We start from the raw sequence: 57,671 nt of genomic DNA, 5'->3' as shown, positions 1-57,671 counted from the left end.
GAACCAGCGCCTGCATCTTGTACACGAACACGTTCTTGCCCAACGATCGCGCTGCGTCCTCGTCTTCGCGTACCGCCTTGAGGACGCGCCCCCACGGGCTGTGCGTCAACAGGTAGACAAATCCGCACAAGATCAAGACCAGGGTCCACCCGACGACCATCGACCAGAGATCGTCTCCGTAGAACTTCACGCCGATAAACGAGTATTGCTTGGCCGAGTCGAACGGGCTCAGTGCGGTGAACGGATCTGCGAAACCGAAGAGGCCGTTGGTGGAACCGGTCACCGAATCCGACGCGGTCGAGCGGAAGATCAGACGCAAGATCTCCGAGGCCGCGATGGTGACGATGGCGAGATAGTCGGCGCGCAGACGCAGCGTCGGAATACCGAGCACGAGCGCGAGAAGGCCGGCTGCGGTGAGTCCGACGAGGATGCCGAGCCAGAGCGGCTGGTCGTAGGTCACGGTCATGATGCCGACGCCGTAGCCGCCGAGAAGGGCAAAACCGATCTGACCGAAATTGAGCAGTCCGGCGTAGCCGAAGTGCAGGTTCAACCCGATTGCCAACAGTGCGTAGAAGATTGCCGACGGCCCGATCAGCTGGGCGAAGGAAACCTGGAAAGCTCCCATGATGTCCATGTTCGTCACCCGATCCTTTGTTTGGATCCGAGGATGCCCTGGGGGCGAACCACGAGGATCACGATCAAGACGAGAAGTCCGCCGATGTATTTGAGGTCTGGGTTGATGATGAGCGTCGAGAGTTGGACCAGAAGTCCCACGATGACGCAGCCGAGTAGCGCCCCGTACGCGGTTCCCAGACCACCGAGGGTGATTCCGGCGAACATGAGCAGCAACAGTTTGAAGCCCATTTCCCACTGGACGCGTCCGCCGAGCTCGGAGATACCGAACAGCACACCGCCGAGGGCGGCCAATCCGCCGCCGAGACCCCAGACGAACATGATCACCCGCTCGACGTTGATACCGGACGAAGCGGCGAGGTCACGATTGTCGGAGACGGCACGCATGGCCTTTCCGATGCGAGTCTTCTGCAGAAGCAGTGCGACGCCGACCAGGACGACCAGACTGACGATCATGACTATCGCGTTGGCGTCGGTCAGTGCGATCGGGCCCCAGTTCTTCTCGACCTGGCCCTGGTAGTCGTCGAACGGTTCGGCGCGGTCGGAGAAGAAGATCAGGATCAAGTAGCGCAATGAAATCGCGAGACCGATCGAGACCACCAATTGCGCGATCAACCCGGTCTTGCGCTTACGCAGTGGTTTCCAGACGATTCCGTTGGTCAGCAGGCCGATGCCGATGCCGACGAAGATCGCGAGGATCGTGGCGGGAATCAGCGGAACGCCGAAGGACGTGTTGATCACCCAGGCAGCAACGGCTCCCAACGTCACCATCTCGCCGTGAGCGAAGTTGGTCAGGCCGGTGGTGCCGTAGATCAGGCTCAAACCCACACCGGCGATCGCGATCACGAGGCCGAACCGCAGACCGTCGACCGTCGTGCGGATCAGCTTCTCGCCGAAGCTGACATTCGAGGCGGTACGTACCTCGCCGAACGAGAAGATCACGGTGTTCGCGCGGCCGGCCACCACCTCGCGTTCGACAGCGGCTTGCACACTGACCCCGTCGGGAAGTGTGTCGGCAACGATCTCGAAGGTGTAGGTGCCCGGTGCCACGGCCAGTTCCCAACGGCCGTTCGATGCCGATTCTCCGGTGGCGACTTCCGTGCCGGAAGAATCGAGCGCACGGACGGTGACGCCCTCGAGGCGTGTGCCGCCGTTGTTGAGATTGCCGCTGACGGGGACAGCGTTGTCGGGAACCGGTGCTGTCGGTGTTGCGGATGCTGTCGGGGTCGGCGGTGTAGGGGAAGTGGTCGGTTCCTGAGCCGAAGCAGTTCCGGCCAGGCTGAGTAATGCGAAGAACGTCAGTAATGCAAAGGCCAGTAGTCGGCTGAGTGTCGCGAGGGTCTGCCGTTTCACTACGGGTGGGGCCACGTACGTCCTCCGAGCGGGTCGGGAATAGCGCGTCTGGACAAAGTGCCGCGCAGCAGAGGGATTGTTTCGCTGCTGCGATTTCCGGACTCTAACGGCTCCGTTCGCTTCAGATGGGGTTCTGAGATTTCCGGGATGTTTCGGTTCCGTATCGAAGGCCGAAGGCTGCATCAATTGTCCGATTCTTGTGTCTGTTCCTGCGTAAACAACGGCGAAGGCGTCGATGTCGGTCGCGATCCCTAGACTGATGAACCGTGAGCCCCGCAACCACAACTCGGTCCAGCACGTCCACCGCTCCAGCCGGCACCACCGGCAAGGCGGACGATCGCCCTCTCTTGATGCTTCTCGACGGGCATTCGTTGGCGTTTCGCGCCTTCTACGCGCTGCCTGCAGAGAACTTCAAGACACACAGTGGGCAGGCCACCAACGCGGTGTACGGCTTCACGTCGATGTTGATCAACCTTCTTCGTGACGAGCAGCCCACCCACCTGGCCGCGGCCTTCGACGTGTCGCGTCAGACGTTTCGCGCCGACCTGTTCCCCGAATACAAGGCGCAGCGCGCGAAGGCTCCGGACGAATTCAAGGGCCAGATCGACATCACCAAGGACGTTCTCGGCGCGCTGGGCATCCCGGTCATGGCCGAGGAAGGTTTCGAGGCCGACGACGTGATCGCCACCTTGACCACGCAGGCGGAGGCACTCGGATACCGGGTTCTCGTCGTGACCGGTGACCGTGACTCGCTGCAACTGGTGACCGACAACGTCACTGTGCTCTACCCGAAGAAGGGCGTCTCGGAGCTCACCCGATTCACGCCGACGGCCGTAGAGGAGAAGTACAGCCTCAGCCCGGCGCAGTATCCCGATTTTGCTGCACTGCGCGGCGACCCGAGTGACAACCTCCCCGGCATCCCCGGCGTCGGCGAGAAGACCGCCACCAAGTGGATCCGTGAGTACGGCGACCTGCAGGGACTGGTAGACAACGTGGACAAGGTCCGCGGCAAGGTGGGCGACTCACTGCGGGAGAACCTCGCGAACGTCCTGCTCAATCGTCAGCTCACCGAAATGGTTCGCGACGTTCCCTTGCCGTACACGCCCGAGCAGTTGGTGTTGGCCCCGTGGGACCGCGAGAAGATTCATGCGTTGTTCGACGATCTCGAGTTCAAGGTTCTCCGCGATCGACTGTTCGCGACCCTGTCGTCGTCCGAGCCCGAAGCAGAGGAAGGGTTCGAGGTCAGCGGCGACGCACTCGCCCCGGGTGCGGTTGCCGCGTGGCTCGACGCCCACGCACGAACCGGTGAGCGTCACGGCGTGACGGTGCTCGGAACCAGAACTCCGTTCGCCGGCGACGTCACTGCACTCGCGATCGCGGCCTCCGACGGTGAATGTGCATACATCGCGGCGTCGACGGCAACACCGGAAGACGAAGCAGCTCTCGGTGATTGGCTCGCCGACGCATCGCAGCCGAAGGCGCTGCACGAAGCCAAGTGGGCGATCCATGCTCTGCGTGGGCGTGGTTGGACGCTCGGGGGACTGACCAGCGACACTGCTCTGGCCGCGTACCTCGTCCGGCCGGGCCAGCGCAGCTTCAATCTCGACGACCTCTCGCTCCGCTACCTCAAGCGTGAACTGCGCGCCGAAACATCCGGCCAGGAACAGCTTTCACTGCTCGACGACACCGAACAGCTCGATGCCGAAGCGGCCGAGACCGCGATGCTCAGCGCTCAGGCCGTTCTCGACTTGGCGGCTGCACTGGACACCGAGTTGGAGTCGATCGAATCCAAGTCGCTCCTCTCCGACATGGAACTGCCGTTGACGATCGAGCTCGCTCAGATCGAGGCCACCGGCATCGCCGTCGACAGCGCGCATCTGCACGATCTTCAGAGCCGTTTCGCCTCCCAGGTCGCCGACGCCGCAAACTCGGCCTACGAGGTGATCGACAAGCAGATCAACCTGGGTTCGCCGAAGCAGCTGCAGGTGGTCTTGTTCGAAGAACTCGACATGCCCAAGACGAAGAAGACGAAGACGGGCTACACCACCGACGCCGAGGCGTTGCAGGGTCTGTTCGACAAGACAGGACACCCGTTCCTCGAACACCTTCTCGCGCACCGTGATGCGACGCGTATGAAGGTGACCGTCGACGGTCTTCTCAAGGCCGTAGCCGAAGACGGACGCATTCACACGACGTTCAATCAGACGGTTGCCGCGACCGGACGCCTGTCGTCGACCGATCCGAACTTGCAGAACATCCCGGTGCGAAACGACGCGGGGCGCGAGATTCGCGACGGATTCGTAGTCGGGCAGGGGTTCGACGTTCTGCTCACTGCCGACTACAGCCAGATCGAAATGCGCATCATGGCGCACGTGTCAGGCGACGAGGGGCTGATCGAGGCATTCAACACCGGTGAGGACCTGCACAGCTTTGTCGGCTCGCGCGCATTCGGTGTACCGATCGAAGAGGTGACTCCAGAACTGCGGCGCCGGGTCAAGGCGATGTCGTACGGTCTGGCCTACGGGCTCAGTGCCTACGGATTGGCGTCGCAGCTGAAGATTTCGACCGAAGAAGCGAAGCAGCAGATGGATGCGTACTTCGCTCGTTTCGGCGGCGTGCGGGATTACCTCCACGCGGTGGTCGAGCAGGCACGTAAGGACGGCTACACCTCGACGCTCTACGGTCGTCGTCGCTACCTGCCGGACCTCAACAGCGACAACCGTCAGCGTCGTGAGGTTGCCGAACGTGCTGCCCTCAATGCGCCGATCCAGGGCACTGCGGCCGACATCATCAAGGTCGCGATGATCAACGTGCAGAAGGCTCTCGCCGACGCCGGATTGAAGTCACGCATGCTGTTGCAGGTGCACGACGAATTGGTGCTCGAAGTGGTTGCCTCCGAGTTGGAGGAGGTCACCGCGCTGGTCAAGGACAAGATGGCCACAGCCATCGAGCTGTCGGTACCTCTGGATGTTTCGGTGGGAACCGGTCGAAGCTGGGACAGCGCGGCTCACTAGGCAACAACGAAAAAGGCTGGGCCGGAATCGACTTCGATTCCGGCCCAGCCATTTCACGCTATTCAGCAGATGCGGTCTGCTCTGCGATCTGCTTGCGGACCTCGTCCATGTCGAGTGCCTTGAGCTGAGTGACGAGCTCTTCGAGCTGAGCGGCGGGAAGCGCGCCGGCCTGGTTGAACACGAGTACGCCTTCGCGGAAGGCCATGATCGTGGGGATGGAGCGGATGTTGGCGGCCGCTGCGATTCCCTGCTCGGCCTCGGTGTCGACCTTGGCGTGAACGACGTCGGTATGCTTCTCCGAAGAGGCTTCGAACGTCGGTGCGAACTGGCGGCACGGGCCGCACCAGGAGGCCCAGAAGTCCACGAGGACGACGTCGCTGCCGTTGATCGTTTCGTCGAAGTTCTGCTGGGTGAGTGTCTGGGTGGCCACAGGGGTCCTTTCCATTGTGCGGGCTGTTGGTGTGTGCAACGCCCCGGAACCGCTGATTCTTCCCTGAGCCGATTTCAGCTTGCGTTCTCGGTCGCCCGAAACGTCCGGCGGTAGGCCTGCGGCGTGGTGCAACGCAGACGAATGAAGTGCTGGCGAAGCACGGCACCGCCGCCGAATCCGACGCGTTCTGCGATGACGTCGACGGAGAGGTCGGAATTCTCGAGGAGATGTTGGGCGGCCAGTACTCGCTGATCGCTGAGCCAGCGGGCAGGGGTTGTTCCCGTTTCCGCTTGGAAACGGCGCGCGAACGTGCGCGCGGACATGTTCGCGCGGGCTGCGACCATGCCCACAGTGAGGTCGAGGGCGAGGTTCTCCGTCATCCAGTCGAGGAGCGGGGCAAGGGTTGCACTCGGCGTCGAGGCGAGGGGAGTGGCAACGTACTGGGCTTGCCCACCGTCACGATGGGGCGGCACCACCATCCTTCTCGCGATGCCATTGGCAACGCGAGAACCCTGTTCTTTTCGGACGATGTGCAGGCACAGGTCAATTCCTGCCGCGGTGCCTGCGCTGGTGAACACCGGATCTTCGTCCACGTACAACACGTCCGGATCGACCTTGGCTTCCGGATACGTCTGGGCAAGCCTCTCTGCATGCCGCCAATGCGTCGTGCATCGCCTTCCGTCCAGTAGTCCAGCCGCCCCGAGGACAAACGCTCCGGTGCACAGACTCGCCACCTTGGCGCCCCGGGCTACGGCCTCGTTGAGTTTGACCAACAGGGGATCGACACTCGAGTCGGGACTCGGTGAGCACATGTACGCGTCGCCGGCGTCGTAGGTTCCGCCGGCGGACACGACGATGAGATCGGCGTCGTCGAGAGAATCGAGGTTGTACGGAACATCGATGTTGTACCCGAACCGCGTTCGGATCGGACCCGGAACTGCGGCGATCAGAGAGAAGTCGTACGTGGGGAGGCCGTCGTCGGATCGGTCGAAGCCGAAGACTTCACATGCCACGCCGAGTTCGAACGCCTCGGTCATCGGCATCAGTGGGACCACCACTTTCGCGAGCATCTTTCGAGTGTGACAGAAAAACAGGAAAGTGGCAGAAAATCGTCCAAGTCTGGCTTTTCTGCCACTACTGCCACGTGGGACATTCCGTCAGGCTGGACACATGGCAATCATCTTCGTCAGCGTCTTGGTCCTACTGGTCCTGAACGTACTAGCTCTTGCCGGCCGAACGCCCGACACTCGTCACGACGTCAGTCCGCACGGAGACTTCACCCTTTGAGGGCAAGTCTTGCCTTTCAATACACCGCAGCTGCGGTGGTGTGGGGAGCTAGTTTCCTCTTCATGAAGATCGGGCTCGAAGGTCTGTCCTTCACGCAGGTAGTTCTGTGGCGCTTGGTCTTCGGTGCGCTCGCGCTGGTTCTCGTGTCAGCGGTCAGCCGGATCGGCCTACCGAGGGACTTTCGCGTCTGGAAACACATGGCTTTTCTCGCAGCGACACAATGCATCGTGCCGTGGCTGCTGTTCAGTTGGGCGGAGCAAAACATGTCCTCGGGACTCGCGAGCATCTACAACGCCACCACACCACTGATGACTATGGCTGTCTCCCTTGCCTTTCTGCCGGGGGAGACGCTGACGCGATACAAATCGCTGGGGTTGCTTCTCGGATTCGGTGGGGTGCTGATCGTATTGGCGCCGTGGAATCTCGGCGTCGGCGGAAGTGTCAGTTCTCAGGTCGCTTGCCTGGGAGCGACTGCGTCGTACGGGATTTCGTTTGTCTACCTCAGACGTTTCATGCTTCCTCTCGGCGTCGACACCCGCACAGTCGCGCTATTACAGATCAGTATCGGAGCTTTCGTGATGGTTCTGGCCTCACCGGTCATCGCGAATACACCGATGCACCTGACGCCGGCAATTGTCCTGTCGATGATCGCTCTGGGCGCACTGGGGACCGGGCTCGCATTCATCTGGAACACCAATGTCGTTCAGGGGTGGGGGCCGACTGCGGCGTCCACCGTCACTTATCTCAGTCCAGTGGTGGGCGTCGCTCTCGGCGCAATAGTCTTGAACGAAAGCGTTGGCTGGAATCAGCCGGTTGGTGCACTCGCGGTGATCGCGGGAATCCTGGTGACCCGACGTGCAACCCGCTCTGTCACAGCGGCGGCGTCAGTAACCATTCCGTCTTCTGTTCGCCGTCCCAGCGCCTGATCGCGCCGCAGCGCCCTTGAATCACGTTGGTGCCCAGCAGGGCGATGGCTTCACCCAGACGTGCAGGTTCGACGCGTCGGGCGAGCGTTACATGAGGCGTCCACGCGCCGGGCTCGACGTGGGCGGGAAGCGCCGTCGAACCAACGGTTGCCTCGGCTATTTCTCGGTGCAGGTGAAGGAGTGCGCGCGAAGGAATGACCGAGCGCGCCAAGACCATCTGCTTGCCGCCGAACACGACGTAGCCACCGAGTCGGACCTCGAAGTCCAGGGCCGAGAAGCGCCGCTTCAACAGTTCGTCGATCTCCGCGGGGATCTCACGGGCGACGAACAGCGTGATGTGCGGACGGTTGGACGGGCTGTGATGAGAGGCCTGACTCGGTAAACCGGCGTCGGCGAGTAGCTGCCATTGTGCTCGCACTGCCGACTCACTCACTGGATCGAGGAGCAATTCCACCGACTGGACCATGGTGAGCAATGATTGCCTGATGACAGGTGCGAGCGCAATCGGTACTTCGGCCATGCGGCTGGGGCTCATGCACGGCGACGGAATCGGCCACGAAATCGTCCCGGCGACACGGCAGATCGTGGATGCGGCGTTGTCAGCGGTTCATGCTCCGCCCGTCGAGTGGGTCGAGCTTCCGCTCGGGAGTACGGCCATCGACAGCCACGGCACGCCGATTCCCGACGAGACCATCGATGGGTTGGGGCAGCTGCAGGGTTGGATTCTCGGACCCCACGACAGTGCGTCCTATCCGGAGAGGTTTCGCGGACAACTCACACCCGGCGGCGTCATCCGGAAGAAGTTCGAGCTGTTCGCGAACATTCGGCCGGCAGCGGCGTTCCCCGGTGTCAAGGCAATGGTCCCCGACATGGATCTGGTGATCGTCCGCGAGAACACCGAGGGGTTGTACGCGGATCGGAACATGGCAGTCGGCAGCGGCGAGTTCATGCCGACGCCCGACATCGCGCTGGCCGTCGGTGTGTTCACCCGCGCTGCGTGTGAACGGATCGCACGCACTGCCTTCGCGTTGGCGTCGCGACGGCGCAATCACGTCACGATCGTCCACAAAGCCAACGTCCTCACACTGACCACCGGCCTGTTCCGTGACGCCTGCCGAACCGTCGCTGCGGAGTACCCACACGTAGTCGTCGACGACGAGCACGTCGACGCGATGGCGGCGCACCTGGTTCGACGCGGCGGCGACTTCGATGTCGTGGTGACCGAAAACATGTTCGGCGACATTTTGTCGGATCTGGCGGGCGAGCTGTCCGGTTCACTCGGAACCGCGCCGTCGATCAACGCTTCCGAGACGCAGGTCATGGCTCAGGCTGCGCACGGTGCAGCACCCGACATCGCCGGGAAGAATCGGGCTAACCCGACGGCACTGTTCCTCTCGAGTGCAATGATGCTCGACTGGCTCGGTGATGCGCGTGGCGATCGGTTGTTGTCTGCGGCAGCACGCCGCATTTCAGACGCGGTTCGCACGACCATCGCGTCGGGCATCGCGACCGCCGACCTCGGCGGTTTGGCATCGACCAGCGAATTTTCCGAAGTCGTGTACGCACACACTCTGCGTCGCTGATTCTTGTACGACAGGCCGGAATCTTGCGAAGTCGGCGACGGTGGAACTCCTGCCGTAACCTACCGTTCGACTGAATTTCGGATGGACGTTGCAAGTGCGGCGATCGACGAGTGGAGAGCAGAGTCGTGGTCGATGAAAACGCACGGGCACCAAGGCCACGTGGCGTGAGTTATGGCTCGAGCAGTGGCGGGCGTATCCGCGCCAACGTGGTGCGAGTCCTGTTGGTGGGCTTGATCGTCGCATTGTGCGGCGGATGTGTCACCAACAACGAGGGTCTCGTTCCGGAAGGGCCGCCACTTGATGTCCAGAAGGTGCCCGAGATCGCCGCACTTCTGCCGTCCAAGGTCACGGATTCGGGCAAACTGCAGGTCGGGGTCAACATTCCTTACGCGCCAAACGAATTCAAGGACGCGGACGGCAACATCGTCGGTTTCGACGTCGACCTGATGAATGCCGTTGCCGCCGTGCTCGGGGTCGAAGCTGTCTTCAACCAAGCCGACTTCGACAAGATCATCCCCGCTATTCAGTCGGGAAGCTACGACCTCGGCATGTCTTCGTTCACCGACTCCAAGGAGCGCGAGAAGACGGTCGACTTCGTCACGTACTACAGCGCGGGTATCCAGTGGGCCCAGCGGCCGGACAAGCCAGTCGATCCGAACAATGCGTGCGGGCTTCGGGTGGCGGTGCAGACCACGACCACCGAGGACATCGACGAGGTGCCTGCCAAGAGCGAGGCCTGCGTGGCCGAGGGCAAACCCCCGATCGACAAGATCAAGTACGACAGCCAGGACGACGCGGCCAACGCGCTCATTCTCGGTCGAGTCGACGCGCTGTCCGCTGATTCACCAGTGACCGGCTATGCGATCAAACGGAGCAAGGGCCGGATGGAAGCTGCGGGAGAACCCTTCGATTCGGCGCCTTACGGCTGGCCGATCGTGAAGGGCTCCGCCCTCGGTCCCGCCCTGCAGCAGGCAATGCAGTACCTGATCGACAACGGTGTCTATCAACAGATCGCGCAGACCTGGAGTGTCGAGGCCGGCGTCATCGAAGTATCCAAGATCAACGGCGCGGAAAGCTGATGAACATGACAACAACTGAGACCGGCGATCCGGTGCCGATCAAGGCGATTCCACTACGCAGACCTGGTCGTTGGATTGCCGCGGTCGTCGTCGTGGTCCTCTTCGGACTGTTCGTTTACGGCGCGGCGACCAACGAAGCCTTTGCATGGGGGACTTACGGTCAGTATCTGTTCGACAAACGCATCTCCGCTGGTGCGTGGACAACGATCCAGCTGACGGTGCTGGCAATGGTGATCGCGATCGTCCTCGGTGTGATTCTGGCAGTCATGCGACTCTCTCCCAACCCGGTGCTTCGCGCCGCGGCTTGGGGCTATCTGTGGATCTTTCGAGGAACACCTGTCTACGTGCAGTTGGTCTTCTGGGGCCTGTTCCCGTCGATTTACAAGAGCATCGATCTCGGTATTCCCTTCGTACATCAGTTTGCGCACATCAATCTCCAGGACTTGCAGGCAGCGTTTCTGTTTGCCGTGATCGGTTTGGCATTGAACGAGGCCGCCTACATGGCCGAGATCGTCCGCGCCGGCGTGAGTTCGGTCAACGAGGGCCAGACCGAAGCATCTGTTGCATTGGGTATGACGTGGAGTCAGACGATGCGACGAACCGTTCTACCGCAGGCGATGCGCGTCATCATTCCGCCGACCGGTAACGAGGTCATCAGCATGCTCAAGACCACCTCGCTCGTGACGGCGGTCCCTTACAGCTTCGAGTTGTACGGTCGAGCGCGCGATATCTCGGGCGCCAACTTCGAGCCGATTCCCCTGTTGATGGTGGCGGCGACGTGGTACCTCGCAATCACGAGTCTGCTCATGATCGGGCAGTACTACGTCGAGCGTCACTATTCGAAGGGCGCAACCCGAGCACTGACCACACGCCAACTTCAGGCACTGGCCGACGCGCAAGGAAAAGCTACGGTAGTGGAAACGCTTCCGGATACCCCCGGAGGAGAACGCAAATGACACCCATGGTGAAAGCAGACCGAGTTTGTAAGAACTTCGGCGCATTGGAGGTGCTGAAAGGGATTTCGCTCGAAATCGACCCCGGTCAGGTCCTGTGTCTCGTCGGTCCGTCCGGATCAGGCAAGTCGACGTTCTTGCGCTGCATCAATCACCTCGAGCAGGTCAACGCCGGCCGACTGTACGTCGACGGCGACCTGGTGGGCTACTCGGAGAAGAACGGAAAACTGTACGAACTTCACCCGCGAGCAGCGGCCAAACAACGCCGCGACATCGGGATGGTGTTTCAGCACTTCAATCTGTTCCCGCACCGCACCGCTCTCGAGAACATCATCGAAGCGCCGACGCAGGTGAAGCGCGTCAGTAAGAAGAAGGCTGTCGAACGAGCGAAGGACCTCCTCGATCAGGTCGGGTTGAGCGCCAAAGCCAACGCCTACCCGGCCCAGTTGTCGGGTGGTCAGCAGCAAAGAGTTGCCATCGCCCGCGCTCTCGCGATGGACCCGAAGCTCATGCTGTTCGACGAGCCGACGTCCGCGCTCGACCCCGAACTGGTCGGTGAAGTTCTCACCGTGATGAAGCAGTTGGCCAAAGAAGGCATGACGATGGTGGTCGTCACCCACGAGATGGGTTTCGCCCGCGAGGTCGCCGACCAGTTGGTCTTCATGGACGGGGGAGTTGTGGTCGAGGCAGGCGAGCCGCGGGAACTCCTGGCCAATCCTCAGCACGACCGGACCAAGGCTTTCCTGTCGAAGCTGCTGTAGCCGTCAGGGTTTGACGGCGCTGAAAATTGCAGTGCCCGGAAAGAGTTGGCCGCGCAGGGGACTCCACTGTCCCCATTCGCGGTCCAACCACTCCGGCCATTCGGGCTCGATGATGTCGCGCACCTGAAGTCCGGCCGCGACGATCTCACGAACCCGGTCGCCGATGGTGCGGTGATGCTCGACGTAGGTGGGGACTCCGTTGTCATCGACCTCGACGTACGGGGTGCGGTCGAAGTAGGGGAGGGTCGCGGTCAAGCCCTTCGGCCCGGGATCGTCGGGGAAGATCCATCGAATCGGATGGTTGACGGCAAAGACCCACGATCCGCCGGGACGCAGAACCCGGGCGACTTCGTTCATCACTCGCTGCGAATCGGCAACGAACGGGACGGCGCCGAACGCAGAACAAACGATGTCGAAACTCTCGTCGGCAAACGGCAGAAGTTCCGCACTTGCCTGAATCAACGGGACTGCCGGCCCGCCGGCATTCATCGCGTCCTGCCCGCGGGCGAGCATCCCCATCGAGATGTCGAGACCGACGGCCCGAGCACCGTGTCCGGCGAGCCATCGGGCGCACGGCGCGGAGCCGCAACCCACTTCCAATATGTCTTTGTCGACTATGTCGCCGAGCAAGTGGTGATCGCCCTCGTGCAGCCCTTCGGGGCACCAGACGAATTCACCTTCCGCGCTGTTCACGCCCAGAAACTCGCCGTGGGTTCGGTGGTAATCGTCGGCGTCGGCGTCCCACCACGCACGGCTGGCGCGGTCGCTGGCACTTGAATCGACACGGACTCGGCCGACGCCGCTGGTACCGAGAATGGAATTGGCAGCGGCATGGCGCTCGTCAGACATGAACAACACAGTAGAACGGGTGATGCGGGCGCAGGGTACCCGGGTTTGCCCGGCAAGATAGCCGACGCGTAGTCTTACTCACGCGAGTGTCTGTCATCCGACCGATTGTCTATACGAGATCTTTACCAAGGTCTCGGAATCAGTCGGACCGAGGGAGCTCGCGGTGCGCTTCCGCGGTGTGGAATGTGATCCGGTATTCGGTTGTTCGTTATTGATGCAGCTGGGTACTTCGATCTAGTACTTCACAAAGTACTTCCAACATTTGTACGCCACAGTTGCGCATCTCGTCCGACAAAATCCATCAACCGACCACAACTCGTCCGGAGCAATTCAACATATGCCCTCCACAACCGTCACCTCGCCGCAGGTTGCCATTAACGACATTGGCTCCGCCGAGGACTTCCTCGCCGCCATCGATGCCACGATCAAGTACTTCAACGATGGCGACATCGTCGAAGGAACCATCGTCAAGGTCGACCGCGACGAGGTTCTGCTCGACATCGGTTACAAGACCGAAGGCGTCATCCCTTCTCGTGAGCTCTCCATCAAGCACGACGTCGACCCCAATGAGGTCGTCTCCGTGGGAGATGCGGTCGAGGCTCTCGTCCTCACCAAGGAGGACAAAGAAGGTCGACTGATCCTGTCGAAGAAGCGCGCTCAGTACGAGCGTGCCTGGGGCACCATCGAGGAGCTCAAGGAGAAGGACGAGGCCGTCAAGGGCACCGTCATCGAGGTCGTCAAGGGCGGCCTCATCCTTGACATCGGTCTTCGTGGCTTCCTCCCCGCTTCGCTCGTCGAAATGCGTCGCGTCCGCGACCTCCAGCCGTACGTCGGCAAGGAGATCGAGGCCAAGATCATCGAGCTCGACAAGAACCGCAACAACGTGGTCCTGTCGCGCCGCGCATGGCTCGAGCAGACTCAGTCCGAGGTTCGCAGCGAATTCCTGCACCAGCTCCAGAAGGGCCAGGTCCGCAAGGGCGTCGTGTCCTCCATCGTCAACTTTGGTGCATTCGTGGACCTGGGCGGCGTAGACGGTCTGGTTCACGTTTCCGAGCTGTCTTGGAAGCACATCGATCACCCGTCCGAGGTTGTCGAGGTCGGCACCGAGGTCACCGTCGAGGTTCTCGACGTCGACCTGGACCGCGAGCGCGTCTCCCTGTCGCTCAAGGCAACGCAGGAAGATCCGTGGCGTCAGTTCGCCCGCACGCACGCCATCGGCCAGATCGTGCCCGGCAAGGTCACGAAGCTGGTTCCGTTCGGTGCATTCGTGCGCGTCGAAGAGGGAATCGAAGGCCTCGTTCACATCTCGGAGCTCGCTGAGCGCCACGTCGAGGTTCCGGACCAGGTTGTCGGCGTCGGCGACGATGCACTCGTCAAGGTCATCGACATCGACCTCGAGCGTCGTCGTATCTCGCTGTCGCTGAAGCAGGCCAACGAGGATTACAACGCCGAGTTCGATCCGTCCAAGTACGGCATGGCCGACTCGTACGACGAGCAGGGCAACTACATCTTCCCCGAGGGCTTCGATCCCGAGACCAACGAATGGCTCGAGGGCTTCGACAAGCAGCGTGAAGAGTGGGAGAACCGCTACGCCGAGGCTGAGCGTCGCCACAAGATGCACACCGCTCAGATGGAGAAGACCGCTGCAGACGAGGCCGCTGAGGCTGCCACCGCTGCTGCCGGCTACTCCTCGGAGACGGCTGCTGCAGAGGACGCCGAGGCTCCGGCTGCTGCCGGCTCCGCTCCGGCCGAGTCCGCTGGCGGATCGCTTGCCAGCGATGCACAGCTCGCCGCACTTCGCGAGAAGCTGTCGGGCAACGCATAAGGATTACCGCTTGATCTGATCAGGCGAGATCTGTGAAGAACCCCGCCCCTGCACGTGCAGGGGCGGGGTTCTTCTCTCTGCCAGGTGTCACTTGCGAGCGAAGAATCAATTCAGTGAGTGAACACAAAAATGACCGGCACCGAAGGGTTGCCGGTCATTTTGTACTTCGTGAAGAGAACTCAGTTTGCGGGAGCAGGCACCCAGTAGGTGGCGGTCGCTTCGGCTGTGCGCTTACGCATCGACGCGAAGCTGTGTCGGCCTTGGCTCACGAGCATCGTGAACCACGTACGACGGTGCTCTGCCAGGGCAAAAGCAACTTCGGGAAACTCTATGCAGTGCACGCCGTTCGGCATTCCGAGGCGGTGCTGACCGTGATGGTCGCGATCTGCTCGCATGGCGTCCACTTTCTCGAGAAGGTGCAGGTACAGGTGCGTTCGCTAGAACATAACCGCACGGTCACCGAAATTGTGGTATTTGAGCCTCGAACGCCCCGGCGTGTTCGATCAGTAGGCGTGTCTGAATCTCTCGGGCGCGGAGATGAGAGACTGTCGAGTGTGTTGAGAGTTGGCCTCACTGGAGGCATCGGAGCCGGTAAGTCGACAGTGTCGAAAATCCTCAGCGAACTGGGAGCCGTCATCGTCGACGCCGACCTGATCGCCCGAGCAGTGGTCGAGCCCGGTACTCCGGGACTTGCCGCTCTGGTCGATGCATTCGGCGACGGGATTCTGTCCGAGGACGGCAGCCTCAACCGACCCGCGCTGGCGTCGTTGGCGTTTGCCGACGACACGTCACGCGGAACTCTCAACGGCATCCTCCACCCACTGATCGGTGCGCGGACGATGGAGCAGATTTCGTCTGCGCCGTCGGATGCAGTGCTCGTTCAAGATATTCCGCTGTTGGTCGAGGGTTCGATGGCGCCGGCATTCAATCTGGTCGTCATCGTTTACGTCGACGAGGAGGAACGAGTTCGGCGCTTGGTGGGCTCGCGCGGCATGCCTGAATCCGACGCTCGTGCGCGCATCGCAGCGCAGGCAAATGACGATCAGCGTCGTGCTGTTGCCGACGTGTGGCTCGACAACAGCGGAGAGCCGGGTTCACTCGACGACGTGGTCCGCGACTTGTGGGCGAATCGACTTGTTCCCTTCGAGAAGAACCTCCGCGAGGGCACGGTAGTGCGCGCACTGCCCGAGCTGACTCCAGCCGACCCGTCGTGGCCGGCGCAGGCCGAACGAATCATCGGCCGGTTGTCGTTGGCGTCCGGTGACCGTGCGCGCCGTATCGATCACATCGGATCGACCGCAGTGCCTGGTCTCGATGCCAAGGACGTGATCGACATTCAGATCACTGTCGAGCACCTCGGCGTTGCCGACGACCTCGCGGAAGATCTGGCCGCTGCCGGGTTCCCCCGGATCGAGCACATCGTCGCCGACGACCCGAAACCGTCGTACCTCGGTGGCGAGACCGATCCGGCGGTGTGGGCGAAGCGAATTCACGGAAGCGCCGATCCAGGGCGCCGCGCGAACATCCACATTCGGGTGGATGGTTGGCCGGGTCAGCAGTTCGCGATCCTCTTCCGTGACTGGCTTCGCGCCGACGCAGCGGCGCGTGCCGAATATGCCGAACTCAAGGTCAAGGCAGCCGAGAGTGCCGCCGGCATCGACGACTACGCCGCTGCGATCGATGCCTACCTGGGAGTCAAGACGCCGTGGTTCGACGCCGCTTTCCACCGGGCATGGGAGTGGGCCGAGAAATCAGGCTGGTCCCTCTAACCACTCAGCGCCACGTGACCGGCATGCCCACCGAGGTGAGCCAGGCGTCGAGATCGTGACCGTGGGCGGCGATGCCCTCGATAGCGCGGGCCGCGTTCAGCATCGCACGCTCTGACGTCTTCGGGTCGAGAATCCCGGCGGTGTTCGCCTCGAGCAATTCGTCGACGTCGAGCAATTCGACGCTGCGTCCGGTCTGCACGATCAGGTCGAGGTAGTGGTCCTCGGACGTCCAGACCTGGTCGCCGCGGATGAAGTCGCCGATGTCGACATAGAAATCCCAGTCTCGGATGTGTTCCGGGGTGAAGTGCAGGATCGACGCCCGAATTCCGAGTTCGGGAATGATCCAGGACTCCAGGTAGTGAAACCGGGGATGGTCGGCGTGGCGCGCCATGTACAGCCCCCACGGTTCTTCGCGGTAGTGCTCGACCGGGCGAACGAAGCCCTTGGGATCGACGTTGGTGCGAGCTGCGATGTCGAAGGTTTCGACCTTCGGCCGGTGAATGTGGGGACGTTCCTCGCTCATGGTCGAAGAACCTACCGCCGAACTGCATTTTCGGCTGAACGCGGACGAGCGGGCATTGTGTCGGTAGGTGCGCTTACCCTGGTTTCATGGCGTTTGCTTCCGAACATCCCGTGGTCGCGCATTCCGAGTTTCGGCCGGTTGGTGACATCGAGCGCTCAGACGCGCGCTTCGAGGTCGTCAGCCCGTACGAACCGGCAGGCGATCAGCCGGCAGCTATCGCCGAGCTGGAGAAACGGATCAACGAGGGGGAGAAGGACGTAGTCCTCCTCGGTGCGACCGGTACCGGCAAGTCGGCCACGACTGCGTGGTTGATCGAGAAGCTGCAGCGCCCGGCTCTGGTGATGGCTCCGAACAAGACTTTGGCGGCTCAGCTCGCGAACGAGCTTCGGGAAATGCTACCCAACAACGCGGTCGAGTACTTCGTCTCGTACTACGACTACTACCAACCCGAGGCGTACATCGCCCAGACGGACACCTACATCGAGAAGGATTCGTCCGTCAACGACGATGTCGAGCGGCTGCGCCACTCGGCGACGTCCAGCCTTCTGTCACGACGGGACGTGGTCGTGGTGGCATCGGTGTCGTGCATCTACGGCCTCGGTACACCGCAGTCGTACCTCGATCGCTCGATTCAGCTGGACGTCGGTGTGGAGGTGCCGCGGGATGCGTTCCTGCGTCTGCTCGTCGACGTTCAGTACAACCGCAACGACATGGCGTTCACGCGAGGTTCGTTCCGCGTGCGCGGCGACACGGTCGAGATCATTCCGTCGTACGAAGAGCTGGCGGTCCGCATCGAATTCTTCGGTGACGAGATCGAGGCACTGTACTACCTCCATCCACTGACTGGTGACATCGTTCGCCAGGTCGACACGGTTCGTATCTTCCCGGCGACGCACTACGTCGCCGGCCCTGAACGCATGGAGCGTGCCGCCAAGGACATCGAGGCGGAACTCGAAGAGCGACTCGCCGAGCTCGAAGGCAAGGGCAAGCTCCTCGAGGCTCAGCGTCTGCGCATGCGTACGCAGTACGACCTCGAGATGATCAAACAGGTCGGATTCTGCTCCGGCATCGAGAACTACTCGCGCCACATCGACGGCCGTGGCCCTGGAACTGCCCCCGCAACCTTGATCGACTACTTCCCGGAAGATTTCCTTCTGGTCATCGACGAGTCGCACGTGACGGTTCCTCAGATCGGCGCCATGTACGAGGGCGATATGTCGCGCAAGCGAAACCTGGTCGAGTTCGGATTCCGGCTACCGTCGGCAACAGATAACCGCCCTCTGACTTGGGAAGAATTCAGTCAGCGGATCGGTCAGACCGTCTACTTGTCGGCGACACCAGGTAAGTACGAGTTGGGTCAGTCCGGCGGTGAGTTCGTCGAGCAGGTGATCCGCCCGACCGGATTGATCGATCCCGAGGTCATCGTCAAACCCACCAAGGGACAGATCGACGATCTCGTTCACGAAATCCGCGAGCGAGCGGAACGTGACGAGCGTGTGCTGGTCACGACGTTGACCAAGAAGATGTCGGAAGATCTGACCGATTACCTGCTCGAACTCGGTATTCGCGTCCGTTACCTGCACTCGGATATCGATACGCTCCGGCGAGTCGAGTTGCTCCGTCAGCTCCGCCTGGGGGAGTACGACGTGCTGGTCGGCATCAACCTCCTGCGTGAGGGACTCGACCTTCCCGAGGTGTCGCTGGTCGCGATTCTCGATGCCGACAAAGAAGGTTTCCTACGTAGCTCCACCAGCCTCATTCAGACGATCGGCCGAGCGGCTCGAAATGTATCCGGTCAAGTGCACATGTATGCGGACAAGATCACCGCTTCCATGGCGCAGGCCATCGAGGAAACCGAGCGACGACGCGAGAAGCAGGTCGCCTACAACGAGAAGATGGGCGTCGACCCACAACCTCTACGCAAGAAGATCGCGGACATTCTCGATCAGGTGTACGAGGAGGCAGAGGACACTGCGGCGTCCGTGGACGTCGGTGGTTCGGGTCGCAATGCGACGCGTGGTCGGCGTGCGCAGGGTGAGGCCGGTCGTGCGGTCAGTGCGGGTGTGTACGAGGGGCGCGACACCAAATCGATGCCTCGGGCCGAATTGGCAGATCTGGTCAAGGAACTCACCGATCAAATGATGAACGCTGCACGTGACCTTCAGTTCGAGTTGGCTGGGCGATTGCGAGACGAAATCTCGGATTTGAAGAAGGAGCTTCGAGGAATGGACGCCGCGGGTCTCAAGTAGGTCGCCTCGCGTGCGTTCGTGCTTTCGACCGCTACGGTTTCAGGTATGGATGCACAGACTGCAGGCAAGACCGCGCGGACTCTCGAACTTCTCCATTCCTTGGCGTACTTCGTCCCGGAGACGGAGAAGGAACTTGTCGGCGTCGGGTTGGAGCCTGGCCGAATGGTGTACTTTGCCGGGCGATCAGCTCCGCTCGGCGCTCCACCCGCGACTGTCGTCACGGCCACCTTCTTCAACTTCAATCCCGAACTGATCGCCAGCGTCATCCCACGTGCCTGGGAATTGGCAAGGCCCACAGAGGTTGTCGCCGCGCGGTATCGGGCAATCGACGCGGCGTACGTCCGCCTGTTCGGTGCAGACGTGACAGGATCGGCGGACATGGCCGAGGCCGCCGAACTCGTGTCGATCGCTGCCCAGAACATCCCTGGAGTGGACGGCCGCCCCCTGTACGCGGGTTGGGCGTCGCTCGACTGGCCGGCCGAGCCGCACCTGCGTTTCTGGCACGCGCTGACACTGCTGCGTGAGTATCGCGGTGACGGCCACATTGCGGCCCTTCAGACCGCGGGATTGAACGGCCTGGACGCGTTGATCACGCACACCGCGACGGGAATCGGGTTTCAGCGCAAATTCGCGCAGACTCGTCGCGGATGGTCGCAGGAACAGTGGGACGAGGCCGTCGAGAGTTTGAAGGACCGCGAACTGCTGGATCGTTCGTCCGGTGCGCTGACCGAGGACGGGCAGGACTTGCGTGACGTCGTCGAAGACCTGACGGACGACCTCGCTTTGGCTCCGTGGGATGCGCTTGGTGAGGAGGGTGCCAAGCGGTTGCTGGAATTGGCGACGCCGTGGCGTACCGCCCTGGTCGAGCAGGAAGTATTTCCGGCGGCGCTGTTCGGGCCCCGCTTTGGCAAACTTCGCTGAGTGGTCACCACCGAACAAATGTGTCTGTGACGAAGAATCACATTCACTGTGGGCTTGTGGCGTGTACTGCAAATAACACTATCCGCGGCACAATCCCGCTAATGTCAGCGCAGCGGTTGTCGAGCGGGCGCAACAGCGTTGCGCCCGGTGCCGGCCGTACCGTCCGTCCCGTAACCATGGAGGAATGAATGAGTGCCTACCGGACCGTTGTCGTAGGAACCGATGGCTCCGAGTCGTCACTGAAGGCAGTCGACAGAGCTGCCGCCATTGCCAGTGGCTCGGACGCTCAGCTCGTCATCGCGTGTGCGTACTACCCGGCTGATCCCAAGGACGTGAGCGCTGCCGCTGATGCGTTGGGTAACGAGGCCTACCAGGTCACCGGTTCCGCTCCGACCTACGAGATCCTTCGCACCGCTCGTGAGCGCGCACATGCCCAGGGGGCAAAGGATGTTGTCGAGCGCGCCGTCGTCGGCGCTCCCGTCGAATCGCTTCTCGCTTTGCTCGACGAGGTGAAGGGCGACTTGCTGGTCGTCGGAAATCGCGGATTGAACACGTTGACCGGGCGTCTACTCGGATCGGTGCCTTCCGATGCCGCTCGCAAGGCGACGTCCGATGTCCTGATCGTGCACACCGTTCGCTGAACTACCGGCAGTAGTCGGCCTCGGCCGCATCGACGAACACTTCAGCCAGCTGATCGGCGCTGGGGGGTGTTGTCGATGCGGCCGAGCCGTTTCCGGAGGTGACCATTGGTTCGCTTGCTCCGTTCAGCGATACCGCCCGCAGATTCGCGATGATCATCGCTCGATCCGTTCCGGCCGCGAGCTGCTGGCAGACGCCGTCACCGAGCGCCTGCAACATGTCGTCGGAAAAGGCGGGCGTGACCCCGGTAGACGCAAGCGCCGCCCGCAGCCGATCTGCCTCGTCTACCGGTTTTTCTGTCGGTGCGGCAGCAACAGCAGCGATGTCGTCGCTGCCGGCAGCAGCCGTCGAACTCGAATCATCCTCTGAGCAACCGGCTGTCACCGCCGCAAGCATCCCGACGCCGATCACCACGCGAGCGATCTTGCGGATGGGTGCGGCGGAACTTGCGGGCAGGCCAAGCACGAGGGGTCATTCCTTCAGTCGTCGACACAAATTGGAGTGACACCACCATTCGTGGTGTCACGCACGAACCTACTCCGTGATGCTCACGAATCGAAGGCCAACTCTGCTGCTTCGACGCCGTCGAGAACCGAGGGGAGCGACTCGACGTGAATGATGCCGAGCCTCTGGGTAGCGCGGGTCAATGCGACGTAGAGGTCGTTCATTCCGCGTGGTGACTCGTCGAGAATGTCGGCAGGTTCGACGATCAACACTGTGTCGAACTCGAGTCCCTTGACGTCCTTGACGGACAGGACGCTTACGGTGTCACTCGCAATGCCCGCCAGATCGGCAACGACCTCGGAACCGGCGATCACTGCGGTGATACCGGGATGCGACTCGGACTCGATGCAACGGCGCACGGTCGATTCCAATTCTTCGGCCGTGGTCTTGAGCGCCCACGGCGCGAATCCGCTGTCGCGTACCGACCGGGGCACGGATTGCTCCGGGTCGATCTCTTCGAGCACACGGTGCGCGACATCCATGATCTCCGAGGGAGTTCGGTAGTTGACGGTCAGTTCGGTGAGCTTCCAGCGCTTGGCGACGTAAGGCTCGAGAATCTTCTGCCAGGACGAAGTTCCCGCGGGATCACCGGTCTGAGCTGTATCGCCGACCAACGTCATCCAGCGATTCGGTATGCGCCGCATCAGCATTCGCCACGCCATTTCGGAGAGCTCTTGGGCTTCGTCGACGATCACGTGACCGTAGGTCCAGGTTCGGTCGCCGGCAGCGCGTTCTGCCGTGGTCTGGCGCTGGCCCTGATCGTGGCGTTGGGCGAGTTGGCTGGCGTCGATCAAGTCGTACGCCATCAAGATCTCGGGATCCATCTCGTCTTCGAGATCCTGTGGTGCAGACCCGGTGAGGATGTCGAGGGCGCCCTGGGCGTCGGCGATCTGCGCGCGCCATTCACGTTGTGCGCGTTCGCGTTCGGCGGCGTCGTCGACGCCGAGAATCTCGGCCAGTTCGTCGAGCAGGGGAGCATCGGCCGCACTGAAACCCGGTCCGACGCTCTGCAGAAGCTCGTCGCGTTGGGCGTCGTCGAGTTGCGGCGCTGCCTTGGCCAACCTCGCCGGCGACGTCCACAGTTCCGCGAGGATTTGCTGCGGCGACAATTCGGGCCACAGCTTTCCGATGGCGGACATGATGTCCGGGTCCTCACGCATCTCGTCGCGAATGTCGGCGATGTCGTCCCGACTGAGGAGTGACCCACCGTCGACGAGGTTTCCGCCGATGAGTTCGGCCATCTGCAGTGCCAACGCCTCGATGACTGCTGCCACGAAGATCGGGCGCGCCAGGTTGTGTGGGCGACGCGACGACCGAGCACGCCCGCGCGCCTTCGTGACAGTCTTTCGATCCAGCTTCAAGTCGTACGTGTCGAATCGAAGGGTAATCGGCTTCGACGGAACTTCCTGCCGATCCCGGACGGCGTTCTTGAGCACGTCGAGGATCGCGAGGGAACCCTTGATCTCACCGGCGGCGAGGGAATCCGTACGAGTCGCACGCACTCCGGGGTACAGGTCCCCGATCGTCGAGAGTAGAACTCCGGTCTCACCGAGTGAAGGAAGGACCTGGCTGATGTAGTCGAGGAACGTCGCGTTCGGCCCGATGATGAGAACACCGGCCTTGGCCAGTTGCTGGCGGTAGGTGTAGAGCAAGAAGGCGGCACGGTGAAGGGCGACTGCGGTTTTGCCGGTACCCGGACCGCCCTGGACGACCAAAACGCTCTTGTGCTCGGAGCGGATGATGGCATCCTGCTCACTCTGAATGGTCTCGACGATGTCGTTCATCTGACCCGTACGCGCTGCGTTCAGAGCGTCCAGGAGAGCGCTCTCACCGGCGACGCCGCCGGCTTCGGTCACCACGCCTGCGGCGCGGGCCGCGTCGAGGTCCAGGTATTCGTCGTTGATGCCGGTGACTGTGCGGCTCCGACTGCGAATATGGCGTCGCCGCTTCACGCCCTCGGGTGCCGCGGGCGTCGCCAGATAGAACGGGCGTGCCATCGGAGCTCGCCAGTCGAGGAGCAGCGTTTCGTAGTCGTTGTCGGTGTCCAGGATTCCCAGTCGGCCGACGTAGCGTCGCTCGTCGTCGAAGTCGATGCGTCCGAAACACATTCCGTTCTCGGCTGCGTCGTACTTGGCGAGATCCTCGGTGTACATGGCGTTGAAGGATTCGCGTTCGCTGCGTGCTTGCGGGGTTCCGCCGGTCTCGAGGAGGACCGTGCTCAAGCGAGTTTGGGCATACTTTCGAAGATCGTCGAGACGGGAGTACAACATCGTCACGTACTGCTGCTCGAGCTCTTGCTCGTTCAGTGACGGGTCCGCGTCGGGCAAAGGATCTCCTAGGCTTGATGAGAAATTCACGCGCTGCAAAAGCGCCAAGACAGTCTAGTTCCCCCAGATGAACTGCCGCATAGATACAGGTCAGGCCACCCGAAGGTGGCCTGACCGTGTCTTTCGGTGCACTCAGTGCGTCAATTCGTCCTTCTTGGCGCGAGCCTTTTCGAGCGCCTTCTCTGCGCGCTTGCGAGCACGCTTACCCAGCACCTCGGTCTGCTCCGACGCCGTTTCGGCCCACTCGTTGCTCTTCTCGAGGGCGAGTTCGGCGAACTCCGAGCTGCGCTTGCTCGCCAGCTCTGCCAGTTCGGCGCTGCGCTCGCGTGCGGTCTCGGCCAGTTCGGAGCCGCGCTTCTGCGCGACTTCGAGGATGTCCGGGCCGCGTTCCTTGGCGACCTCTCCGAATTCCGCGGCTCGCTTGCTCGCGATCTCCGCGAACTCGGAGCTGCGCTCCTTCGCAAGTTCGAGCCAATCCGTGCCGTGTGCCTTCGCGGTTTCGGCAAGCTCGGAACCGCGTTCGGACGCCACCGACAGAGCATGCTCGACGCGATCGCTCGTGTGATCGGTCTGCGATGCGACCAATGGAAGTGCTGCGGCGATAGACGCCTGGGCTTTCTTCGCGGCGCGACGGCCGCGCCAGCCGAGCGACGGCTTGCCCTCGGTGTCGACGGAGGCGATCATCAGTCCGCCGAGCAAGCTGACGTTCTTGATGAAGTTTGTGCGCTGCATCGCTCGCAGTGACGGATCGGTTTCGTTCCAGAAGTCGTGACCGGCAAGCGTGGTCGGTACCAGGCTCCCCGCGAGCACCAACGACGCGAGCCGCGGCGCCTTGCCGGTGGCCAGCAGGGCACCGCCGCCGATCTGGACGGCGGCGTTGATCTTGACGAGTGTTTCCGGATCAGCAGGCACCTTCTGCGTCACTGCTCCTGGCAGCGTCTCGACGGATTTGTCGATCAGCGGTGACGCTTTGGCTGCTCGCTGAGCAGGGTTGCGCAAAGCATCGATTCCCCCGGCGATGAAGATCGTGGAAAGCAGTGGACGAGCAATTCGACGTACCAGCATGTTTCAAGCCTCCCGATGTAGGTTCGTTTTCCACCCTAGCGATCTCACAAGGAATTGGTCCGGTTCGGCGATCCCGGCACGCCTGACCCGGTCGCCGGATTCCTGGTCGCCGAAGCGCGCTGTACTGCGACGATGACTTCTCCACTGATCCGGACACACCGTTCTGAAGTATCCGTTACCGCGTATCCGCATACGGCGTGTTCGAAGGTGTCACAGTATGCGCACCGTTCGAGCACGATGGTGTTGTGACCACCAAGATGACTCAGAACTTCGGCTCGACCCTTCCCACCGGCTGGGGACAGCTGTCGGACGAGGAGAACGAGAGAAACTGGGCGATCTTTCGTGACCGCTTTGGGTTCACGCCCGGCATCGACGCACGATCTTGGCCCGCCATCGCCGAGCCCATCCCGTCCGTGGTCTTCGATTTGGGTGCGGCGCCAGCTGCGACTCCAGGGGCGTGGGCCGCTCGCGTGGATGCGATCAACGCCGAAGCGTTGCGCTGTTTTGTCACCGATTGGAACGACGATCCCAACTTCGTCGTTCTGGATTGGCAGCATCCGGGCTACACCTTCGACGCGGAGGCACACGCTGCTGCGAAGGAGCTTGCGGAGTGGCGTGTCCCGGTCTATCCGAACGGTGACTACTACATATTCAGTCGGGACGACTTCACGGAAGGGACCTTCGGCCATCCGTGGGAACGCACGCTGTGTGTGTTCGGGGAACGGATGGTCGAAGGACTGGGCCGGACTCTGTCGACCTGGCTTCCGCGACTTCGAGTCAACGGTGAACAGGTCGACAGCCAAGTCGGTTAGCGGGGTCCAGTACGGAACAGGTGAAACGTCACCAACCGCGTTCGCGCCACTCCGCCAGGTGCGGGCGCTCGGCGCCGAGCGTCGTGTCCTTGCCATGCCCGGGGTAGACGACGGTCGCGTCGTCGTACCTTCCGAACAGCTTGTTTTCCACGTCGTCGAGCAGAGAAGTGAACTTCTCGGGGTCGGCGGTCTTGCCTACTCCGCCGGGGAAGAGTGAGTCGCCGGTGAAGAGGTGAACCTGTCCGCTCGGTTCGGTGAGAGCCAGCGCGATGGAGCCGGGCGTGTGGCCGGACAGGTGAATGACGTCGAGGCTCAAGTTGCCAACGGTCACCTTGTCGCCGTCTTCGAGGAGCACGTCCGGGGTGACGGGAAGGACCTCTGCGTCGAGGGGGTGCGCGGCGGTCGGCACCTTGGTTGCGGCGTGAACGTCTTCGAGGGCCAACCAGTGATCGCCGTGCTGGTGGGTGGTGACGATGGAATCGAAAACAGGTGCTTCCTGTTCGATGAGCGCGATGATCTTCTCGGCTTCGTTGGCCGCATCGATCAGGAGAGATTTCCCGGTCGTGGAACAGACGACGAGGTAAGTGTTGTTGTCCATGGGGCCGACCGACATCTTCGTGATGACGGCGCCTTCGACTGTGCGCCGCTGAGGGGCAGAATCGGGGGAGACCTGACCGGTGTAGGAGTCGTCGATCACGATGGGCTGATTCGTCATGAAACGCAGGCTACCTTCGAATAGGGGCAGGTAGAGCGATGGGCTCGCCTGGTGAGAAAAACGTGTCGGTGGCTCGGCCTACGATGACGATCGCTCGAGGACTCGCGTTTGCGAGGCCACTCGAGACTTCTCCGGGGGGACGGCCCCGGACGATTGACAATGAAGGGAATTGGTGTGGCGGATCGCCTGATCGTGCGGGGTGCGCGTGAGCACAATCTGCGAGGAGTCGATCTCGACCTCCCGCGAGACAGCCTGATCGTCTTCACCGGGTTGTCCGGCTCCGGCAAGTCCAGCCTCGCGTTCGACACGATCTTCGCCGAAGGTCAGCGCCGCTACGTCGAGTCGCTCTCGGCATACGCGCGTCAGTTCCTCGGTCAGATGGACAAGCCGGATGTGGACTTCATCGAGGGATTGTCTCCTGCGGTGTCGATCGACCAGAAGTCGACCAACCGCAACCCCCGTTCGACGGTGGGCACCATTACCGAGGTCTACGACTACCTCCGACTTCTCTATGCCCGCGCAGGTTCGGCGCACTGCCCGGTGTGTGGTGAGAAGATCGCACGTCAGACGCCCCAGCAGATCGTTGACCAGGTGCTCGAGATGGAAGAGGGCATCAAGTTCCAGGTCCTCGCACCGGTAGTCCGTACTCGTAAGGGCGAGTTCGTCGACCTTTTCGATCAGCTCAATACCCAGGGCTACTCGCGAGTGCGCGTCGACGGTGTCGTCCATTCGCTGGCGGATCCGCCGAAGCTCAAGAAGCAGGAAAAGCACGACATCGAAGTAGTGGTCGACCGATTGCAGGTCAAGGCGAGTTCGAAGCAGCGCCTGACCGACTCGGTCGAGACCGCACTTCGCTTGGCTGAAGGCATCGTGGTCCTCGACTTCGTCGACCGTGAAGAAAATGCACCTGATCGTGAGCGTCGTTTCTCCGAGAAGCTGGCCTGCCCGAATGGCCACGCACTCGCGATCGACGATCTCGAACCGCGCTCGTTCTCCTTCAACTCGCCCTACGGCGCCTGCCCGGAATGCACTGGCCTCGGTATCCGCAAGGAGGTCGACCCGGATCTGGTGGTTCCCGATCCCGACCTGAGCCTCGAAGACGGAGCGATCGCGCCGTGGTCGATGGGCCAGAGTTCGGAGTACTTCGGACGGTTGCTCTCCGGCCTCGGCGACATCCTCGGTTTCGACATGAAGACGCCGTGGAACAAGTTGCCGGCGAAGGCCCGCAAAGCAATCCTCGAAGGCAGCGAGGAGCAGGTTCACGTCCGGTACAAGAATCGGTACGGCCGTACCCGTTCTTACTACGCGGAGTTCGAAGGTGTGATGCCGTTCCTGCATCGCCGGCTCGAGCAGACCGAATCGGATCAGATGAAGGAACGGTACGACGGGTACATGCGCGACACGCCGTGCCCGGCGTGTGGTGGTGCTCGCCTGCGCCCGGAAATCCTGTCGGTAACTATCGCGGCTGGAGACTTCGGCAGTAAGTCCATCGCCGAGGTCTGTGAACTGTCGATCTCCGATTGCGCGGACTTCTTGAACAGCCTCACTCTCGGTTCGCGCGAAGAGGCGATTGCGGGTCAGGTCCTCAAGGAAGTTCAGGCACGACTCGGGTTCCTGCTCGACGTCGGCTTGGAATACCTTTCCCTCTCGCGTGCCGCTGGCACGTTGTCCGGTGGCGAGGCCCAGCGAATCCGCTTGGCAACGCAGATCGGTTCCGGACTCGTCGGCGTGCTGTATGTACTCGACGAGCCGTCCATCGGCCTGCATCAGCGTGACAATCGACGACTGATCGAAACCCTGACGCGCTTGCGCGACCTCGGCAACACGCTGATCGTCGTCGAGCACGACGAAGACACTATCCGCACGTCCGACTGGGTAGTCGACATCGGACCGTACGCCGGCGAGCACGGCGGCAAGGTCGTCCACAGCGGACCGTACGAAGAACTGCTGACGTGTGAAGAATCTCTGACCGGCGCCTACCTGTCGGGTCGCAGCTTCATCGAGGTTCCGGCCATTCGTCGGCCGGTGGATCGCAAACGCCAGGTCACGGTCGTCGGAGCTCGCGAGCACAATCTCGACGGCATCGACGTGAGTTTCCCGCTGGGTGTTCTCACCGCTGTCACCGGTGTCTCCGGTTCGGGCAAGTCGACGTTGGTCAACGACATTCTCGCGACCGTCATGGCGAACAAGCTCAACGGTGCACGCCAGGTGCCTGGCCGTCACACACGAATCAACGGACTCGATCAGCTGGACAAGCTCGTGCAGGTCGATCAGTCTCCGATCGGCCGGACTCCGCGATCGAATGCGGCGACGTACACCGGTGTGTTCGACAAGATTCGAACCCTGTTCGCGGCCACGACGGAAGCGAAAGTCCGCGGTTACCAGCCCGGCCGATTCTCGTTCAATGTCAAGGGTGGACGCTGCGAGGCGTGCTCCGGCGACGGAACCTTGAAGATCGAGATGAACTTCCTGCCGGACGTGTACGTGCCCTGCGAGGTATGCCACGGCGCTCGGTACAACCGCGAAACGCTCGAGGTCCACTACAAGGGCAAGTCGATCGCCGAGGTACTCGACATGCCTATCGAGGAAGCAGCCGAGTTCTTCCAGCCGGTCACCTCAATTCACCGGTACCTCAAGACGCTGGTCGACGTCGGCCTGGGCTATGTCCGACTGGGTCAGCCGGCTCCGACTCTGTCCGGTGGTGAAGCGCAGCGCGTCAAGCTCGCCGCCGAATTGCAGAAGCGGTCCACCGGTCGCACGGTGTACATCCTCGACGAGCCCACCACGGGTCTGCATTTCGAGGACATCCGAAAGCTCCTGATCGTGATCAACGGTCTGGTCGACAAGGGCAACAGCGTGATCGTGATCGAGCACAACCTCGACGTGATCAAGACGTCGGACTGGGTCGTCGACATGGGACCCGAGGGTGGATCCGGCGGCGGAACCGTTGTGGCGCAAGGTACGCCGGAAGACGTTGCCGCGGTCCCCGAGAGCTACACGGGCAAGTTCCTCAGTGAGGTTCTCACCGCACAGCACGCGCCGGTCAAGGCCAAGCCGATCACCAAGAAGCGTGCGACGAAGGCAGTTGCCGCAAAGAAGGCCGCGCCACGGAAGAAAGCCGCTTCCGTGAGCTAGTAGAACGTGAGCAAGTAGAAATCGGTCAGTGATGCCGGGTCGGAATCCGATCCGGCATCACTGCTTTGTCGATCAGGAAGCGGCGGCCTCGAGGATCACCTGGGCGACGTCTTCGGGGCGCGACCACATCGGCCAATGGCCGGTCGGGAGGTCGACGTACGTCACGGGAAGTTTCGCCAGTTCGGCGGCCATCGGATGACCTCCGTCGGCCATCTGGGCAATCACCGCGGACGGGAACGTGCTGCAAACGACGGTTGACGGCACCTGGTAGCGCTTTTCGTTCGTCAGGACAATCGGCTCACGCGCCGGCCCGGCCGGTTCGGGGACGGCGTTGGCGCGAAACGCCTCGAGAGCCTTCTCGTCGAGTCCTTCGAGGCTGCTGCCGTCTGCTTCAAGTTCTGCCCACGTCGGCAGCGGTATCTCGACGACGTCAGCGGCCAGATCCGGTCGCAGCGCTGCGCCGTCGGGCATGGGGCCCGAGTCGACGTAGACGATCCGAGCGACGCGATCCGGGATGCGATCGGTGACGGCGTACCCCACCGGGCCGGCGCCGCTGTGTACGACCAAGACCGTGCGCTCGTCGGAGTCCGATACGGCGTCGACGACTGCACGGACGTGAGCGTCGAAGGTGACCGCTGATCGATCTGTGTCTACTGCGTCGAGCCCGGGCAGTGTCAGGCTGGTCACGCGGGTGTCGGAACGTTCGAGGTGTGGGAGTACTGCATCCCAAGCCCATGAACCGAGCCAGAATCCGGGAACAAGAACGATGTGAGTTTTCATGGACTCACAGTGCACCCGGGTTGGTGACAACAGAGTGTCACCAATTATGTCACCGTTTGGTATCGGAATCTGAGACACTGGTGAACGTGAATCGAGCTGCGAGATTGCATGCTCTCGTCGAGGAACTTCGGCGACAGGGCGATCGAGGGACTACGTGCTCCCGATTGTCCGAGGAATTCGGTGTCACCACCCGGACGATCAAGAGGGATATCGAGACGCTGATGATGTCGGGTGCGGCGATCGAAGCGCGCTCAGGCCCCGGGGGTGGTTACCGACTCGTAGGTCGCGCTACGCTACCGCCGGTGAATTTCACTGTTCCGCAAGCAGTTTCGATCGCGTTGGCCTTGACGGCGATGGGTGATGCTCCGTTTGCGCCGGATGGGCGAGCAGCGCTGGCGAAACTGCTCGATGTGATGGACGAGGAGAGTCGTCGCAAGGTCGCGGAGCTCGGTGGCCGCGTGTGGATTCGCGGTGACGGCGGGGCTCTGACGGATTCGCGCGCGAACCGGCAGGCCGTCGAGCAGGGTCTCGAGAAGAGTCGCGTCGTGTCGTTGCACTACGTGGATGGGGACGGTGCGGAGACGGTGCGGGCAGTTGAGCCGCACATTCTGGCGCAGGACCGTGGTCAGTGGTTTCTCATCGGCTGGTGTCGCGAGCGCGACGCCGTGCGGTGGTTTCGACTCGATCGAATGCGTCGGGCCACGCTGACGAACGATCACTTCACACCACGCGATTCGACCGTCTTCGGGCAACCGCCCGAAGACGCTCGGCCTGTTTCTCCCCGTAGGTGAGTGACTCAGTCGATCATGTTGCGGGCTGCGGCAACGGAATCCGTGATCAGTTCGGTCAGGGCCGTCATATCGACGTCGCTCAGCCGTTTGACGTACAGGCAGCCCTTGCCGATTTTGTGCTTGCCGAGGCGAGCGAGCGTGTCGGTGTAGTCGTCGAAGTTCAGCGACAAGTACAACGTGAGCGCGGTGGCCCTGGGGGAGAATCCGATCAGTGGGGTGTCACCTTCGTGGCCACTCGCATATCGGTAGTGCCGTGCCCCGAATCCGATGATGCTCGAGCCCCACATGACAGCAGGCTCGCCGGTTGCGGCCGACAGCAGGGAGATCAGCTCCACGGCGTCGGCGCGTTTGCGGTCGTCGACGCGTGAAATGAATGCGTCGACGTCCTCGGGCGTCGGTTGAGTCTTGTTGGCGGTTGCCAATTCAGTAGACCGGACCGGTGAACTTCTCGCCCGGTCCCTTTCCTGGCTCGTCCGGGTGCGAGGAGGCCTCACGGAATGCGCGCTGCAGGGCTTGGAGGCCTTCACGGATGGGTCCGGCATGAGGGCCGAGGTATTCGACCGACGCAGTCACGAGTCCGGCAAGTGCCGTGATGACTCGACGCGCTTCGTCGAGGTCCAGGTAGGGGCTGGAAGACGGATCGGCGTCGGAGAGGCCGAGTTTTTCGGCAGCCGAACTCATCAGCATCACTGCAGCACGGCTGATGACCTCGACCGCGGGAACTTCGGAGAGTTCGCGGACGTCGGGGTTCGCGCCGTCGGTGTTCTGTTCTGCCTCGAAGTTCTCACTCATGGATGTAAGGATTCCATCAGGCCGTGACGGTGTTGAATCGGGCCTCTCCCGGCAGTACTGGGAGCGGCACCGATTTCTTTCATCTGTGGCGACCTGTTACTCTTGTTGCAACGACCGCCTCCGACTTGTTCGGGGGCAGCAAGTGGAGTCCGACTCCCACCTCTGCGCGGCAGGTGAAACTGCAGTTCAGTGGTTCCGGTCACCTGTTATCGGAGATCATTCTTCGTCAGGTTCCTCGCTCAGTCGAGGAGATAGGTTTCGGCGTGAGCTGGATCTTATGTGATCGGTCGACATCGGGCCCCGCGGATGAGCAATCATCACAGCGGGGCTTTTTTGTTGGGGTGCGGGCGGTACGGGCTGCGTGCGGTCATGAAGACCGCACCGTTCAACCTAGGAGGCCCCATCAGCACTGAGACCCGCATCAACGATCGTATCCGCGTTCCCGAGGTTCGTTTGGTCGGACCTGGCGGCGAACAGGTAGGCATCGTGCGTGTTGAAGATGCACTCCGCTTGGCCCTTGAGGCCGACCTCGACCTGGTCGAGGTAGCTCCTGACGCCCGTCCACCGGTCTGCAAGATCATGGACTACGGCAAGTTCAAGTACGAGGCTGCACAGAAGGCACGTGAGTCACGTAAGAACCAGCAGCTGACGGTCATCAAGGAGCAGAAGCTCCGACCCAAGATCGACGACCACGACTACGAGACCAAGAAGCGCAACGTCGTTCGCTTCCTCGAAGCCGGTTCCAAGGTCAAGGTCACGATCATGTTCCGCGGACGTGAGCAGTCACGCCCCGAACTCGGCTACCGCCTTCTGCAGCGTCTGGGAGCAGACGTCGCAGATCTCGGATTCGTCGAAACCTCGGCAAAGCAGGACGGCCGAAACATGACGATGGTCCTGGCACCGCACAAGGGCGCCAAGACTCGTGTCAAGGCGCAGGAGAGCGCTCAGGCGCCAGTGGCTCAGGCTGCTCCGCGTCCGGCTCCGGCCGCACCGGCTTCCAGTGAAGCAGCTCCGGAAGCACCGGCGACCGGCGATGCCGCTCCCGAGGCTCCGGCCAGCTAGTCGATTTCCCAAGATCCACCACGTAACAAGAACTGAGGACTCCATGCCCAAGATGAAGAGCCACAGCGGCGCCTCGAAGCGATTCAAGGTGTCCGGCAGCGGAAAGCTCATGCGCCAGAAGGCCGGCCGTCGCCACCTTCTCGAGCACAAGTCCAGCAGGGTTACCCGTCGTCTCGACGGTGTCGCTGTTGTCAGCCCTGACGACGCTCCGCGCATCAAGCGCATGCTCGGCATCTGAGTCGCCCCCTTACTGACCACCCGGGGCCGTACTTTCAGCCCCTAGATTGACAGGATTTTTCAAGTGGCACGCGTAAAGAGGGCGGTCAACGCCCAGAAGAAGCGTCGTTCAATTCTTGCTGCATCCAGCGGCTACCGTGGACAGCGTTCGCGTCTGTACACCAAGGCCAAGGAGCAGCAGCTCCACTCGCTCACCTACGCGTACCGCGACCGTCGTGCGCGCAAGGGCGAGTTCCGCAAGCTGTGGATCACGCGTATCAACGCTGCAGCTCGTGCAAACGACATCACGTACAACCGCCTCATCCAGGGCCTGCGTCTGGCAGAGGTCGACGTCGACCGCAAGATCCTGGCCGAGCTCGCTGTCTCCGATGCCGAGGCCTTTGCCGGCCTGGTCGCACTCGCGAAGGCCGCTCTGCCGGCTGACGTGAACGCTCCTGCCGGAGAAGCAGCCTGATTCACGCATCACAGCAACGGCCCGTGGACCCGCTCACCGAGCGGACTCCGCGGGTCGTTTCTGCTGTCAAGCTCCTGCGCACAGCAGAACGACGCAAAGCAGGACGTTTCCTCGTCGAGGGCGAGAACTCGGTCACCGAACTGTTGAACGGTGCACTCTCGAATGGCGAGGCCCGCCCGGTGCACGACCTCTTCTACACCGAGGACGCAGCCGAGCGCTATCAGCACGTCATCGATCGGGCGCTGACCGCTGGAGTTCGTGTTGCTCTTGTGACCGATCGAGCCATCAAAGCTCTCAGCGATACCGTCACGCCGCCCGGACTCGTTGCCGTCAGCGATCTACTGGATGTACCGCTGAGCGCAGCCGTCCATCAGGAGACCCGCCTGCTCGCAGTGCCGGTCGAGGTCAACGAACCAGGTAACGCGGGCACCGTCATTCGCATCGCAGACGCAGTGGGTGCCGACGCGGCAATCCTCGCCGGCGACAGCGTCGATCCGCATAACGGCAAGGTCGTTCGTTCGTCGGCGGGCAGCCTGTTTCACCTGCCAGTCGTCCGCGATCGAGACACAGTGTCGGTGATCGAGCAGATTCGCGCAGCCGGCATTCAGATTCTCGCGACTGCAGCTGACGGCGAGGTCGATCTCGACGAGGCCGACGAGTTGCTGAGCAAGCCGACGGCCTGGCTGTTCGGTAACGAAGCGCACGGTCTCGATCCGGCGATCGCCGCGCAGGCTGATCATCGGGTCAGGATTCCGATCCATGGCCGCGCCGAGAGCTTGAACCTCGCGACAGCGGCGGCAATTTGCCTGTACGCAAGCGCGCGGGTGCAAAATCGCGCCACCGATCACGGCTGAAAACGCACGCGAAGACCTCACGGAATCCCATTTGCGGAAGCCTGAGACAATACAAGAGCAGAGACAATGCTCGAGCGAGTTCGAATGCTCGCTCGCAGTACAAGAAGTAAGCAGTACAAGAAGCACGCAGTACGAGAAGTAAACCGAGAAGCGACAGGAGCGTCACAGCCGTGGCCAAAAATGAGGGCGCGACACCGCCGGAGGTCGACGCGAGTGTACTCACCGAAGAGGCGTTGACCGCTGCGGCTGAGAACGCCGAGAAGGCGCTGGCGGACGCCGCTGACCTGGATGCGCTGGCGCACGTCAAGGTGGAGCACCTGGGGGACAAGTCCCCGATCGCCCTCGCGCGCCGGGGTCTCGGCAGCCTTCCGGGCAAGGAAAAGGCGGACGCCGGTAAGCGCGTCAACATCTTCCGCACTCGGATCAACAACGCGTACGACGCTCGTCGTGAGGTCCTCCTCGCCGAGCGTGACGCCGCGGTGTTGGTTGCCGAGGCAATCGACGTCACTCTGCCCTCCGATCGCCACCCCGTCGGGGCGCGTCACCCGATCAGCCTGATTTCCGAGCAGGTCGCCGACGTATTCGTCGCGATGGGTTGGGAAGTTGCCGAGGGTCCGGAGGTGGAGACCGAGCACTTCAACTTCGACGCGCTCAACTTCTTGCCGGATCACCCTGCCCGCACGATGCAGGACACCTTCCACCTGGCACCCGAGAACTCTCGCCAGGTGCTGCGTACCCACACCTCGCCGGTGCAGGTCCGCACGATGCTCTCGCGTGAGGTACCGATCTACGTGGTGTGCCCGGGCCGCACGTTCCGCACCGACGAACTCGATGCGACGCACACGCCTGTCTTCTCGCAGGTCGAGGGCCTGGCCGTCGACAAGGGCCTGACCATGGCCAACCTGCGCGGGACTCTCGACGCGTTCGCTCGTGCCCTTTTCGGCCCCGAGACGCGTACCCGTATGCGCCCCAATTACTTCCCGTTCACGGAACCGTCGGCCGAGGTCGACGTCTGGTTCGCGAACAAGAAGGGCGGCGCAGGCTGGGTCGAGTGGGGCGGCTGCGGCATGGTCAACCCGAACGTTCTGCGCGCCAGCGGTATCGATCCCGACGAGTACTCGGGTTTCGCATTCGGCATGGGCCTCGAGCGGACCCTGCAGTTCCGCAACGGTATCCCGGACATGCGCGACATCGTCGAAGGTGACGTGCGTTTCACGCTGCCCTTCGGTGTCGCAGGCTGACCGATCCGGTCCGCGGAACCTTCACAAAGACTTATCGACAAACGAGAGAGCTGAGCAGACGTGCGAGTAGCGCAATCCTGGCTGACCGAGATCCTGCAGCGGGCAACTCCCAACTGGGAGGTGACCCCGGAAGAGCTGGACGCCGGGTTCGTCCGGGTGGGACTCGAAGTCGAGGAACTCGACACACTCGAGGCGATCGACGGCCCGTTGGTCGTCGGCAAGGTCGTCTCCATCACCGAACTGACCGAGTTCAAGAAGCCGATCCGCTTCTGCCAGGTCGAGGTCGGCGAACCCGAGCCCCGTGGCATCGTCTGTGGCGCGCGCAATTTCAACGAGGGTGACCTCGTCGTCGTTGCGTTGCCCGGCGCGGTGCTGCCCGGCGGATTCGAAATCGCCACTCGCAAGACGTACGGCCAGGTGTCCGACGGCATGATCTGCTCCGTCTCGGAACTCGGTATCGGCAAAGACCATTCGGGCATCTTGGTGCTCGAGCCTGGTACCGCCGAACCCGGCGCAGATGGCAACGAGTTGCTCGGTCTCGGTGACACGATCATCGAACTGAACATCACCCCGGACCGTGGCTACTGCTTCTCGGTCCGCGGTCTCACACGAGAGCTCGCGTGCGGCTTCGATCTCGAATATGCCGATCCCGCTTCGGTTCCCGCGCACCCGGCTGAGGGTGAAGCCTGGCCGGTGCGCCTCGAACCGGAGTCCAAGGCTTCGCGTTTCGTGATGCGGAAGATCACGGGTATCGATCCGCAGGCAGTGAGCCCGTGGTGGCTGCAGCGTCGACTTCTGCTCTCGGGTGTTCGCCCGATCTCGCCGGCCGTCGACGTCACCAACTACGTGATGCTCGAACTCGGTCAGCCTCTGCACGCGTTCGATGCGACCTCGGTGCAGGGCGACCTGGTGGTCCGTCGCGCCAAGGCGGGGGAGAAGCTGACGACGCTCGACGACGTCGAACGCACGCTCGATCCCGAAGACGTTGTCATCGCCGACGATTCCGGAGTCATCTCGCTGGCTGCCGTCATGGGCGGCGCAACCACCGAGGTGGGAACGGCAACGACGGACATCCTCCTCGAAGGAGCTACTTGGGATCCGCTCGCAGTCTTCAAGACGGCGCGCCGGCACAAGCTGCCGAGTGAGGCGAGCAAGCGTTTCGAGCGCGTCGTCGATCCGGCAATTCCGCTCGCGGCCGTCGACCGCGCAGCCGCTCTGCTGGTCGAGATTGCCGGCGGACGGATCGAACCGGTCCTGACCGACGTGGGCGATGTTGCCCCTCGCGCTGCCATTCGCATGGATATCGACCTGCCCGACCGTGTCGCCGGAGTCACGTACCCCAACGGCACCGCAGCTCGCCGCCTCACCCAGGTTGGCTGCAACGTCGAGGTCGGCGTCAGCGAAGAAGGACACGGCCAGTTGGTCGCGACGCCGCCGTCGTGGCGTCCGGACCTGGTGCAGCCTGCGGACCTCGTCGAGGAAGTTCTTCGCCTCGAAGGTCTCGAGCAGATCCCGTCTGTGCTTCCCGCCGCTCCGGCCGGACGTGGGTTGACTCCGTCGCAGCGGCGAAAGCGCACGGTCTCGAAGGCCGTGGCTCACGCCGGTTACGTCGAGGTCCTTCCTCCGGTCTTCCTGCCGACGAACGTCTTCGACGTCTGGGGCCTCGACGCGGATGATCCGCGCCGCAACACCAGCAAGGTCCTCAATCCGCTCGAAGCCGATCGTCCGGAGTTGGCGACCACGCTGCTCCCGGGTCTGCTGGAGATCCTGGCTCGCAACGCTTCTCGCGGTCAGCGTGATCTGTCGCTGTACGGCATCGCACAGGTCGTCCTGCCGGGCCCCGACACCAAGCCGGTGGATGCATTGCCGGTGGATCGTCGTCCGACGGACGAGCAGATCGCGAACCTGATCGCGTCGTTGCCGGCTCAGCCCGTGCACATCGCTGCAGTGTTGAGTGGTTTGCGTGAGCCGAGCGGCCCCTGGGGCCCTGGCCGTCAGGCCGAGGCTTCGGACACTTTTGCAGCAGTGCGGGTCATTGCAGCTGCAGCAGACGTCGAGGTGGAACTGCGTGCGGCGCAGTACCTGCCGTGGCATCCCGGCCGTTGCGCCGAGGTTGTCGTTGACGGCAACGTAGTCGGTCATGCGGGCGAACTGCATCCGGCTGTTCTCGAGCGTGCGGGACTGCCCGCGCGCACTTGTGCACTGGAGATCGACCTCGACGCTTTGCCGTTGGTCGAGAACCTGCCGGCGCCGCGCATTTCGCCCTTCCCCGCAGTGCTCCAGGACGTGGCGGTTGTTGTCGATCGCGATATTCCTGCGGCGAAGGTCCAGGAAGCTCTGCGTTCCGGCGGCGGCGAACTTCTCGAAGACATTCGCCTCTTCGACGTCTTCGAGGGCGAGCAGGTCGGTGAAGGCCGCAAGTCGCTCGCGTTCGCGTTGCGATTCCGTGGTGTCGACCGGACTCTGACCGAGGACGAGGCCAGTGCCGCGCGTGATGCGGCAGTGGAGGCGGCTTCCAAGGCCGTCGGTGCGCAGATGCGCGGCTGATTTCCTCAACTGATCACAGAGCCCACGTCCATCCCAGGTGGTCGTGGGCTCTGTCGTGTTATCGGCTTTTCGACTGAGGTGAATCGGAAAGCCACACATCTGGCGCAACGGTGTCCGTCCGTCGCCCTTGCTGGTCGAGCACGTGGCCGAGCAGTTTGCGCAGATACAGCACGATGGATCGTTCCGTGACGCAAAGACCCGGAATCTCCTTGCGCAGACGAGTTTCGAATGCATCGAGTTCTGCAGGAGAATGCAGCCACAACTGAACCACCAGGTTGTCGGGGCCGACTACAGCGAAGCAGTTTCGAACTTCCGACGCCCGACTCAGCACTCGTCCCGCCGTATCGAGAAGCTCGGGTTCGACGCGGCACCACAAAGTGGCGAGCACGGGAAGGCCGGCCAGCGGCCGCGCGAATTCACACCGCAGCGCCACCAACCCCGAAGACGTGAGCCGGTCGATCTGGCGTTTGCACGCAGCGGGACTGACACCGATCGCGTCGGCCAACTCCTTCATGGGAGTGCGCCCGTCGTAAGCGAGCTTCGTCAGAACCTTGCGATCCTGTTCGGATATCCCGGTCGGCCGAGCGCGCACGGCAGGACGGTTTTCGCTGGTGGTCAGCACACCCTTCTCGGACGGTGCCAGCGCATTGAGTCTCCATCGCCCACCTTCGGTGAACCAGCGTGTGATGATCGAGGTTCGTGTCGCCAGTACACCGTCGATCGTTGCGACGTCTTCCGATATGAAGCGCGACATCGACGCCAGGTCCGCGGTACCGGCTGTGACGAGCAGATCTGCTCTGCCCGTTGATGCTTCGATGGTCACGGCGTGGGCCGAGCGAGTCAGCCGTGCCGCGACGGTGTCGAGAAGAGCAGGTGAGCAATCGATTTCGATGATCGCTGTGACGATGCTGCCCAGGACCTGTGGCCCTGGAGTGACCGTGACCCAGGCCAACGACGATTCGGAGAGTCGATTCCAACGACGGGCGAGAGTCGCGGCGTCGAGTTCGAGTGGTCCGGCCAACGAAAGCCACTTCGATCGCGGTGCGAGCTGGAGCGCATTGATTATCCTCAGATCGATTTCATCTATCCCGCGACCGTTGCCGGTATCTGGTGCGCTCATAACGTCATTATCCGGCATATTTCTGCAAGATTCGGACTATCTGCGACGCTCGACGGATGATCACAGAGGAGAAGTACGCGCTGATCGGAGCGGGCCCGTCTGGATTGGCCGGCGCGCGAAACCTCGATCGGGCCGGGATAGCGTTCGACGGCTTCGAGAGCCACGACGACGTCGGTGGGCTCTGGGATATCGACAACCCGCACAGCACCGTCTACGAGTCGGCGCACCTCATCTCTTCGAAGGGCACCACCGCATTCGCGGAGTTCCCGATGGCGGATTCGGTGGCCGACTACCCGAGCCACGTCGAACTTGCCGATTATTTCCGCGACTACGCCGATACTCACGATCTTCGCAGGCACTTTGCCTTCGGCACTACCGTCGCCGACGTTTCGCCGGTCGATTCGCTGTGGCAGGTCACCACGCGCAGTCGCAGCGGTGAGACAACAGTCGCGCGGTATCGAGGCGTGATCATCGCGAACGGAACGCTGTCGAAGCCGAACATGCCGACTTTCCGGGGCGACTTCACCGGCACGTTGATGCACACGAGCCAGTACCGCAGCGCCGAGATCTTCCGCGGGAAGAAGGTACTGGTCATCGGGGCGGGCAACAGTGGATGCGACATCGCCGTCGATGCCGTCCACCAGGCCAAGTGCGTCGACCTGAGCGTTCGGCGAGGCTACTACTTCGTCCCCAAGTATCTGTTCGGCCGACCCTCGGACACCTTGAATCAGGGAAAGCCGTTGCCGCCGTGGATCAAACAACGCGTCGACACCTTGGTACTCAAGCAGTTCACGGGTGATCCGGTGCGGTTCGGATTTCCGGCACCGGACTACAAGATCTACGAATCGCATCCGGTCGTGAACTCGTTGATCCTGCACCACATCGGGCACGGTGATGTGCACGTGCGCGCCGACGTCGACCGGTTCGAGGGGAGAACGGTGCGGTTTGTCGACGGATCGTCTGCCGACTACGACCTCGTTCTCTGCGCCACGGGGTATCACCTCGACTATCCCTTCATCGCGCGCGAGGACTTGGACTGGTCGGGCGCTGCCCCGGACCTGTTCCTCAACGTCGCGAGTCGCCGCCACGACAATCTCTTTGTTCTCGGCATGGTCGAAGCATCCGGTCTCGGATGGCAGGGCCGTTTCGAGCAGGCCGAGTTGGTGGCCAAATTGATCACCGCACGTACCGAAGCCCCCGCCGCGGCGCGGGAATTCTCGGCGGCGGCGGCCGGTCCTCCTCCCGATCTGTCCGGGGGATACAAGTACCTGAAGTTGGGACGAATGGCCTACTACGTGAACAAGGACGCCTACCGATCGGCGATCAAGCGACACATCGGACTGCTTGATGCCGCTCTGACGAAGGGAGGACAGTGATGCCGATCGACGACGTGGTGCTCAACTTCAACCCGGGATCGTTGATGATCCTCAACGTGGTGCTGGCCGCGATCATGCTGGGGATCGCCCTCGACACCTCGGTCGACGACTTTCGTCGTGCGCTCACCAAACCCAAGGCGATGGCGGTGGGTATTGCTGCGCAGTTCCTGCTGTTGCCGGCAGTGACTTTTCTCCTGACGCTGATTCTCTCGCCGGCTCCGTCGGTAGCACTCGGCATGATCCTGGTGGCGTGCTGCCCGCCAGGGAACATCTCGAACGTCCTGACTCACCGGGCGGGCGGCGACGTCGCACTCTCGGTGTCCATGACGGCGGTGTCGAACGTCCTCGCGATCTTCCTCATGCCGCTCAATCTTGCGTTCTGGGGGAGCCGACGCCCGGAGACCGACGCTCTGTTGCAGTCCGTGAACCTGAATGCGCTCGAGATGGTCGCGCAAATCGCCCTGATCATCGGTGTGCCGTTCGTTCTCGGCATCTGGGCGGCACGAAGGTTTCCGGAGATCGCCGCGAAAGCGCAGCCTTGGGTGAAAAACGGTTCGTTGGTGGCGTTGTCGATCTTCATCGTCGCGGGGGTGTCGGGGAATGCGTCGTACTTCGTCGACTACATCGGGGTGGTACTGCTCGCGGTCTTCCTGCACGACACGGTTGCCCTCGCACTGGGATACTTCTGCGGCGCCGTCACCGGGTTGAACGAATACAGCCGTCGCGCCGTCTCTTTCGAGGTCGGCATCCGCAATGCGGGGCTGGGGCTTGGCCTGGTGTTCACGTTCTTCGACGGGCTCGGTGGCATGGCCATCGTGGCCGGCTGGTGGGGAATCTGGGACATCATCGCCGGGTTGGCTCTGGCGACGATCTGGTCCAAGCGACGCGCCCGAAAGGCGGTACCGGCATGACCGTCGCACTCGTCACGGGCGGGAACGGGTTCCTGGGTACCGCTGTCATCGACGCACTGATCGCGCAGGGCATCGCCGTCGTCTGTGTCGACCTCACGGTCAAGGACACGCCGGACGATCGCATCCGCCGCGTCAGGGCGGACGTCTGCGACCCCACAGAGTTGGGGCGGGTGTTCGGTCAGTACCGACCGAACGTCGTGATCCACCTTGCGTCCATCGTGAATCCCGGCAAGAACACGACAGCAGAGCAGGAGTATCGCGTCGACGTCGACGGGACACGAAACGTGCTCGCGGCCTGCGTCGAACACGGGGTTGGACGGATCGTCGTGTCTTCGTCCGGAGCGGCGTACGGCTACCACTCCGACAGCCCACCGTGGATCACCGAGGACGTACCTGTCCGAGGCAACGACGAATTCACATACAGTCGCCACAAACGCCTGGTCGAAGAGATGCTCGCCGAATATCGCGTCGAACACCCGGAGTTGGAACAGGTTGTCTTCCGGATCGGCACGATCTTGGGTGAGAGTGTCGACAATCAGATCACCGCGTTGTTCGATCGCCGCAAGCTGCTCAAGGTTGCCGGGAGCGACAGCCCCTTCGTCTTCGTCTGGCACACCGATGTCGCGGGCGCTTTTGCGGAGGCCGTGACCGGAAACCAAGTGGGCATCTTCAATGTCGCGGGCGACGGCTCGTTGACCGTCGACGAGTTGGCTTCCCGGATGGGCAAGAGCACGGTGACGCTTCCTGCATGGTTGTTGCGAGGCGTTCTACGCGTCGGACGGCGATTGGGCGTAACGGAACACGGTCCGGAGCGCGTCGGATTTCTCCAGTACCGACCGGTTCTCGACAATCGGCGGCTCAAGGAACAGTTCGGATACGTCCCCGAATATTCGAGCGAGGAAGCATTTGCCGCGTATCTCGCGTCACGCTGACCCCTTCGACGGACGGTCGTGGAAGGATCGGAATTGTCCGTCGGCGTTTTCGAGAAGGGACTGACAGTGTCACGAAATGATGGGCCCGAACATGATGGGTCCGAGCACGATGGGTCCGTGCACCAGGTAGTCGAGGCCGCCAGTGCACTCGACGACAAGGACTTCCTCGCGGTCGTCCGCGCAGTGGTCGAGCGTCGTCCGAGCTTGTCGGTCCTTCTTTCCGTGGTGGACACCGCTGCCGCGAGCCTCGAGCCGCACCGTGTAGAGGACGACAACACGATCACGGACGCCGAAGAAGTCGAACTGCCCGACACCGTTGTGGAGGTCGACGAGATCATCGACGTCCCGGTGGTACTTGCGACCGACCCGAGAATTCCCGAACCCGACTACACCGAAGGGGGAGTCCCCACTTTCGACCGTGTTCGGGAGAAGATAGAGGGGCGCTTCGGTACTTCCATAGGTTCGGCCGAATTGGCACACGAGAGTCCTGCCGGAAAGTCCGTCGACGAGCAGTGGGACGAGCGCCAGAAGGCCGCAAAGGCCAAGCTCGAGGAGATTCGACGATCCATGGGTAAGTAATTATGCATTCCGATGCACAATGATGCATACTGTGTGACATGACTGAAGGTGGTACGACCGAGAACGCACGCAAGCCGATCAGAGTCGCCGTTGCCGGCGCCAGTGGGTACGCCGGTGGTGAGGTTCTGCGTCTGCTCCTCGGGCACCCGTCCTACGCCGACGGCAGTCTGGTGATCGGTTCGCTGACCGCCGGTGGCAACGCCGGTTCGACGCTCGGTGAGCATCATCCGCACTTGCTTCCACTCTCTTCGCGGGTACTCGAAGAGACCACTGTCGAGATCCTCTCGGGTCACGACGTCGTCTTCCTCGGTCTCCCACACGGAAATTCGGCTCAGTACGCCAAGTTGCTGCCCGAGTCGACGGTCATCATCGACTGCGGCGCGGACTTCCGGCTGCAGGATCCCGCAGCCTGGGAGAAGTACTACAAGAGCGCTCATGCCGGCACCTGGCCCTACGGTCTTCCTGAATTGCCCGGTGCCCGTGAGAAATTGGTAGGCGCAACCCGCATCGCCGTTCCGGGCTGCTACCCGACGGCAGCGAGCCTCGCGCTGGCCCCCGCCGTTGCCGCGGGGATCGTGGACTCACACGTGAACGTGGTTGCGGTCAGTGGCACTTCGGGCGCCGGCCGGGCACCGAAGGCTGATCTGCTGGGTTCCGAGGTCATGGGCTCCGTCCGTGCGTACGGCGTCGGCGGTGTCCATCGCCACACCCCTGAGATCATTCAGAATCTCTCGGCCGCAGGCGGCAAGGACATCAGTGTCTCCTTCACTCCGGTGCTCGCGCCCATGCCGCGCGGCATCCTCGCGACCTGCACGGCAGCCACCACGGCCACCGAAGAGCAGGCACGCGAAATCTACGAAAAGGCATACAACGACGAGCCGTTCATTCATGTGCTGCCTGCCGGCATCTTCCCGCAGACCGGCGCTGTGATCGGATCCAACGCCGTGCAGATCGGGGTCACCGTGGACGCCGACGCCGGTCAGCTCGTTGTCATCTCGGCAATCGACAATCTCACCAAGGGCACCGCCGGTGGCGCGGTGCAATCGATGAATCTCGCCCTTGGCCTACCCGAGACCGCAGGTCTCTCTACCGTGGGAGTAGCTCCGTGAGCACCGACAATCCGCAGCAGATCGACAACGCAATCGAGCCTGACGCGACCGTTGCAGACGTGGTTCACGTCGCCGGGGGACGTCTGCTCCGCACGCAGGGCGTCACCGCACCTGCCGGATTCCGCGGTGCCGGAATTGCTGCCGGTATCAAGAAGAGTGGCAAGTCGGACCTCGCATTGGTGCTCAACGAGGGACCCGATCTGGCCGCTGCCGGCGTCTTCACCCTGAACAAGGTCAAGGCAGCTCCGGTGCTCTGGTCTCAGCAGGTCCTGACGACGGGCAAGCTGCGCGCGGTGGTGCTCAACTCGGGCGGCGCGAACGCCTGCACGGGCGCGGGTGGATTCCAGGATGCACACAAGACTGCCGAGGAAGTTGCTTCGGCACTGAGTAATTGGGGCACCGAGACGGGCGCGATCGAGGTCGCTGTCTGTTCGACCGGACTTATCGGTGACCGCTTGCCCATGGACAAGCTGATCCCCGGTGTCACCGAGGTGGTGCACGAACTGGCCGGCGGAATCTCCGGCGGCACCGACGCGGCATACGCGATCATGACCACCGATACCGTGCCGAAGCAGGCGTCGCTGCACCACGCGAACAAATGGAACGTCGGCGGAATGGCCAAGGGCGCAGGCATGCTCGCGCCTGCGCTGGCCACCATGCTGTGCGTCGTCACGACCGATGCTGTCGCAACGGCGGATCAGCTCGATACCGCTCTGCGCGCCGCCACCCACCTGAGCTTCGATCGCCTCGACGTCGACGGCGCCACGTCCACCAACGACACAGTGCTCCTGTTGGCCTCCGGCGCCAGCGGTGTCACGCCGACGCAGGACGAACTGAACGCCGCAGTGCTGGCCGTGTGTGATGATCTCGCGGATCAGTTGATGGCAGACGCCGAGGGTGTCACCAAGCGGGTCAAGGTGACGGTTCGCGGCGCGGCGTCCGAGTCCGATGCGTTGATCGGCGCCCGGACCATCGCCCGCGACAGCCTGGTCAAGACAGCGCTTTTCGGTTCCGATCCCAATTGGGGTCGCGTTCTCGCCGCAGTGGGTATCGCTCCCATCGAGCTCGATCCCGATCGAATCAGTGTGTCCTTCAACGGGAGTCCCGTCTGCATCGACGGCGTCGGTGCTCCGGGGGCGCGTGAGGTGGACCTGAGTGGGATCGACATCGAACTCGACATCGATCTGGGAATCGGCAACGAGTCCGTGAGCATTCGCACCACGGACCTCTCGCATGCTTACGTCGAAGAGAACTCGGCGTATTCGTCATGACCGAGACGTATCCCGTGATCAGCGAGCATCAGAAGGCGCATGTCCTCGCCGACGCGCTGCCGTGGCTGCAGCGATTCCGAGACAAGGTGGTCGTGGTCAAGTACGGCGGAAACGCCATGATCGACGAGACGCTCAAAACGGCATTTGCCGCCGACATGGCGTTCCTGCGGACTGTCGGCATCCACCCCGTCGTCGTGCACGGCGGCGGCCCGCAGATCAACGCGATGCTGGCACGCCTTGGCATGAAGGGTGAGTTCCGCGGTGGTTTCCGGGTCACGACGCCCGAGGTGATGGACGTCGTCCGGATGGTGCTCTTCGGTCAGGTGGGCCGTGAACTCGTCGGGCTGATCAACGCGCACGGTCCGTACGCGGTCGGTATCTCCGGTGAGGATGCGCACTTGTTCACCGCTACTCGACGCACTGTTGCGGTCGAGGGGGAGCAGACCGACATCGGCCTGGTCGGAGACGTCACTACCGTGAACCCAGACGCGGTACTCGATCTCATTGCGGCAGGACGTATTCCGGTGGTCTCGACCATCGCGCCCGACGCCGACGGCGTCGTCCACAACATCAACGCCGATACCGCTGCTGCAGCACTGGCCGAGGCGATCGGTGCCGAGAAGCTCGTTGTCCTCACCGACGTCGAGGGCCTGTACACCGATTGGCCGGACCGATCCTCGCTGGCCACCGAGATCGACACCGACGCCCTTGCTCAGTTGTTGCCGAGTCTCGATGCCGGCATGGTGCCCAAGATGGAGGCCTGCCTTCGCGCGGTGCGCGGAGGTGTGCCGTCGGCGCACGTGATCGACGGTCGGCTCGAACATTCAGTCCTACTCGAACTTTTCACCGGTGAAGGAATCGGCACGATGGTCGTGCCGGGTTCCTCGGTCGCCGGTCCCCAGCAGGGAGCTATCTCATGAGCACGATCGATCTGCAGCAGCGGTGGTCCGCTTCGCTGATGAACAATTACGGCGTACCCCGGGTTGCTCTCGTCCGCGGTGACGGCGCCGTACTCACCGACGCCGACGGCAAGCAGTACGTCGACTTCCTGGCCGGAATCGCCGTCAACATCCTCGGACACGGACATCCGGCCGTCGTCGAAGCCGTGACTACTCAGTTGTCGACACTCGGCCACGTGTCCAACCTGTACGCCAGCGAGCCGGTCGTCGAGTTGGCGGAGCAGCTGCTCGCTCATCTCGGCAACGTCACCGGGCGCGCGTTCTTCTGCAACTCCGGTACCGAGGCGAACGAGGCTGCCTTCAAGCTCGCTCGCGCCACCGGCCGGAAGAAGATCATCGCAGCCGAAGGCTCCTTCCACGGTCGCACGATGGGGGCACTCGCTCTGACGGGTCAGCCGGCCAAGCGGGCGCCGTTCGAACCGATGCCCGCCGGTGTCGAGTTCGTGCCGTACGGCGACGTCGAGGCACTCGAGCAGGCCGTCGATTCCGACACCGCCGCTGTGTTCCTCGAACCGATCATGGGTGAGGGCGGCGTCGTGGTGCCACCCGAGGGATACCTCGTCGAGGCTCGGCGGATCACCGCCGAGCGCGGTGCACTTCTCGTGCTCGACGAAGTGCAGACCGGCATTGGCCGGACCGGCTGGTTCTACGCACATCAGGCAGTCGGCATCGTGCCAGACGTCATCACTCTTGCGAAGGGACTCGGCGGCGGAATGCCGATCGGCGCCTGCATCGCGACCGGGGCAACGGCAGAGTTGTTCGGACCGGGCAAGCACGGTACGACGTTCGGTGGCAATCCGGTGTGCGCTGCGGCGGCGCTTGCCGTGCTGAAAACCATTGCAGCGCAAGACCTGATCTCACGCGCCGACAGCTTGGGCAAATCGATCTCGGCGGGCATCGAAGATCTGGGCCATCCGTTGGTCGACTACGTACGGGGATCAGGACTGTTGCTGGGTGTCGTGCTGACCGAGGACGTCGCGCCGGCAGTGGAAAACGCAGCGCGCGAAGCCGGGTACCTTGTGAATGCAGCGCAACCCGGAGTGATCCGGTTGGCGCCGCCGCTCATCCTCACGGACGAGCAGGCCGAAACCTTCGTGGCAGCACTACCTGCCATCTTCGACAGTGCACTATCGGCTGACCAGCCGGGGGAGAAGTGACTACCGTGGTGAAACACTTTCTCAGGGACGACGATCTGACTCCTGCGCAGCAGGCCGAAGTTCTCGAACTCGCAGCGATTCTCAAGAAGGACCCGTTCGCTCGGCGTCCGCTCGAGGGTCCCCGCGGAGTCGGTGTCATCTTCGAGAAGAACTCGACGCGTACACGTTTCTCGTTCGAGATGGGCATCGCACAGATGGGCGGTCACGCTGTCGTCGTCGACGGGCGCAGCACTCAACTCGGTCGTGAAGAGACCTTGGCGGACACCGGACGCGTTCTCTCCCGCTACGTCGATGCCGTCGTGTGGCGCACGTTCGGCCAGAAGCGACTGGAGCAAATGGCTACGGGCGCAACGATTCCCATCGTCAACGCATTGTCCGACGAATTTCATCCCTGTCAGGTTCTGGCCGATCTGCAAACGCTGATCGAGCAGAAGGGTGAGCTCAAGGGACTGAAGCTGACCTACCTGGGCGACGGCGCCAACAACATGGCTCACTCGCTGATGCTCGGCGGAGTCACCGCAGGCATCGACGTCACCATTGCCAGCCCCGCGGGCTTCGAACCGGCGGACTGGGTCGTGGCAGCAGCACGCAAACGCGCCGAGGAAACCGGCGCGACCATCACCCTGACGCAGGACCCACAGGCCGGCGTCGTCGGCGCCGACGCGTTGGTCACCGACACCTGGACCTCGATGGGTCAGGAGAACGACGGGCTCGATCGAGTCGGACCTTTCCGTCCGTTTCAGATCAACAAGGAACTGCTCGCAAAAGCAGATCCGAAGGCTGTCGTCCTGCACTGCCTGCCGGCCCATCGCGGCGAAGAGGTCACCGACGAGGTTCTCGACGGACCCCAGAGCGTCGTCTGGGACGAGGCGGAGAACCGTCTGCACGCCCAGAAGGCGTTGCTCGTGTGGCTGCTGGAACAGCGAACCCAACTGGACCCGGCGTGAGCGTCGCTCCCACTCGGGCTGGTCGCCAGTCGCGCATCATCGCGCTTCTGGCGGCTCACCCTGTCCGAAGTCAGACGGAGCTGGCGGCCTTGCTCGGTGCCGAGGGCATCGAAGCAACGCAGGCGACGCTCTCGCGTGACCTCGAAGAGCTGGGAGCGGTGAAACTGCGTGCCGCCGACGGCGGCGCCGGTGTTTACGTGGTGCCGGAGGACGGGAACCCGGTACGCGGTGTGTCCGGCGGTACCGACCGTCTCTCACGGCTGTTGGGTGAGCTGTTGGTCTCCACCGATTTCAGCGGCAACATGGCGATTCTCCGGACACCGCCGGGAGCCGCGCACTACCTCGCGAGCGCACTGGATCGGTCCTCGATGCCCGACATCGTGGGAACGATCGCCGGAGATGACACCATCTTCGTGGTGGCCCGAGAACCGCTTTCCGGAGCGGAACTCGCGGCCATGATCGAATCGCTCGCCTGACCCCTTATTCTTTGATAGAGATTTTCAACCGAAGGAGCACAAAAACCATGGCCGATCGCGTCGTACTCGCCTACTCGGGCGGGCTGGACACTTCTGTTGCCATCAGTTGGATCGGTAAGGAGACGGGCGCTGAAGTTGTCGCCGTCGCCATCGATCTGGGGCAGGGTGGCGAGGACATGGAGGTCGTGCGTCAGCGCGCGATCGACTGCGGCGCAGTCGAATCCGTTGTCGTCGACGCCCGCGACGAGTTCGCGGACGAATACTGCCTGCCGACCATCGCGGCCAACGCCCTGTACATGGACCGCTACCCGCTGGTCTCGGCCATCAGCCGTCCGCTGATCGTCAAGCACATCGTCGAAGCTGCACGCTCGCACGGCGGCACCATCGTCTCGCACGGTTGCACCGGTAAGGGCAACGACCAGGTTCGCTTCGAGGTCGGATTCGGCGCCCTCGCACCCGACCTTCAGGTCATCGCACCGGTCCGCGACTACGCCTGGACCCGCGAGAAGGCCATCGCCTTCGCCGAAGAGAACAACATCCCGATCAACGTCTCCAAGAAGTCGCCGTTCTCGATCGACCAGAACGTCTGGGGCCGCGCCGTCGAGACCGGATTCCTCGAGGATCTGTGGAACGCGCCGACGAAGGACGTCTACGACTACACCCAGGACCCGACGGTCAACTGGAACGCACCCGACGAGCTCATCATCAGCTTCGACAAGGGCCGCCCGGTCGCCATCGACGGCCGCCCGGTGTCGGTTCTCGAAGCCATTCAGGAACTGAACAAGCGCGCAGGCGCTCAGGGCGTCGGCCGTCTCGACGTCGTCGAGGACCGTCTCGTGGGCATCAAGAGCCGTGAGATCTACGAAGCTCCCGGCGCCATGGTTCTCATCACCGCGCACCAGGAACTCGAACACGTCACCCTCGAACGCGAACTCGGTCGCTACAAGCGTCAGATGGAGCAGCGTTGGTCCGAGCTGGTCTACGACGGACTCTGGTTCTCGCCCCTCAAGGACGCACTGGACACGTTCGTCAACAAGACGCAGGAACGCGTTACCGGCGACATCCGTCTCTTCCTGCACGGTGGAGCCATCACCGTCAACGGTCGTCGCAGCCCGGAGTCGCTCTACGACTTCAACCTCGCGACGTACGACGAGGGCGACAGCTTCGACCAGTCCGCATCGAAGGGCTTCGTCGAGATCCACGGTCTGTCGTCGAAGGTCGCCGCGAAGCGCGATCTGGGACTCTGAGCCATGACGGCTCGCGGTGACGGAGACGCTCAAAAACACGGCACCAACGAAGGTGCGCTGTGGGGCGGGCGGTTCGAGTCCGGACCGGCCGCTGCCATGGCGGCGCTGAGCAAGTCGACTCACTTCGACTGGGTCCTCGCTCCGTACGACGTGCGTGCGTCGCAGGCGCATGCACGTGTGCTGAACAAGGCAGGCCTGCTCAGCGAGGCCGATCTCGTGACAATGCTCGACGGTCTCGACCGTCTGGCGGCAGATGTCGCCAGTGGCGCCTTCGGGCCCAGTGAATCGGACGAGGACGTACACGGCGCACTCGAGCGCGGTCTGATCGAGCGTGTCGGGCCTGAGGTCGGTGGGCGCCTGCGTGCTGGACGTTCGCGCAACGACCAGGTGGCCACGCTGTTCCGCATGTGGCTTCGGGATGCGGTCCGCCGCATCTCCACCGGCGTTCTCGACGTGGTCGATGCTTTGGCGACTCAGGCCGGGGCCCATCCGGATGCCGTGATGCCGGGCAAGACGCACCTGCAGGCGGCTCAGCCGGTCCTGTTGGCGCATCACCTGCTCGCTCACGCACATCCGTTGTTGCGCGACGTGCAACGTCTTCGCGACTTCGACGTACGAGCTGCGGTGTCCCCGTACGGTTCCGGTGCACTCGCCGGTTCCTCGCTCGGTCTCGACCCCGAAGCCATTGCAGCGGAATTGAAGTTCGACAGCTCGGCCGAGAACTCGATCGACGCAACCGCTTCGCGTGATTTTGCGGCCGAGGCAGCGTTCGTGCTTGCGATGATCGGTGTCGATCTCTCACGCATGGCGGAAGAGATCATCATCTGGAGCACACCGGAATTCGGCTACATCACGCTTGCCGACGCGTGGTCGACAGGTTCGTCGATCATGCCGCAGAAGAAGAATCCGGATGTCTCGGAACTCACGCGCGGTAAGTCTGGTCGTTTGATCGGTAACCTCACCGGCCTGCTGGCGACGCTCAAGGCTCAGCCGCTGGCGTACAACCGCGATCTGCAAGAGGACAAGGAACCGGTCTTCGACTCGGTTGCGCAGCTGGAGATGTTGCTCCCGGCCATCACCGGCCTGGTGCAGACTCTCGAGTTCCACACCGAACGCATGGCGGAACTTGCTCCGGCAGGGTTCACGTTGGCCACCGACATCGCGGAGTGGATGGTGCGCCAGGGCGTGCCGTTCCGGGTTGCACACGAGGCTGCTGGAGCGTGTGTGCGTGTCGCCGAAGCGCGAGGCGTCGGACTCGAAGATCTCACGGACGAGGAACTGGCCGGCGTCGACAGCGCGCTGACACCCGCTGTTCGTGAGGTGCTGACAGTCGAGGGTTCCATTGCTTCGCGCAACGCGCGAGGCGGCACTGCGGGGGTGCGGGTTGCCGAGCAGCTGGACGGAGTCAAAGCAGTGGCGCAGTCACTGCGGGAATGGACCCTGTGACCTCGCGGTCACGAGTGTTGTCGCTCTCTTTTCGGCAGTAGTCCTTCGGTCGTACGCGGTCAGGTAGCAGAATTTGCTCCCTGACCGCGTACGCGTATTCGCCGTCAGTAGGCTTGTCGCGCGCGGGAAAAATGAGACTGACGTCACATGGTGAGTAACTTGGGAGTGAAATGGTGGGATTGAATTCCAAGTCTGTGCTGGGCCCGATTCGTCGGGTGGTTGCGACAGCACAAAACGGCCTCGAGGTCGTCCGGTTGGGTGGGCTGGAAACGGATGCGACCACGTCGCCGTTCGAGATCGTCGAACGCGCAGCGATGTATCGGCTACGGCGCTACTTCCCGGACAGTGACCCGGAAACCGTCGGCGCACCGATCTTGCTGATCCCGCCGATGATGATGTCGGCGAACGTGTACGACGTGACCCGTGACCAGGGCGCTGTGGGAATTCTGCACGAGATGGGCCTTGATCCCTGGGTCGTCGATTTCGGTTCGCCCGACTCCGAAGAGGGCGGTTGGGATCGTAACCTCGCCGATCACATCATCGCTCTCAGCGACATCGTCGATCACATCCACCGTCACACCGGAAAAGATGTTCACATCTCCGGTTATTCGCAGGGTGGCATGTTCGCCTATCAGGCTGCCGCGTATCGGCGTAGTCGAAACATCGCCAGCGTCATCACCTTCGGCAGTCCGGTCGACACACTCGCCGCGCTACCCTTCGGCATCCCGGCGGGATTGGCAACCAAGGGTGCAGATTTCCTCGCCGATCACGTCTTCAATCGCCTGGCGGTCACCGGGTGGATGGCCCGTACCGGGTTCCAGTTGCTCGATCCCGTGAAGACGCTGAAGATGCGCGTCGACTTTCTGCTTCAACTGCACGACCGTGAGGCGTTGCTTCCGCGGGAGCAGCAACGCCGCTTCCTCGCGACCGAGGGTTGGGTCGCGTGGTCGGGGCCCGCGGTAGCCGAACTGCTCAAGCAGTTCATCGTGCACAACCGAATGATGACAGGTGGGTTCGTCATCAAGGATCAATTGGTCTCGCTCGCCGAGATCACCTGCCCCATCCTGGCATTCGTCGGTGAGGTCGACGACATCGGCCAGCCGCAAGCGGTTCGAGGCATCAGTCAAGCCGCTCCGCGGGCGAAGGTCTACGAATCTACCTTGCGTGCAGGCCATTTCGGTTTGGTTGTCGGTTCCACCGCGGCCAATCACACCTGGCCGACCACCGGTGAATTCGTACAGTGGACCGAGACGGGTGGACCCCTCCCGGACCGTATCGCGAACATGGTCTACGGCGCCGACCTCGAAGACCAGACCGGTGTGTCGATCAGCAATCGGATCATCCACACCGTCGCCTCGGTCGCTGAAGTAGGTGCAGGAGTCACCAAGGGAATCAGTGACCTTGCCGCCGGTGCGTTGCGCGGCACTTTCGAATTGTCGGGAGAAGCGGCACGAGCGTTGCCACGTCTGGCTCGACTCAACCAGATTCAGCCGCACACCAAAATCTCGCTGAGCCAGTTGCTGGCGGAGCAGCGTCGAAAGGCGCCGAACGGCGAGTGCTTCCTCTTCGACAATCGCGTGCACACCTATGAAGCGGTCAACGCGCGTATCGACAATGTCGTGCGTGGATTGATCTCCGTGGGAGTGCGTCCGGCAGCGCATGTCGGTGTCCTGATGGAGACCCGCCCCAGCGCACTCGCGGCCATCGCGGCCCTGTCGCGACTTGGTGCCGTCGCGGTCATGCTTCCGCCAGGCTCCGACATCACGGCGGCGGTCAAGCTGGGGTCGGTCGATCGGATCATCACCGATCCGGAAAACGTCGATGCTGCAGTGGTTACCGGTCGGCCGGTACTGGTGCTCGGCGGCGGCGATGCCCGTGGCCTCGAGGTGGATCCGTCACACGACGTGATCGATCTCGAACAAATCGATCCGACGAAGGTCAATCTGCCCGGGTGGTACCGACCGGATCCCGGTGTCGCCCGCGAACTCGCCTTCATCATCTTTGCGGAATCCGGCGGTGTGCTCGAAGCCAAGCAGATCACCAACTACCGGTGGGCACTGTCGGCCTTCGGCACGGCCACGGCGGCAGATCTCGATCGCGGTGACACCGTGTACTGCCTTGCACCACTCCATCATTCGTCGAGTCTGCTCGCGACCATCGGTGGTGCCATGGCCGGTGGCTCACGCATTGCGCTCTCACGTGGACTGAACCCCGCGAGGTTCGTCGAGGAAATCCACCGCTACGGCGTGACGGTCGTGAGTTACACGTGGTCGATGATGCGCGAGATACTCGACGAGGATCTTCTTCTCATCGACGGTAGTCATCCGGTCCGCCTGTTCATCGGTTCGGGCATGCCCCATGGTCTGTGGAAGCGGACAACGGAGGCGTTCGACCCCGCGCAGGTACTCGAGTTCTATGCGTCGACCGAAGGCGACGTGATTCTTGCCAATGTTGCAGGCTCCAAAGTTGGTTCCAAGGGGCGCCCACTGCCGGGTAGCGCGCAGGTGCGGTTGGCGGCATACGACCCGCTGAGTGGTCGGCTCCTCGAGAACGGAAACGGATTTGTCCGTGAGTGCGCCGAAGACGAGGTCGGATTGCTGCTCGGGCGCGCGGGATTCACCGCCGATCTCTCGGGCGGAGCCATGCGAGGTCTCTTCCAAGCCGGCGATTCGTGGATTCCCACCGAAAATCTCTTCCGCCGGGACGCCGACGGCGACTACTGGCTGATCGACCACAAGAACACGGTCATTTCCACGGTCCGCGGTCCCGTGTTCACCCAGCCGATCGTCGACGCGTTGTCGAGTGTGGCGCGGGTGGATCTTGCCGTCGCATACGGAGTCGGTGACGCGCCGCATCAGCTGGCGGTCGCTGCCGTGACTTGGCGTCCGGGGCGGCAGTTCCGTTCTGCCGAGCTTGCAGAGGCCCTCTCGCGCATCGCTTTCGACGCTCGTCCGGATATCGTGCACGTGGTTGACGAGATCCCGGTGGGTTCGTCGTACCGTCCGAGCTCCACTGCTTTGGCTGCGGCCGGATTGCCGGCGCCGGGGCCACGGACCTGGTTCCTCGATTCCGAGTCGCAGTCGTACAAGCGGCTGACCAAGGCAATTGCCGCGCAGTTGATGCCGACGAGGGTGAGCACCGGAGCACGGTAGCCTGAGGACATTCTGTTTGATCGGTTCGAGAGGACACACGTGGCTATTGATTCGACGTTGCTCAGCATTTTGGCCTGCCCCCAGGACAAAGGCCCGCTGCTGCTGGTCGGGGACGAGTTGCTCTACAACCCGCGCCTGCGGCGTGCCTACCCGATCGAGAACGGCATTCCCGTTCTGTTGATCGACGAGGCACGCGATGTAGCGGACGACGAACACGAGAAGTTGCTCGCGCGGGCTGAAGGCTAGATCGGTAATTCACCGGTCAGGTACCGCTGGAGGTTCGGCGCCACCAGCGGTACCAAGGCGTCAACGCTCAATGATGCGAGTGGTTCGAGTCCGAGCACATATCGCGTGACAAGCAGTCCGGCCATCTGAGAGGCCACCAATTCCGCTCTGATCAAGCCGGTACCAGGTGGTGTGTCCACCCGCGGAATGATGTCGCGCAATACGACATCGAGCAGAAAGCTCTGGATCAACTGCGATCCGTCGCCGGAAATGGCTGATCGAAAAGCCGCCAGAATCGCCGGCTGGTGTTCCGAATCCCATAGCCCGATCACCGCCCGGAGAAGGCTTTCGCCGAGGTTTTCGGTCGGGGAGGTGTGAACCGGTCCCAGTACCTTTGCTGGATCGATCGGTAGCGCGATCGCAGCGGTGAACAACTGCTCCTTGCTCCCGAAATGGTGATGAATCATAGCCGGATCGACGTCAGCGGCCGCAGCTATCGATCGAACGGTTGTTCGTCGAAAACCGTTCTGGGAGAACGCCCGTCGCGCCGAATCGAGGATCTGCGCGCGAGTCTCCGACTTGCCCGGTCGTCGCCCCGAACGAATCGGTGCAGGACTCGTGTCCTTGTCGGTCATGGAGTGCGGCGATCGAGTGTGGCCGCGGCCAGCGAGAGTGCGGCGGCGGCGAAGCCCGCCATGACGGCGAGATCACGCCACATCTGACCCGTCGCGTCGGCATGCATCGACACTTGCTGAAGTGCGTCGACGGCGTAGCTCAAGGGGAGGACGTTGCTGATCCATTCGAGCCAGGTCGGCAATTGGTCGCGCGGTACCAGGAGTCCGCAGAGGAAGAGCTGTGGAACCACAACTACCGGCATGAATTGCACCGCTTGGAACTCGGTCTTCGCGAATGCGCTGGCCAACAGGCCTAGCGCAACGCCCAGTATTGCGCCGAGAACTGCAATGACGATGACCCAGGCAAGACTGCCGGCGATGGTGAGTCCGAGGAATCCGAAAGCAACCGCGCACGCGAGGGCTGCCTGAGCGGCGGCGGAGAGCGAAAATGCCGCCCCGTATCCGGCGAGAAGGTCGAGTTTGCCCATCGGTGTGGTGAGCAGGCGTTCGAGTGTGCCTGAACTGCGTTCGCGTTGCATCGCGATGGACGTGACCAGGAACATGACGACAAACGGCAAGATTCCCAACATCGTGATCGCCACTCGTTGGAAGAGCGAAACCTGGCCGGGTGGCGTCGGGACGTCTTGGTAGAGGAAATAGAGCAGAATCATCAGTAACGACGGGACCAACAAGATCATGGCCACCGTGCGGTGATCTTGGCGGAGCTGAAGCAGAATGCGTACGGTCGTAGCACCGAAGATCCTGATGCTCATGATATTTCGCCTCCGACGGGTGAAGTCCGAATCAGCTCGAGAAAGGCGTCCTCGAGCCGTTCACATCTGGTTTTGGCGCGCAATTCATCGGGTGTGAGTTGAGCGAGGAGGTGCCCGTCTCGCATCAGGATCAGCTCAGCGCAGTGGTCGGCCTCATCCATGACGTGGCTGGAGACCAACAGGGTGGTTCCGCTGCGAGCAAGGTCAGCGAATCGTTCCCACAATTCGACGCGAAGCACCGGATCGAGGCCGACGGTCGGTTCGTCGAGGATCAACACATCAGGTGACGCCACCAACGCGCAAGCCAGCGAGACTCGCCCGCGTTGACCACCAGACAGATCGGCGGCGGTCTGGTCGGCGTATCGGCTCAATCCGACGGCGTCGACCGCTGCTGCGACGTCGGCGCCGGACTTGCCGTAAAGAGCGCCGAAGTACTGGACGTTTCGAGTGACCGTCAGGTCGCCGTACACGCTGGGGGATTGGGTGACATATCCGACCCGGTGGCGAAGAGCAACGGAACCGGCGAGATCGCCCAGCACTCTGACCTCACCACTTTCGACGATCTGTGTTCCGACAATCGCGCGCATCAGGGTTGTCTTGCCGCAGCCGGACGGGCCGAGCAGTCCGGTGATCGATCCTGCTGATACCTGCAGGTCAAGCGAGTGAAGAACTTCGTGCTTGCCGCGAACGACTCGTAGTCCGCGGATATCTATTGCCGGCGTTGTGGTCACGGTTCGCCTCGTTTCAATAATTCATCACTTGTTGAATTATGCGACTCGGCCGACCGATGAGTCAACGGCGTGGGCACAATCGAAGGGTGAGCATCGAGACCTTGGAAAATGTGGAGAACCCGTTGGAAGCGGGCCTGACAATTCTCGGCTCGACCCTGACCGTCGACGACATCTCGCTGAGGATCGTCGAGGTCGAGGCGTACGGAGGGGAGAAGGACGGGCCATGGCCGGATCCGGCAGCACATTCGTATCGGGGGAGAACGCCGCGGAACAGCGTGATGTTCGGGCGGGCGGGGCGTCTCTACGTCTACCGCAGCTATGGAATGCACTTTTGTATGAACATCTCGTACGGCCCGGATGGTGTCGCGGGTGGTGTTCTGCTCCGAGCGGCCGAAATCGAGGCCGGTCACGATGTGGTGTCTGCTCGGAGATCGCCGGATCGACCATCTCACCAATGGGCCAGAGGGCCGGGTAATCTCGGTGCTTCTGTCGCAATCACGTTGGCGGACAACGGAACAGACGTGTTCAACCCTGCC

The 57,671-nt window shown here is 62.6% G+C and carries 54 protein-coding genes (2 of these 54 running past the window's edge); 35 read left to right on the top strand and 19 right to left on the bottom strand.

Annotated features, from left to right (window positions below):
* A protein-coding gene (locus P0M12_RS28340; protein WP_065352944.1) for a branched-chain amino acid ABC transporter permease crosses the window boundary here: on the bottom strand, window positions 1-634 show its 5' portion. It extends 356 nt beyond the left edge of the window; the window shows 634 of its 990 coding nt (coding positions 1-634); it begins with the start codon at window positions 632-634; its stop codon lies off the left edge, out of view.
* Between the two features lie 5 nt (window positions 635-639).
* Entirely contained in the window at window positions 640-1,950 is a 1,311-nt protein-coding gene (locus P0M12_RS28335) for a branched-chain amino acid ABC transporter permease (protein ID WP_231917464.1), read from the bottom strand.
* Between the two features lie 302 nt (window positions 1,951-2,252).
* On the opposite strand from P0M12_RS28335, the gene polA reads away from it, so the two are divergent.
* Window positions 2,253-5,000, top strand: coding sequence for a DNA polymerase I (polA, locus tag P0M12_RS28330; protein WP_007728727.1), 2,748 nt, complete (start codon window positions 2,253-2,255; stop codon window positions 4,998-5,000).
* Between the two features lie 58 nt (window positions 5,001-5,058).
* Here the strand turns inward: polA and trxA are convergent, their stop codons facing one another.
* Both trxA and P0M12_RS28320 read right to left on the bottom strand, forming a co-directional pair.
* Window positions 5,059-5,430 carry a thioredoxin gene (gene trxA, locus P0M12_RS28325; protein ID WP_277377167.1) on the bottom strand — a complete coding sequence of 124 codons (372 nt, stop codon included), beginning with the start codon at window positions 5,428-5,430 and terminating at the stop codon, window positions 5,059-5,061.
* Between the two features lie 74 nt (window positions 5,431-5,504).
* Window positions 5,505-6,500, bottom strand: coding sequence for a helix-turn-helix domain-containing protein (locus tag P0M12_RS28320; RefSeq protein WP_003944097.1), 996 nt, complete (start codon window positions 6,498-6,500; stop codon window positions 5,505-5,507).
* 213 nt (window positions 6,501-6,713) lie between these two features.
* Here P0M12_RS28320 and P0M12_RS28315 point away from each other — a divergent pair, with 213 nt between their 5' ends.
* Window positions 6,714-7,643 (top strand): DMT family transporter, encoded by a 930-nt coding sequence (locus P0M12_RS28315; RefSeq protein WP_228401018.1) that lies wholly within the window; start codon window positions 6,714-6,716, stop codon window positions 7,641-7,643.
* Here P0M12_RS28315 and P0M12_RS28310 read toward each other — a convergent pair.
* Window positions 7,588-8,163: a 2'-5' RNA ligase family protein gene (locus P0M12_RS28310; protein WP_277377166.1), complete on the bottom strand. Its 576-nt coding sequence runs from the start codon at window positions 8,161-8,163 to the stop codon at window positions 7,588-7,590. The genes P0M12_RS28315 and P0M12_RS28310 overlap by 56 nt on opposite strands.
* On the opposite strand from P0M12_RS28310, the gene P0M12_RS28305 reads away from it, so the two are divergent.
* The 4 genes from P0M12_RS28305 (at window position 8,129) to P0M12_RS28290 (ending at window position 12,019) form a co-directional block, all read left to right on the top strand.
* A complete protein-coding gene (locus P0M12_RS28305) occupies window positions 8,129-9,226 on the top strand; it encodes an isocitrate/isopropylmalate dehydrogenase family protein (RefSeq protein ID WP_039972997.1) in 1,098 nt (365 codons plus the stop codon). The two genes, P0M12_RS28310 and P0M12_RS28305, sit on opposite strands and share 35 nt — an antisense overlap.
* 206 nt (window positions 9,227-9,432) lie before the next feature.
* Entirely contained in the window at window positions 9,433-10,305 is an 873-nt protein-coding gene (locus tag P0M12_RS28300) for an ABC transporter substrate-binding protein (protein WP_024487476.1), read from the top strand.
* On the top strand, window positions 10,305-11,261 hold the full coding sequence (locus P0M12_RS28295) for an amino acid ABC transporter permease (RefSeq protein ID WP_019748635.1): 957 nt from the start codon (window positions 10,305-10,307) through the stop codon (window positions 11,259-11,261). The genes P0M12_RS28300 and P0M12_RS28295 overlap by 1 nt, the downstream gene beginning before the upstream one ends.
* A complete protein-coding gene (locus P0M12_RS28290; protein WP_019748634.1) occupies window positions 11,258-12,019 on the top strand; it encodes an amino acid ABC transporter ATP-binding protein in 762 nt (253 codons plus the stop codon). Before P0M12_RS28295 ends, P0M12_RS28290 begins: the two co-directional genes overlap by 4 nt.
* Window positions 12,020-12,022: 3 nt before the next feature.
* Here the strand turns inward: P0M12_RS28290 and P0M12_RS28285 are convergent, their stop codons facing one another.
* Complete coding sequence (locus P0M12_RS28285) at window positions 12,023-12,868, bottom strand: class I SAM-dependent methyltransferase (RefSeq protein WP_007728737.1); 846 nt, start codon at window positions 12,866-12,868, stop codon at window positions 12,023-12,025.
* 337 nt (window positions 12,869-13,205) lie between these two features.
* On the opposite strand from P0M12_RS28285, the gene rpsA reads away from it, so the two are divergent.
* A complete protein-coding gene (gene rpsA, locus P0M12_RS28280; RefSeq protein ID WP_058037518.1) occupies window positions 13,206-14,693 on the top strand; it encodes a 30S ribosomal protein S1 in 1,488 nt (495 codons plus the stop codon).
* A 179-nt stretch (window positions 14,694-14,872) separates the two neighbouring features.
* On the opposite strand, the gene P0M12_RS28275 is transcribed toward rpsA, so the two are convergent.
* Window positions 14,873-15,088: a hypothetical protein gene (locus P0M12_RS28275; protein WP_003944056.1), complete on the bottom strand. Its 216-nt coding sequence runs from the start codon at window positions 15,086-15,088 to the stop codon at window positions 14,873-14,875.
* A 159-nt stretch (window positions 15,089-15,247) separates the two neighbouring features.
* Between P0M12_RS28275 and coaE the strand changes: the two genes are divergently transcribed.
* Window positions 15,248-16,462: a dephospho-CoA kinase gene (gene coaE / locus P0M12_RS28270; RefSeq protein ID WP_277377165.1), complete on the top strand. Its 1,215-nt coding sequence runs from the start codon at window positions 15,248-15,250 to the stop codon at window positions 16,460-16,462.
* Window positions 16,463-16,466: 4 nt separating this feature from the next.
* On the opposite strand, the gene P0M12_RS28265 is transcribed toward coaE, so the two are convergent.
* On the bottom strand, window positions 16,467-16,985 hold the full coding sequence (locus tag P0M12_RS28265) for a DUF402 domain-containing protein (RefSeq protein ID WP_003944071.1): 519 nt from the start codon (window positions 16,983-16,985) through the stop codon (window positions 16,467-16,469).
* 86 nt (window positions 16,986-17,071) lie between these two features.
* Here P0M12_RS28265 and uvrB point away from each other — a divergent pair, with 86 nt between their 5' ends.
* From uvrB to P0M12_RS28250, 3 genes are all read left to right on the top strand, one after another.
* Window positions 17,072-19,234 (top strand): excinuclease ABC subunit UvrB, encoded by a 2,163-nt coding sequence (gene uvrB, locus P0M12_RS28260; protein ID WP_007728743.1) that lies wholly within the window; start codon window positions 17,072-17,074, stop codon window positions 19,232-19,234.
* 45 nt (window positions 19,235-19,279) lie between these two features.
* Window positions 19,280-20,155: a hypothetical protein gene (locus P0M12_RS28255; RefSeq protein ID WP_007728746.1), complete on the top strand. Its 876-nt coding sequence runs from the start codon at window positions 19,280-19,282 to the stop codon at window positions 20,153-20,155.
* Window positions 20,156-20,343: 188 nt separating this feature from the next.
* Entirely contained in the window at window positions 20,344-20,796 is a 453-nt protein-coding gene (locus P0M12_RS28250) for a universal stress protein (RefSeq protein ID WP_003944055.1), read from the top strand.
* A gap of 1 nt (window position 20,797) precedes the next feature.
* Here the strand turns inward: P0M12_RS28250 and P0M12_RS28245 are convergent, their stop codons facing one another.
* The 3 genes from P0M12_RS28245 to P0M12_RS28235 form a co-directional block, all read right to left on the bottom strand.
* The gene (locus tag P0M12_RS28245; protein ID WP_007728747.1) at window positions 20,798-21,259 is read right to left on the bottom strand and encodes a DUF732 domain-containing protein; all 462 of its coding nucleotides are present in this window, start codon (window positions 21,257-21,259) and stop codon (window positions 20,798-20,800) included.
* Window positions 21,260-21,342: 83 nt separating this feature from the next.
* Window positions 21,343-23,625, bottom strand: coding sequence for an ATP-binding domain-containing protein (locus tag P0M12_RS28240; RefSeq protein ID WP_007728751.1), 2,283 nt, complete (start codon window positions 23,623-23,625; stop codon window positions 21,343-21,345).
* Between the two features lie 132 nt (window positions 23,626-23,757).
* Complete coding sequence (locus P0M12_RS28235) at window positions 23,758-24,690, bottom strand: DoxX family protein (RefSeq protein WP_003944048.1); 933 nt, start codon at window positions 24,688-24,690, stop codon at window positions 23,758-23,760.
* A 245-nt stretch (window positions 24,691-24,935) separates the two neighbouring features.
* Here P0M12_RS28235 and P0M12_RS28230 point away from each other — a divergent pair, with 245 nt between their 5' ends.
* Entirely contained in the window at window positions 24,936-25,502 is a 567-nt protein-coding gene (locus P0M12_RS28230) for a DUF2716 domain-containing protein (RefSeq protein WP_230793111.1), read from the top strand.
* A gap of 28 nt (window positions 25,503-25,530) precedes the next feature.
* Here P0M12_RS28230 and P0M12_RS28225 read toward each other — a convergent pair whose 3' ends face one another.
* The gene (locus P0M12_RS28225; protein WP_030536735.1) at window positions 25,531-26,217 is read right to left on the bottom strand and encodes an MBL fold metallo-hydrolase; all 687 of its coding nucleotides are present in this window, start codon (window positions 26,215-26,217) and stop codon (window positions 25,531-25,533) included.
* Between the two features lie 174 nt (window positions 26,218-26,391).
* Between P0M12_RS28225 and uvrA the strand changes: the two genes are divergently transcribed.
* Window positions 26,392-29,352 carry an excinuclease ABC subunit UvrA gene (gene uvrA / locus P0M12_RS28220; protein WP_024487477.1) on the top strand — a complete coding sequence of 987 codons (2,961 nt, stop codon included), beginning with the start codon at window positions 26,392-26,394 and terminating at the stop codon, window positions 29,350-29,352.
* A 72-nt stretch (window positions 29,353-29,424) separates the two neighbouring features.
* Here uvrA and P0M12_RS28215 read toward each other — a convergent pair whose 3' ends face one another.
* The gene (locus P0M12_RS28215; RefSeq protein WP_054187409.1) at window positions 29,425-30,132 is read right to left on the bottom strand and encodes an alpha/beta hydrolase; all 708 of its coding nucleotides are present in this window, start codon (window positions 30,130-30,132) and stop codon (window positions 29,425-29,427) included.
* An 80-nt stretch (window positions 30,133-30,212) separates the two neighbouring features.
* Between P0M12_RS28215 and P0M12_RS28210 the strand changes: the two genes are divergently transcribed.
* Window positions 30,213-30,923 carry a WYL domain-containing protein gene (locus tag P0M12_RS28210; protein WP_277377164.1) on the top strand — a complete coding sequence of 237 codons (711 nt, stop codon included), beginning with the start codon at window positions 30,213-30,215 and terminating at the stop codon, window positions 30,921-30,923.
* Window positions 30,924-30,928: 5 nt separating this feature from the next.
* Here the strand turns inward: P0M12_RS28210 and P0M12_RS28205 are convergent, their stop codons facing one another.
* Window positions 30,929-31,345 carry a DUF1801 domain-containing protein gene (locus P0M12_RS28205; RefSeq protein ID WP_003944044.1) on the bottom strand — a complete coding sequence of 139 codons (417 nt, stop codon included), beginning with the start codon at window positions 31,343-31,345 and terminating at the stop codon, window positions 30,929-30,931.
* Between the two features lies 1 nt (window position 31,346).
* Entirely contained in the window at window positions 31,347-31,715 is a 369-nt protein-coding gene (locus P0M12_RS28200; protein ID WP_007736262.1) for a DUF1844 domain-containing protein, read from the bottom strand.
* Between the two features lie 369 nt (window positions 31,716-32,084).
* Between P0M12_RS28200 and infC the strand changes: the two genes are divergently transcribed.
* From infC to pheT, 6 genes are all read left to right on the top strand, one after another.
* Window positions 32,085-32,777, top strand: a complete 693-nt coding sequence (gene infC, locus P0M12_RS28195) for a translation initiation factor IF-3 (protein WP_003944008.1) — start codon at window positions 32,085-32,087, stop codon at window positions 32,775-32,777.
* A gap of 43 nt (window positions 32,778-32,820) precedes the next feature.
* Window positions 32,821-33,015, top strand: a complete 195-nt coding sequence (rpmI, locus tag P0M12_RS28190) for a 50S ribosomal protein L35 (RefSeq protein ID WP_003944043.1) — start codon at window positions 32,821-32,823, stop codon at window positions 33,013-33,015.
* A 63-nt stretch (window positions 33,016-33,078) separates the two neighbouring features.
* Complete coding sequence (gene rplT / locus P0M12_RS28185) at window positions 33,079-33,468, top strand: 50S ribosomal protein L20 (RefSeq protein WP_003944011.1); 390 nt, start codon at window positions 33,079-33,081, stop codon at window positions 33,466-33,468.
* Between the two features lie 23 nt (window positions 33,469-33,491).
* Window positions 33,492-34,322 carry an RNA methyltransferase gene (locus tag P0M12_RS28180; protein WP_007736261.1) on the top strand — a complete coding sequence of 277 codons (831 nt, stop codon included), beginning with the start codon at window positions 33,492-33,494 and terminating at the stop codon, window positions 34,320-34,322.
* A gap of 170 nt (window positions 34,323-34,492) precedes the next feature.
* Window positions 34,493-35,563, top strand: a complete 1,071-nt coding sequence (pheS, locus tag P0M12_RS28175) for a phenylalanine--tRNA ligase subunit alpha (RefSeq protein WP_003944109.1) — start codon at window positions 34,493-34,495, stop codon at window positions 35,561-35,563.
* Window positions 35,564-35,623: 60 nt separating this feature from the next.
* On the top strand, window positions 35,624-38,110 hold the full coding sequence (gene pheT / locus P0M12_RS28170) for a phenylalanine--tRNA ligase subunit beta (protein ID WP_277377163.1): 2,487 nt from the start codon (window positions 35,624-35,626) through the stop codon (window positions 38,108-38,110).
* 58 nt (window positions 38,111-38,168) lie between these two features.
* Here the strand turns inward: pheT and P0M12_RS28165 are convergent, their stop codons facing one another.
* Window positions 38,169-39,230: an Lrp/AsnC family transcriptional regulator gene (locus P0M12_RS28165; protein WP_125051146.1), complete on the bottom strand. Its 1,062-nt coding sequence runs from the start codon at window positions 39,228-39,230 to the stop codon at window positions 38,169-38,171.
* A 56-nt stretch (window positions 39,231-39,286) separates the two neighbouring features.
* On the opposite strand from P0M12_RS28165, the gene P0M12_RS28160 reads away from it, so the two are divergent.
* The 14 genes from P0M12_RS28160 (at window position 39,287) to P0M12_RS28095 (ending at window position 55,038) form a co-directional block, all read left to right on the top strand.
* Window positions 39,287-40,606, top strand: coding sequence for an NAD(P)/FAD-dependent oxidoreductase (locus P0M12_RS28160; protein ID WP_276117347.1), 1,320 nt, complete (start codon window positions 39,287-39,289; stop codon window positions 40,604-40,606).
* The gene (locus P0M12_RS28155) at window positions 40,606-41,517 is read left to right on the top strand and encodes a bile acid:sodium symporter family protein (RefSeq protein WP_277377162.1); all 912 of its coding nucleotides are present in this window, start codon (window positions 40,606-40,608) and stop codon (window positions 41,515-41,517) included. Before P0M12_RS28160 ends, P0M12_RS28155 begins: the two co-directional genes overlap by 1 nt.
* Window positions 41,514-42,449: an SDR family oxidoreductase gene (locus tag P0M12_RS28150; RefSeq protein WP_162114720.1), complete on the top strand. Its 936-nt coding sequence runs from the start codon at window positions 41,514-41,516 to the stop codon at window positions 42,447-42,449. Before P0M12_RS28155 ends, P0M12_RS28150 begins: the two co-directional genes overlap by 4 nt.
* Before the next feature lie 117 nt (window positions 42,450-42,566).
* On the top strand, window positions 42,567-43,028 hold the full coding sequence (locus tag P0M12_RS28145; RefSeq protein ID WP_021344370.1) for a hypothetical protein: 462 nt from the start codon (window positions 42,567-42,569) through the stop codon (window positions 43,026-43,028).
* A 38-nt stretch (window positions 43,029-43,066) separates the two neighbouring features.
* Window positions 43,067-44,137, top strand: a complete 1,071-nt coding sequence (gene argC / locus P0M12_RS28140) for an N-acetyl-gamma-glutamyl-phosphate reductase (protein WP_042450492.1) — start codon at window positions 43,067-43,069, stop codon at window positions 44,135-44,137.
* A 32-nt stretch (window positions 44,138-44,169) separates the two neighbouring features.
* On the top strand, window positions 44,170-45,408 hold the full coding sequence (gene argJ, locus P0M12_RS28135) for a bifunctional glutamate N-acetyltransferase/amino-acid acetyltransferase ArgJ (RefSeq protein ID WP_050656537.1): 1,239 nt from the start codon (window positions 44,170-44,172) through the stop codon (window positions 45,406-45,408).
* Complete coding sequence (gene argB / locus P0M12_RS28130) at window positions 45,405-46,328, top strand: acetylglutamate kinase (RefSeq protein WP_125051139.1); 924 nt, start codon at window positions 45,405-45,407, stop codon at window positions 46,326-46,328. The genes argJ and argB overlap by 4 nt, the downstream gene beginning before the upstream one ends.
* Window positions 46,325-47,524: an acetylornithine transaminase gene (locus P0M12_RS28125; RefSeq protein WP_277377161.1), complete on the top strand. Its 1,200-nt coding sequence runs from the start codon at window positions 46,325-46,327 to the stop codon at window positions 47,522-47,524. Before argB ends, P0M12_RS28125 begins: the two co-directional genes overlap by 4 nt.
* Window positions 47,521-48,471: an ornithine carbamoyltransferase gene (argF, locus tag P0M12_RS28120; protein ID WP_021334039.1), complete on the top strand. Its 951-nt coding sequence runs from the start codon at window positions 47,521-47,523 to the stop codon at window positions 48,469-48,471. Before P0M12_RS28125 ends, argF begins: the two co-directional genes overlap by 4 nt.
* Complete coding sequence (locus tag P0M12_RS28115) at window positions 48,468-48,947, top strand: arginine repressor (RefSeq protein WP_020907875.1); 480 nt, start codon at window positions 48,468-48,470, stop codon at window positions 48,945-48,947. Before argF ends, P0M12_RS28115 begins: the two co-directional genes overlap by 4 nt.
* A gap of 47 nt (window positions 48,948-48,994) precedes the next feature.
* The gene (locus P0M12_RS28110) at window positions 48,995-50,194 is read left to right on the top strand and encodes an argininosuccinate synthase (protein ID WP_007736221.1); all 1,200 of its coding nucleotides are present in this window, start codon (window positions 48,995-48,997) and stop codon (window positions 50,192-50,194) included.
* Between the two features lie 3 nt (window positions 50,195-50,197).
* A complete protein-coding gene (gene argH, locus P0M12_RS28105) occupies window positions 50,198-51,640 on the top strand; it encodes an argininosuccinate lyase (protein ID WP_065454995.1) in 1,443 nt (480 codons plus the stop codon).
* Between the two features lie 170 nt (window positions 51,641-51,810).
* On the top strand, window positions 51,811-54,792 hold the full coding sequence (locus P0M12_RS28100) for an acyl-CoA synthetase (protein WP_007736206.1): 2,982 nt from the start codon (window positions 51,811-51,813) through the stop codon (window positions 54,790-54,792).
* A gap of 39 nt (window positions 54,793-54,831) precedes the next feature.
* Window positions 54,832-55,038 (top strand): Trm112 family protein, encoded by a 207-nt coding sequence (locus tag P0M12_RS28095; protein ID WP_003944045.1) that lies wholly within the window; start codon window positions 54,832-54,834, stop codon window positions 55,036-55,038.
* On the opposite strand, the gene P0M12_RS28090 is transcribed toward P0M12_RS28095, so the two are convergent.
* The 3 genes from P0M12_RS28090 to P0M12_RS28080 are packed head-to-tail and all read right to left on the bottom strand — an operon-like array spanning window position 55,035 to window position 57,135.
* A complete protein-coding gene (locus tag P0M12_RS28090) occupies window positions 55,035-55,652 on the bottom strand; it encodes a TetR family transcriptional regulator (protein ID WP_007736202.1) in 618 nt (205 codons plus the stop codon). The two genes, P0M12_RS28095 and P0M12_RS28090, sit on opposite strands and share 4 nt — an antisense overlap.
* Window positions 55,649-56,404: an ABC transporter permease gene (locus tag P0M12_RS28085; protein ID WP_003944033.1), complete on the bottom strand. Its 756-nt coding sequence runs from the start codon at window positions 56,402-56,404 to the stop codon at window positions 55,649-55,651. The genes P0M12_RS28090 and P0M12_RS28085 overlap by 4 nt, the downstream gene beginning before the upstream one ends.
* Window positions 56,401-57,135, bottom strand: coding sequence for an ABC transporter ATP-binding protein (locus P0M12_RS28080; RefSeq protein ID WP_007736198.1), 735 nt, complete (start codon window positions 57,133-57,135; stop codon window positions 56,401-56,403). Before P0M12_RS28080 ends, P0M12_RS28085 begins: the two co-directional genes overlap by 4 nt.
* Window positions 57,136-57,221: 86 nt before the next feature.
* On the opposite strand from P0M12_RS28080, the gene P0M12_RS28075 reads away from it, so the two are divergent.
* Window positions 57,222-57,671 carry the 5' portion of a DNA-3-methyladenine glycosylase gene (locus P0M12_RS28075; RefSeq protein WP_003944023.1) on the top strand. 159 nt of this gene lie beyond the right edge of the window, so 450 of the gene's 609 nt are visible here — the first part of the coding sequence; the start codon lies at window positions 57,222-57,224; its stop codon lies beyond the right edge, outside the window.

The sequence above is a fragment of the Rhodococcus sp. RCBS9 genome, from assembly GCF_029457415.1.
Classification (GTDB): domain Bacteria; phylum Actinomycetota; class Actinomycetes; order Mycobacteriales; family Mycobacteriaceae; genus Rhodococcus_F; species Rhodococcus_F qingshengii.
The sequence above is the reverse complement of the archived record's forward strand: the minus strand, read 5'-3'. Positions and strand labels throughout refer to the sequence as shown.

Coding starts and splice junctions, on each gene's coding strand:
- P0M12_RS28090 (WP_007736202.1), bottom strand. CDS start 55,652: ATGACCGACAAGGACACGAGTCCTGCACCGATTCGTTCGGGGCGACGA.
- P0M12_RS28275 (WP_003944056.1), bottom strand. CDS start 15,088: ATGCGAGCAGATCGCGACCATCACGGTCAGCACCGCCTCGGAATGCCG.
- P0M12_RS28160 (WP_276117347.1), top strand. CDS start 39,287: ATGATCACAGAGGAGAAGTACGCGCTGATCGGAGCGGGCCCGTCTGGA.
- P0M12_RS28290 (WP_019748634.1), top strand. CDS start 11,258: ATGACACCCATGGTGAAAGCAGACCGAGTTTGTAAGAACTTCGGCGCA.
- P0M12_RS28155 (WP_277377162.1), top strand. CDS start 40,606: ATGCCGATCGACGACGTGGTGCTCAACTTCAACCCGGGATCGTTGATG.
- P0M12_RS28285 (WP_007728737.1), bottom strand. CDS start 12,868: ATGTCTGACGAGCGCCATGCCGCTGCCAATTCCATTCTCGGTACCAGC.
- P0M12_RS28165 (WP_125051146.1), bottom strand. CDS start 39,230: ATGAGCGCACCAGATACCGGCAACGGTCGCGGGATAGATGAAATCGAT.
- infC (WP_003944008.1), top strand. CDS start 32,085: ATGAAGACCGCACCGTTCAACCTAGGAGGCCCCATCAGCACTGAGACC.
- P0M12_RS28265 (WP_003944071.1), bottom strand. CDS start 16,985: ATGAGCGAGGAACGTCCCCACATTCACCGGCCGAAGGTCGAAACCTTC.
- P0M12_RS28295 (WP_019748635.1), top strand. CDS start 10,305: ATGAACATGACAACAACTGAGACCGGCGATCCGGTGCCGATCAAGGCG.
- P0M12_RS28100 (WP_007736206.1), top strand. CDS start 51,811: ATGGTGGGATTGAATTCCAAGTCTGTGCTGGGCCCGATTCGTCGGGTG.
- argB (WP_125051139.1), top strand. CDS start 45,405: ATGACCGAGACGTATCCCGTGATCAGCGAGCATCAGAAGGCGCATGTC.
- P0M12_RS28305 (WP_039972997.1), top strand. CDS start 8,129: ATGACAGGTGCGAGCGCAATCGGTACTTCGGCCATGCGGCTGGGGCTC.
- uvrB (WP_007728743.1), top strand. CDS start 17,072: ATGGCGTTTGCTTCCGAACATCCCGTGGTCGCGCATTCCGAGTTTCGG.
- P0M12_RS28235 (WP_003944048.1), bottom strand. CDS start 24,690: ATGCTGGTACGTCGAATTGCTCGTCCACTGCTTTCCACGATCTTCATC.
- rpmI (WP_003944043.1), top strand. CDS start 32,821: ATGCCCAAGATGAAGAGCCACAGCGGCGCCTCGAAGCGATTCAAGGTG.
- P0M12_RS28150 (WP_162114720.1), top strand. CDS start 41,514: ATGACCGTCGCACTCGTCACGGGCGGGAACGGGTTCCTGGGTACCGCT.
- P0M12_RS28320 (WP_003944097.1), bottom strand. CDS start 6,500: ATGCTCGCGAAAGTGGTGGTCCCACTGATGCCGATGACCGAGGCGTTC.
- P0M12_RS28255 (WP_007728746.1), top strand. CDS start 19,280: ATGGATGCACAGACTGCAGGCAAGACCGCGCGGACTCTCGAACTTCTC.
- P0M12_RS28200 (WP_007736262.1), bottom strand. CDS start 31,715: ATGAGTGAGAACTTCGAGGCAGAACAGAACACCGACGGCGCGAACCCC.
- P0M12_RS28215 (WP_054187409.1), bottom strand. CDS start 30,132: ATGAAAACTCACATCGTTCTTGTTCCCGGATTCTGGCTCGGTTCATGG.
- rpsA (WP_058037518.1), top strand. CDS start 13,206: ATGCCCTCCACAACCGTCACCTCGCCGCAGGTTGCCATTAACGACATT.
- P0M12_RS28310 (WP_277377166.1), bottom strand. CDS start 8,163: ATGGCCGAAGTACCGATTGCGCTCGCACCTGTCATCAGGCAATCATTG.
- P0M12_RS28110 (WP_007736221.1), top strand. CDS start 48,995: ATGGCCGATCGCGTCGTACTCGCCTACTCGGGCGGGCTGGACACTTCT.
- argC (WP_042450492.1), top strand. CDS start 43,067: ATGACTGAAGGTGGTACGACCGAGAACGCACGCAAGCCGATCAGAGTC.
- P0M12_RS28225 (WP_030536735.1), bottom strand. CDS start 26,217: ATGACGAATCAGCCCATCGTGATCGACGACTCCTACACCGGTCAGGTC.
- P0M12_RS28085 (WP_003944033.1), bottom strand. CDS start 56,404: ATGAGCATCAGGATCTTCGGTGCTACGACCGTACGCATTCTGCTTCAG.
- P0M12_RS28250 (WP_003944055.1), top strand. CDS start 20,344: ATGAGTGCCTACCGGACCGTTGTCGTAGGAACCGATGGCTCCGAGTCG.
- P0M12_RS28125 (WP_277377161.1), top strand. CDS start 46,325: ATGAGCACGATCGATCTGCAGCAGCGGTGGTCCGCTTCGCTGATGAAC.
- argH (WP_065454995.1), top strand. CDS start 50,198: ATGACGGCTCGCGGTGACGGAGACGCTCAAAAACACGGCACCAACGAA.